This is a genomic window from Burkholderia sp. BCC0044, assembly GCF_902832955.1.
In the GTDB taxonomy this organism is placed as follows: domain Bacteria; phylum Pseudomonadota; class Gammaproteobacteria; order Burkholderiales; family Burkholderiaceae; genus Burkholderia.
Genome location: NZ_CADFDO010000004.1, coordinates 496170 through 553280 on the forward strand (window position 1 = coordinate 496170; position 57111 = coordinate 553280).

A 57111-nucleotide genomic window follows, 5' to 3' on the forward strand; every position below is an offset into this window, starting at 1 on the left:
AACCCGAGAGGGCCAGGCCGCCCGACGCAAGCGCGGCGCCGGTGCTCAGCAAGAACTTTCGTCTTTGCATCATGGGTTCAGAACGGCTTGGTCGGCAGGTACTTGCCGTCGAGCGTGATGACGGCGCGCTCGCCGCCTTCCGGGTCCGGCACCTTCTGGATATCGAGTTTGAAATTGATCGCACTGATGATGCCGTCGCCGAATTTCTCGTGAACCAGCGCCTTCAACGTCGTGCCGTACACCTGCACCATTTCGTAGAAGCGGTAGATCGTGGGATCGGTCGGCACGCCGCCCGGAATGCTGCCCCGCACGGGAATGGTTTGCAGCAGGCGCACGGCGTCGGCGTCGAGCCCGAGGCGTTCGGCGACCAGCTTCGCCGCGTTCTCCGGCAGCGCATGCTGACCGAGCAGCGCGGCTGTCGTGTACGCGATGCTCAAGCCCGTGCCTTCGTTGATGGCTTCGAACGTGAGGTTCTTGCGCACCTTCGCGTCGATGATCGTTTCCGTCAATGCTTCGCGTGCGTTCGGTGTGACTTGCGATTGGGTCATGATGTTGCTCCTTGAGTAAATCGACGTAGTGAGATCGGCAGTCGGGGTGACGAGCCGGGAATCAGAGCGCAGCCACGCACTCGGCGGGTGTCGCGGTGACATCGGGATGCGCGGCGAGCGGCACGAACCGGCGAGTCGCGGCATCGAGCGCGTCGATCGAGCCGGATTCGATGTCGTAGACCCAACCGTGCAGATTGAGGTGGCCTTGCGCGAGTCCCAGTGCAACGGAGGGATGGGTCTTCAGGTTGTCGAGCTGCGCGATGACGTTCTCGCGCACCATCGAGTCGACGCGCTCGCGCTCGCTCGCATGGTTACGCGCCTCGTTGACGAGCTTCGCCGAGTCGGCGTAGCGCAGCCAGTTAGCGACGGCGGGCAGATGGTCGAGGCACTTGCACGTCGCGACGGCCGTCATCGCGCCGCAGTCCGAGTGGCCGCAAATCACCACATCCGTCACGCCGAGCGCGGCCACGGCATATTCGACGGTAGCCGACACGCCGCCCGGCTCGGGGCCGAACGAAGGCACGATGTTGCCGGCATTGCGGATCACGAACAGATCGCCCGGTTCGCGCTGCGTGACCAGTTCGGGAACCATGCGGCTATCGGAACAGGAAATGAACAGGGTGCGCGGCGTCTGGCTGGTGGCCAGCTTGCGGAACAACTCCCTGCGCGCGGGCATGACGTCCCGTTGAAACTTCAGAAAACCGTCGATGATCTCTTGCATGGTCAGCTCCATTCGGTCTGGCGTTCGTTGCCGCGTCGGTCAGTGCGATGCGTTGAATGGAGAATGGACCTGTTCCGTCATAGTGTCCAAGACGGGTTTATGATTCTCGCCATAGGCAATACCAATTGTTATCGGCGGCGAGGAGGGAGCTGAGCGGCTGGACCGTTCGGGGCGGAACGTGCAATTCACGGATGCCGGCGCGGCGTGGATGCGCGATGCGAAGCGCGCGCTACAGGATCCGGATGCCGGCGTGCCGGCGATATGCCGGTGTCGCGTTCGAGCCCGTCCACACCGCGGAAATCGAAAGCGAACCGTCGTTTCGCGAGACGCCGAGCCTTTTCGTCGGCGGCGACCAGGCGCGCGCGACATGCCGCAGGCGGCTGTCTGCGCAGGACTGCGAAAACGGTGACAAATTTAATTTGATCTGCGCCGGGCGGGTCGTTTTGCACCGCACCGCGCATACCACGATCCGATCGCGTGCCAGATCTCGGCGGCCGATTCGCAGTAGGTGAACAGTTCGAGGTCGCGGCGGTCGATCATCCCTTCGTCCGCGAGAAACGCCAGATCGACGGCGCGCCGCCAGTACGCTTCGCCGACCAGGACAACCGGCAGCGGCGCGATCTTGCGCGTCTGCAGCAGCGTCAGGACCTCGAACAGCTCGTCGAACGTGCCGTATCCGCCGGGGAAAAACACGGCTGCCTTGGCGCGCTCGAGCAGGTGAAGCTTGCGAATCGCGAAGTAGTGGAACCGGAAGCACAGATCCGGCGTGATGTACGGATTCGGCGCCTGTTCGCGCGGCAGCTCGATATTGAAGCCGATGCTCGGCGCGCCGCGCTCGTAGGCGCCGCGATTGGCGGCCTCCATGATGCCGGGGCCGCCGCCCGTGACGATCGCGAGGCGCGTCGTACGCGTGCGCCGGTCGGCATGGCCGACGATACGGCCGAATTCGCGTGCGACGCGGTAGTACGCGCTGTGCTCGACGAGACGGCGGGCGACCGCGACGGCACGACGCCGGCCCGGGTCACGCGGGCGCAGTGCGAGCAGGCGATTCGCTTCGTCGAGCCGTGCGTTCGCGGCGGCGGGCGCGACGATGCGCGTGCTGCCGTAGATCACGACGGCATGGCCGATGCGCTCATGTTGCAGACGCGCCTCGGCTTTCCAGTAGTCGAGTTGCAGCCGGATACCGCGCATGGTCGCGCGTTGCAGCAACGTCGTGTCCGCGTCGCCGGGCGTGCAGTTCGGATCGCCGGCGAGATGTCGCCTTCGACGAGACGGCCGCCGGATGTCGTCGAGGCCGGCGATCGCCTCGGGCCGGGCGCGTACCCGCTTGCCGTGCGCGCCGCCGCGCGCAATGCCGGCAGGAACGCGTTTGATTATCGTGGACATGAGCGGGAAGGCAGTGGCCCGGTCACTGACTCAACACCCATTGGACGAGCTGATGCGCGTCGTCGGCGGACAGCGGCCCGCCGCGATCGACGGCGGACGGCATCGGCGTGTCGCCCCAATGCGTGGGGCCGCCGACGCGCAACTTGCGCTCCAGTTCGGCGGCCGCGTGCGGATCGCCGCGGTAGCGCGCGGCGATGTCGTGGAACGACGGCCCGAGGAACGTCATGTCGGGCGTGTGGCAGAACATGCAGTGCTGCGCGTTGACGAGTTCGGTCGGCTCGGGCACGGTCGTTTGCGCGACCGCCGTGCCGGCCATGGCAGCGATCAGAAAGAATGCGGAGCAGCGCGTGATGTTCATGTTTTTTCCTCGTCCGGATCGGATGGCGCGCAGCGTGTCGGCGGTTGCGCTCAGGAGATCACTTCGCCGAGCGGGCGACGGGGCGAATGCGGCGTGTGCGGGCCGCGGCCAACCCGCAGCAGCAACTGCGGCTCGCCGCGAAGCCCGAGCATCCGGCCCAGGTCGGCACGCAGCGCGGCCGTCTCGATCGGCTGGTTCAGGTACGACGCCGTATAGCCCGCGCGCGCCGCGACGAGCAGGATCCGCTCCAGCGCCTGGCCCGCGGCCAGCCACGCTTCGCGATCGTCGCGCACGGTCGACAGGCACACGATCAAAGGCGACGCGCCGACGAGCTGGTGATGGAGCGCGGCCAGCCCGTTGCCGAGATCGAACGTCCGCACTGCCATCGTCACGACAGGCGCCGCGAAGTCCAGCAGCGTCGGCACGCCGGCCGCGAATGCCGGCATGCCGTCGACGCGCCGGCGCGGATCGATCCAGCTCGCCAGTTCGCGCCGGAAGCGCGGATCCGCGAACTGCTGCTGGTCGGCCTGCGCAACTAGTTCGGCGACCCGTGCGCGATGCGCGATCGAGTCGATGCACGCGACCTCGGCGCCTTCCGCGGCGCCGGCCGCGATCAGCTCGCGCTGAAGCTCGTCGGGCACCGCGGTCGAGTCGAACGGCGCGCGCGTCGTGACGCGCGCCTGGATCGCGTCGAACAACCCGCCGAGAGACGGATCGGAATAGCCGTCGTCGCAGACCCGGACCAGCGCGAGGAGATCGGGATCGACCTCGGACGGAAACGTGCTGATCGTGTGGGCGAGGCCGGCGTGATCGAGCGCGACGCGCAGATTGAGCAATGCCGCGCCGCAACTGATGATCAGTTCGCGGTCGAACGGATCGACCACGGGTAATGCGCGGACCCGGTCCGCACAGACGGCGATCGTGGCGCCGTTGACGATGAACCGCCACGGCTGGGAATTGTGACTGGACGGGGCCAGCATCGCGTACGCCAACAGCGACTTCAATTGATCGTCGACATGGGCGCTTGCGGCAAGCGGGGGAACGGATATCATTCGATCATCTCCTGGCACGCCGCGCGGGCGGCGTCATGCCACTTCATCGTGTCAGCAACCGTCCGGCGGCCGTTGACCCACGTCAAGCGCCCGTCACCGGGCCATGCACGCGCGGTGCGCCGGGATTAGTCTTGGACAGCGAAGCACGAAGACGATCGAGCGGGAGGCGAGCATGCTTGCGATGATGTTTGACGGCACGGCGCCGCATTTGCGCGAGGCGCGCGTGCCGGATCCGCTGCCGGCGCCGGGCCAGCTGTTGATCGACGTGCATGCATGCGGTGTCTGTCGAACCGATCTGCACGTCGTCGACGGCGAGCTCGCGCACCCGAAGCTGCCGCTGGTGCCGGGGCACGAAATCGTGGGAACGGTGCGCATGCTCGGCGAGGGCGTGACCGGTTTCTCAGTGGGCGACCGGATCGGTGTTCCGTGGCTCGGCTCGACCTGCGGGCATTGCGCGTATTGCGCATCCGGCCGCGAAAACCTGTGCGACAGCCCCGGATTTACCGGCTATACGATCGACGGCGGCTATGCCGAGCGCGCGGTCGCCGACCATCGGTATTGCGTGCACCTGCCGCAGCGCTATTCCGATCTGGAAGCTGCGCCGCTGCTATGCGCGGGCCTGATCGGCTATCGGACCTTGCGGATGGCGGGCGATGCGCGTCGCATCGGCATCTACGGCTTCGGCGCGGCCGCTCATCTCGTCGCGCAGGTCGCGCGTTTCGAGGGACGGAAGGTGTTCGCGCTGACGAAGCCCGGCGATACCGCGGCACAGCAGCTCGCGCTGTCGCTCGGCGCGGCGTGGGCCGGCGGCAGCGACGAGACACCGCCTGAAACGCTCGACGCCGCGCTCATTTTTGCGCCGGCGGGCGCGCTGGTGCCGGCCGCGCTGCGCGCCGTCGGCAAAGGCGGGATCGTCGTATGCGGCGGCATTCACATGAGCGATATCCCGAGCTTTCCGTATGCATGGCTGTGGGGCGAGCGCCGGATCGCGTCGGTCGCCAACCTGACGCGCGCGGATGCGGCCGAATTCATGCGGATCGCCGCCGCGACGCCGCTGCGCGTCGCAGCCGTGCGCTACGCGCTGACCGATGCGAATCGCGCACTGGACGATCTGCGCAGCGGGCGCGTGTCCGGCGCCGCCGTGCTCGGCATGCGCGACTGATCCCGCCCGGTATCCGCGCGATCCGCTCAGATGCGCGCGAGGCCTTCCGAATCCACGATGCGGATCTGCTTGCCTTGCGCGGCGACGAGCCCGTTGCGCTGGAACTTCGACAGCATGCGGCTGACCGTTTCGAGCTTCATCCCGAGATATTCGCCGATCTCGTCGCGCGTCATCCGCAGCACGAATTCGGCGGCCGAGTAACCGCGCGCCTTGAAGCGGGTGGAAAGATTCAGCAGGAAGGCGGCCACGCGCTGCTCGGCGGTCATCGTGCCGAGCAGCACCATCTGCGCGGATTCGCGGACGATTTCGCCGCTCATCATCTGATAGACGTGATGCTGCATCGGCCGCACGTCGCGACACATCTGCTCGAGCTGGCCGAACGGGATGATGCAGACCGTGCTGTCCTCGAGCGCGATCGCATCGCCGTTGTGCCGCCCGGTGTGCACGCCGTCGAGCCCGAGCGATTCGCCGACGATCTGGAAGCCGGTGATCTGCTCGTTGCCGTCGCGATGCATCATCACGGTCTTGAACGACCCGGTTCTGACCGCGTAGATGCTGTGGAACGTGTCGTCCGCGCGAAACAGCGTTTCACCGCGTTTGACGTGGCGCGTCGTGCAGATCATCGCGTCGACCCGGGCGAACTCGTCGGGCGTCATTTCCCGCGGCATGCAAACGGTGCGCAGCGTGCAGGACGAGCAGCGGGACGACGTGCGCTTCGGCTGGTCTGCCCGCGCGGCGGGATGCAGCGGAATGAACGGGTGCAACGGCACCGTCGTCGGGATTTCGGCATGGCTCTGCATGATCTGCTCCGGTTGGGGCGGCAGCGGGTCGCATCGTCGCGGTTGCGCTGGCGTCGTACAGGCGGACAGGGAGGTCACCGCCTGGTTGGTCGAATCGGCGTCGCACCGGATCGGCGGGACGACGATGCCGTCGCGACGGGACGGCAAGGCCGGGCAGCTCCGGGAGGCACGCCGGTGTGTTGTTCTTGACCGGAGTATGGACAGCCGGACGCTTGATTGAAATCAGCGGAAATTGAAGATGCGGTAGGTGATAGGGAAGGTTTGTAGGACGATGCCTACAAGGGGGCGGCGGGTTGTCGCGGTCAGAGTTCGTCCGGGTCGTCGAACAGCTTGTGGCGCATCGCATAGCGCACCAGTGCCGTGTCGTTCGGCATCTGCATTTTCTCGAGGATCCGCGTCTTGTACGTGCTGACCGTCTTGACGCTGACGCAGAGCGCCTGCGCGATTTCCGAAATCGACTCGCCGGTGGTGACGCGCCGGAACACGTCGAATTCTCGGTCGGACAGGCGCTGGTGCGGCAGGAGATCGGTCGGTTCGTTCAGGCTCTGCGCGAATTGCTCGGCCATGGTCAGGCTCACGTAGACGCCGCCGGCCGCGATCTTGGTCAGCGCGGCGACCAGTTCGGCGCTGGCGCTTTCCTTGGTCATGTAGCCGGACGCGCCCGCGCGGAACGCGCGCACCGCGTACTGCTGTTCGGCATGCATCGTCAGCACGAGGATATGCAATGCCGGCTTCTCGTCCTTGATCTGCTTGATGAGTTCGACGCCGTTGCGGCCGGGCATCGACAGGTCGAGCACCAGCACGTTGGCGTCCGTGTCGCGCACGAGCGCGATCGTCGAAGCACTGTCCTGTGCTTCGCCAACGACTTCGAAACCGCTTGCGTTCTGCAGAATGTGCCGCAGGCCGTCCCGGACGAGTGCGTGGTCGTCGGCGATGAGTACCCTGATCATGACAGTACATCTCCTTGCTGGATGGCGTGAAGCGGCAATGCCACGGTGATCGCGAATCCCGCTCCCGGCCGGTTGTCGATCGTCACCGTCCCGTCGAGCATGTGCGCACGCTCGCGAATCCCGATCAGGCCGAACGACGGGCGATCGCGCACATCGCGGTCGTTCCCGGGCGCGCCGTGACCGTTGTCGGCAATGCGCAGCATGCAGTAGCCGTCTTCCACTTTCAACGTGAGCGTCACGTTCGTCGCGTCGGCGTGCCGCGCGACGTTGGTCAGCGCCTCCTGCACGATGCGGAACAGCGTGGTCGCGCCGGTGTTGGTGAACGCGGTATCGACCGGGGCGATGTCGCGGTTGACCGTGATGCTGTAGCGGTGCGTGAAATCGTTGACCAGCCATTCGATCGCCGGGACGAGGCCCAGGTCGTCGAGCATCACGGGGCGCAAATCCGCCGCGATGCGCCGAACCGACGCCACGGTCGAATCGATCAGGCGATGCATGCCGCTCAATTGCTCGCGCACGCCGATGTTGGGAGCGACAACGCCCGCGAGCGACAGTTCGACGGCGGACAGATCCATCTTGAGTGCGGTCAGTTGCTGGCCGAGATCGTCGTGCAGCTCGCGGGCGATACGCGTTTTCTCTTCCTCCCGCACGTTCTGCAGATTCGCGGATAGCTCGCGCAATTCCTCTCGTGATTGCTTGACGGCGTTTTCCGCTCGCACCCGCTCGGTGACGTCGCGCAGCATGACCGTGTACAGCTTGCCGGTGCCGTCGCGAATCTGCGAGATCGACGCCTCGATCGGGAATTCCGTGCCGTCGCCGCGCAGGCCGAACAGCACGCGTTGCCGCCCCATCTGCCGTTCCGACACGCCGGTCACGCCGAATTGCTCGACGTGCCGCGCATGCGCGGCACGGAAGCGCTCGGGGATGAAGCGGGCGAGCGGCGCACCGATCGCGTCCATCGCCGAGACGCCGAACACGCGTTCGGCGGCCGGATTGAAGATCACGATCGTCTGGTTTTCGTCGACGGTAATGATGGCCTCCATCGATGACCGGATGATGGCCATCATCCGGACCTCGGTGAGCCGGGTGTCGCCCGGATGTACACCGGCGAGCGAGCCCATCGCGGCGACTCGCCGCACGAGCGCGGCCAGTGTCAGAGACAGCGCGATGCCGGCCAGCAGCACGGCCATCGCGGCGCCGGACATCGCGGCGCGCGGTGCGCTGTAGTGCAGCGTAAGCGGCGTGCCGCCGAACGTCAGCGTATCGGTGTGCTCGAACGTATCGCGCACTTCGACGCCGTCGCCGTCGCCGCCGCCACCAAAGCCACCGGAATACACGGGGGCCGCCGGATCGTCGGCGACGATTTCCGTGTGCAGCCGATCGAGCACGGACGAATCGACGAGTCGCTCGGAATTCAGCGACGCATAAACGTACCCGGTCGCGCTCGCGTGCCGGGGACCGAGCGACGCTCCCTTTTCAGCCTTTGCATAAATCGGCAAGTACAGCGTCAGTTCCGTACGGGCGATCGTCGCACCGGTGCCGTCCTGGATCGCGTTCGCGGCCAGCGCGGCCTTGCCGGTTTCCGCTGCGCGTTGCAGTGCCTGCCGGGTCGACTGATCGTCGATGGCGGCGCTCGGGTCGATTCTTCCGATACTTCGCACGGGCGTCTGCAAGCCTTCCAGATCGAGACCGGCGAGGTAGTCCCGCCACGCTGGCCCGGATTGCGGCGCGGCCAGTGTTGCCGCGAAGCCACGCGCGCCGCGCAAGAGGGCAGCGGCGCCAAGGAGGCTGCGCCGCAGGTCCGCGGTCGCGCGCGTCGCGGTTTGCTCGAACCGGGCCTGGGCGGCTTGCCGGGCCTCGTTCTGCAGTGCACGGGACGCCGCAACCGTAGCAGTCAGACCGAGCGCGAGTGTCAGCAGCGCGGCCGCCATGGCTGCATGGCGGGCGGGCCGAATCCGTTGGGGGGACGGGCCGGCCTTGAAGGAGGGCGCATTCACTGTCATTGCCGTTCATCCTGACGGATTTCGCCGGCGGCTGGCGGGCGGCGGGCCGGACGCGAGGCAAGAAGAGCGGGGCGGGCCGGAACTGTGATGTCGCCCGAAATTGTGCGCGTTTTATCGGCGCTCGCCAATCGGGACCGATGCGTACGGGCGCCGCCGCGCCTGCTTGACCCGTATCAACCGACAGGCGCTCGTCCGGCCCACACTGGCTGGACGAACCAACCGAATTCGAACGGAGGGATGCGCCATGTACCACCGGATCTTCGCGGCAATCGACGACAGCCGCAGTGCGCGGCTCGCCCTCGATGAGGCGATTTCGCTCGCCCGCGAATCGGGCGGCCTGGTCATCGCCATGTGCGTGGTGTCGCAGGCGCGTCGGCTGACTGACGTCGATCGCGGCGATATCGATTCGCGCGGTCCGGCCGGGCTGGACGCGGACCGGGCCGCGATTGCGGTCGCGGACGCGGAAACCGCGTTCCAGCTGTCCGGCGTGCGCGGCATCGCGCAGACGATCGACGCGCGCGGAATGGACGTGTGGGACGTGCTGGCGCGTGCCGCCGCCGGATGCCGTGCGGACCTGATCGTGATGGGCACGCACGGCGGTCGCGGCGTGCGGTGCTCGGCAGCGTCGCCGAGTCGCTGGTGCGCATCGCGGACCGGCCGGTGCTGGTGGTGCGGGAGGGGGCAGGCGCGAGCGCCGGCGTGTTGTGACCGTCCGACACGAGCGGGACAGCCGCAAGCGGCTGCCCCGTTTTCGTTCGCTCAGTGGGACAGCAGCACCGGCACCGTCATCGTCTCGAGGATCGTGCGCGTCGCACCGCCCAGCACGCGCTCATGGGCGCGGGTATGGCTGTACAGGCCCATGACGAGCAGGTCCGCGTGCAGATCGGTCACCCGGTTCAGCAGCGTGCCGCCCACGCCGACCGACCGCTCGCGCGGCGTCGTCGAGAACGACGCGCGAACGCCGTGCCGTTCGAGATACGCGGCGACGTCGACGCCGGCCGGCGTCTGGTCCGGATCGGGTTGGCCGCGGACGACCGTCTCGACGTTGACGAAGCGTGCGCGGGCGAGCAGCGGCAGCGCGTCGGCCATCGCGCGCGCGGCCTCGCGCCCGCCGTCCCAGCCGATCAGCACGTTCTCGCCGAACGTGCGCACGTCGCCCGCATACGGCACGACGATCGCCGGACGGCCGCTGCCGATCACGACGTCCTCGACGAAATGGCGCGCGACGTAGGTCATGCGATCGTCGGGATCCTCCTGGCCGAGCACCAGCAGATCGGCGTGACGTGCATGCAGGATCGCCGCATCGGTCGCATTGCCGGCCGGCGCCTGCCATTCGACGCTGCGCCCGGCGCGTTCGGCGGCCGTCAGGAATCGTTCTTCCGCCTCCTTGCGCCGCTGGTCGCACAGGCGCTCGTAGACGGCCAGCTTCAGCGGTTCGTCGGGCCGACGCAACGGTTCGAAGAGGTCCTGGCAAACCAGGTAGAGGCCGATCAAATGCGCGTTCCAGCGTCCCGCGAGCTGGAGCGCGAGGTCGACTCGCGTCGCACAGCGTTCGCTGTCGTCGAGATGGACGAGCAGGGTCTTGTAGCTCATGACGGCACCTTTTCGGTGGAAGCGGCAGCGACTTCGGCCGACGCCTTCGTTTCGCAGCTCGCCGGAATCATCAGGACCGGGCAACCGGCCTGGCGCAGCACGCGTTCGGCCACGCTGCCGAGGAACATGCGCCGAAAGCCGCGCCGGCCATGCGTGCCCATCACGATCAGATCGGCGTCGATCTCGCCCGCGAGACCGACGATCCGGTGCGGGATGTCTTCGCCTGCCGGCGCGACGTTGGAAATCTGCGGCGTGCCGGCCACGTTGCGCGCCTTCATGCGTCGCGCGGCGTCCTCGGTCACGCGCAATCCTTCTTCACGAAATGAATCGACCAGGATCGACGGATCGTATCCATACATGTCGTAGGCCGGCACCAGGAAATCGACGACGTAGACGGGTGTCAGCCGCGCGCCCGTTTGCGCCGCGAGATCCAGCGCGGCGTCGAGTGCACGGGACGACGTGTCGCTGCCGTCGAGTGCGACCAGAATGTTCGAGTACATGGCATGTCCCTTGAACGGTTGTGGATGAAACCATCATCGGCGCGTGCACGCCGATGGCGCTGATCTGGATCAAGCGTCCCGGTTGCCGCGCAGCACGCCCGCCGGGGGGCGCGCCGCGATCCACGCTTCGTTGGCGGGCTCGACGACCACCGTGACCGCGCTCGACGCGGACGACACGACGTTCGGCCGGGCGGCTCAGTGCGACATCAGCACCGGCAGCGTCATCGACGCGAGCACCGTGCGCGTGGCGCCGCCCATCAGCAGCTCGCGCCAGCGCGGATGGCCGTACGCGCCCATGACGAGCAGGTCGGAACCCGTTTCATATGCGCGCGACAGGAGCGTGTCGCCGACGGACGAGCCGGCGCCATCGATGTCGAGCACGTTCACGTCGTGCGCATGGCGCGCCAGCATCAGCGCGGCATCGGCGGCCGGAATCCGCGTGGCCGCGGCCTCCGAATTGCCGTTGACCACGGCGACGACCGTCGTGCGCTTCGCGTGTTCGAGAAAGGGCAGCGCGTCGTGCGCGGCGCGGGCCGCTTCGCGGCTGCTGTCCCATGCGACGAAAACCCGTTCGCCGATCGACGCGAATTCTCCTGTGTACGGCCAGAACAGCACCGGGCGGCCGGCCGACAACACGAGGTTCTCCGGAAACTGGTCGTCGATGTAGGTCTCGGGATCGTTCGGGTCGCTCTGGCCTGCGATCACCAGGTCGGCGAGACGGGCGGCCCGCGGGACGGCCACGTTCGCGCGCTCGTCCGCGCGAATCCAGGTTGCCGGCACTTTGGCGCGCGCCGTCTCCGCATGGAACAGACGCTCCAGCGCGGCGAGCCGCTCGTCGCGCTGTTCGCGGTGCGCGCGGAAATAGTCGGCGGAGCCGGCCATCACGTAGAACGAATGCGGCTCGGGCGTGTAGACCGCGAACAGCCCGGTGAGATGCGCACCGAAGCGCCGGGCGAGACGCAATGCGAACTCGAGGCGCGAATGCGCGCGGGCGCTGGTATCGAGGTGCACGACCATGCTTTTGTAGCTCATCGGAATCGCTCCATCGACGGGTGATCCGCCAGTGCAATCCAGTCTACGAAGCAGGGTTTCCACGCGCTTGACTCAGATCAACGGCAGCCGCGCGCCACGGTCGCATAGTGAAGTGGACGGCAACTCATTGATCGACAGCGATGAAAGCACTCGTCTACCACGGGCCGGGGCGCAAGGCGCTCGAGGAACGGCCCAAACCGGAACTGCAGTCGCCCACCGATGCGATCGTCCGCGTGACGCGCACGACGATCTGCGGCACCGATCTGCATATTCTCAAAGGCGACGTACCGACCTGCGAACCCGGCCGTATTCTCGGCCACGAGGGCGTCGGCATCGTCGAGCAGGTCGGCGCCGCGGTCGATTCGCTGAAGCCGGGCGATCACGTGCTCATATCGTGCATCTCGTCGTGCGGCCGCTGCGAATACTGCCGCCGCGGACTCTATTCGCATTGCACGACCGGCGGCTGGATTCTCGGCCATCGTATCGACGGCACGCAGGCCGAGTACGTGCGTATCCCGCATGCGGCGACCAGCCTGTACCGGATTCCGGCCGGCGCCGACGAGGACGCGCTCGTGATGCTGTCCGATATCCTGCCGACCGGGTTCGAATGCGGGGTGTTGAACGGCAAGGTGCAGCCGGGGTGCTCGGTCGCGATCGTCGGCGCCGGTCCGATCGGGCTGGCCGCGTTGCTGACCGCGCAGTTCTACTCGCCCGCGCGGGTCATCATGATCGACCCGGACAGCAACCGGCTCGAGATCGCGCGTCACTTCGGCGCGACCGATTGCCTCGATGGCCGTGCCGGCGATCCGGTCGCGGAAGTGATGAAGCTGACCGACGGCATCGGGGTCGATTGCGCGATCGAGGCGGTCGGCATTCCGGCGACGTTCGAGATGTGCACGGCGCTCGTGGCGCCGGGCGGTGTCGTCGCGAACGTCGGTGTGCATGGCGTGAAGGCCGACCTTCACCTCGAGAAGCTGTGGGATCGCAACATCTCGATCACCACGCGGCTCGTCGACACGGTCAGCACGCCGATGCTGCTGAAGACCGTGCGCGCCGGGCGTCTCGATCCGACGCGCCTGATCACGCACCGGTTTTCGCTCGACGATGTCGAGCGTGCGTACGACACGTTCGGCCGGGCCGCCCAAACCCATGCGCTGAAGGTCATCATCGAAGTCGGTTGATCGTCGGCAGGCGAATGACGGGAAACCGGGTGCGCGGCCTCCCGTCGCACGTGTTCAGCATGCCGGGCGGCATGACCGCCGATCAGGACGACAGCGCGGCGGGTTCCTGCGTGCTGCCGGCTTCGATTTCGTCCAGATCGACGCATTGCGCGTAAGTCGGCACCTCGCACGGCCAATGCAGCCGCTCCGAAATGCGCCGACGCATCGCATCCGCGGCAGCGGGTTCGCCATGCGTGACGAACGTTCGCACGGGCGCACACGGCATCGTGCCGAGCCACTTCAGCACTTCCTCGTAGTCGGCATGGGCGGAGAGCGTCGTGATCGACTCGACCTGCGCGCGCACGCGGACGTATTCGCCGTGAATCTTCAGCGTCGGCTCGTGCGCGGCCAGCGCCGCCCCGCGCGTACCGACGGCCTGGTAGCCGACCAGCGCGATCGTGTTGCGCGCATCCGGCGCATAGCGGGCCAGGTGATGCAGCACGCGGCCGCCCGTGGCCATGCCGCTGCCGGCGATGACGACCATCGGGCCATGGTGTTCGGCAATCGCCTTCGACTGATCGACCGTCCGGATCATCGTCGCCGCGTGGCCGAGGGCGTTGGCTTCGGACACGGTCAGCCGGTGTTCGAGGATGTGGTGGCGATAGATTTCGGTCACGTCGGTCGCCATCGGGCTGTCGAGGAACACGGGGACGCGCGCCATGCGGCCGGACGCCTTCAGCCGCGCGATGTAGTGCAGGATCTCCTGCGCGCGGCCGACGGTGAAACACGGCATCACGACGACCCCGCCGCGCGCGAAGGTCGTGTCGAACAGCGTGGCGAGCTCGTTCTCGGGATCCGATTCCGGATGCAGCCGGTCGCCGTACGTCGACTCGACGACCACGAAATCCGCATGCGCGGGCGGCCGCGGCGGCTGCATGATCGGGTCGTGATAGCGGCCGAGGTCGCCCGAGAACGCGAGCACCTTGTGATCCCAGTGCATCACCACGCTCGCCGCGCCGAGGATGTGCCCGGCCGGCAGCAGGCGGAACGCGAGGCCGTCGCCGAGCGCGGTGCATTCGTCGAAGGCGACGGGCGTCAGCAGGCGCAGCGCCCGCTGCGCATCGTCGAGCGTATAAAGCGGCTGCGCCGGATGATGCTTCGAGTAACCGTGCCGGTTCGCGAAGTCGGCTTCTTCCTCCTGCAGCCGCGCGCTGTCGCGCAGCATGATGTCGCAGAGTTCGGCCGTGGCCGCCGTGCAGTACACCGGCCCGCGATAGCCTTCGCGCACCAGCACCGGCAGGTAGCCGGTATGGTCGATATGCGCATGCGTGAGCACGACCGCGTCGAGCATGTCGGGCGCGAGCGGCAATGGGCTCCAGTTGCGCAAGCGCAGGTTTTTCGTGCCCTGGAACAGGCCGCAATCGACCAGCACGCGCCGGCCGCCGTGCTCGGCCAGATACTTCGAGCCGGTCACGGTTTCGGTCGCACCGAGAAAAGTCAGTTTCATCGCTCGTCTCACTGGAAGTCGAGGGGTTCAGTGCGTCGATTACATCGCGAACCGGCGCGCGGCGATTGACGGAAATCAGGGATTCCCGCATCGAACATGATGTCGAATGCGGCGCGTCCGGCTGTTTCGCTATCGCTCGCTCGGCGCGGGATCGAACTGCGCGACGAACGCGACGGCGCCCGACACCAGCGTGACGATCGCGTACGGCAGCACGTGCGCGTCGACCAGCATCGCATGCACGACGCCCAGTAGCGACGCCAGCGCGATGAATACGCTCAGCGTCGCGAGAGCGATGCGGTACTGCTTTCTGTTCATGACGTTCGCGGCGTCTTTCGCCATGATCGAGTCGCGCTCCGACGGCCCATTGATCTGCATCAACGGACGAATCGGCCGGCTACGCACCGGGCCGCCGTTGCCGCAAGCCGGCGGTTGCTTGATCCTCGTCAAGCCGCCGGTGCCGCCATGCGCGATGCTGAATCGGGTACGGCACACGTCCGGTCGCACGCCTCGCGATCGGCACGCGCCGGCACGGGAGACCGACATGAAGTCCGATGCAGCACTCAAGCAGGATGTCGAGCAGGCGCTGTTCTGGAATCCGGCGATCGATTCGCGCCGGATCGACGTCGACGTACGCGACCGGATCGTGACGCTGCGCGGCACGGTCGACAGCTGGGCGCAGAAGCTCGAAGCCCAGAAAACCGCGCTGCATGTCGCGGATGCGCGCGCGCTGGTGCTCGAACTGAACGTCGAGCCGCCGGAGAATGCGTGCGCCGACCACGAACTGGCGATCGCCATCACGTTCGCGCTCGGCTGGCAGGAGGCATTGCGCGATCACCCGATTCGCGTCGAAGTCGATCACGGCTGCGTGACGCTCGACGGCGAGGTCGATCATGCGTTCCAGAGCCGTGCAGCGGAAAAGATGGTGAGCCGGATGAAAGGCGTCGTCGGCGTCGCGAACCGCATTCGCGTGCGGGCCGACCCTACGGTGCCCGACGTCGGCACGCGGATTGCCGAAGCGCTGGCCCGTCGCGCGCAGCGCGAATCCGCCGGGATCGCGATCGACGCGGACGACGGCATCGTCACGCTGACGGGCACGGTCGCGTCGCTGGCGGAAAGACGTGCCGCGTGCGGCGCGGCGGCGTCGGTCAGGGGCGTGCGCGAGGTCGTCGACCGGCTGATCGTTGCATGAGCGTCGCGTGAGCGTCGCGCCCGTACCGCCGATCACCACGGAGAAGCAGCCATGAATCGTTCGCATTCCGGCCCCGGCCGCAATTATCTGCGCCGCGACAAGCGCATGCAGCCGCATACGAAAGACAGTTACCGCGATCCGAAGCGGCCGTCGGGCGACCGGATCTGCGAAGGATGCGGCGCCGTCTGCGACGCCGGCCGCTGGACCTGGTACGCGACGCCGCTCGATCGGCGCCAGCTCGAATGCCCGGCCTGCAAGCGCATGCGCGAAAACGCGCCGGCGGGCGAACTGGTGCTGCGCGGCGAATACGTGCGCCGGCATCGCTCGGCAATCCTCGAACTGCTCGAGCGGCAAGCCGATCTGGAGATGAGCGAGCACGCGCTCGAACGCATCATGGAGATCGAGCAAACCGGCGACGCGCTCGTGATTCGAACCACCGGCGTGCACGTGGTGAGGCGCATGGGAGGCGCATGGGCGAGGCGCTGCTGCATGCGCATCACGGCGCGCTGGCATTCAACTATCGCGACAGCGAGGACATGCTGCGCGCGAACTGGACCCGTGACGCGGCCTGAGCGGTCGCGGGTCCGGCGCACAGTCGCGACGTCATGAAGAAAACATTCGACTACTCCGGGTTGCTGATCCCGATCGCGTTCGCGGTCCTGGTCGCCTATCAATTGCTGTCGGCCCAGCCGGCGACGACATCGATTTCGTACAGCGATTTTCATCGGCTGGTCGACGCGCGGCTCGTCGACGAGCTCGACATCGGTCAGTCGTCGATCTCGGGTTCGCTGCGCATGCCGGCAGCCGGCACGATGCTGCCGGCTTCCGACGCGGTCGCCGTCAAGAAGGCAGGACCGCCGTGGCGCTTCACGACGAACCGCGTCGGCGACGATCATCTGGTCGCCGCGCTGACGACCGCCGGCATCCGCTATCGCGGGGTGCCGGATTCGGGCTGGCTCGCGATGCTCGCGACGTGGCTGCTGCCGATGATCGTCCTCGTGCTGGCCTGGAACTTCATGATGCGGCGGCCGGGCGGGATGAGGGACCTGAGCGGCATGGGCAAGAGCCAGGCGCGCGTGTATGTGCAGCAGGAAACCGGCATCACGTTCGACGACATCGCGGGGATCGACGAGGCGAAGGCCGAGTTGCAGCAGATCGTCGCGTTCCTGCGCAGCCCCGAACGTTATCAGCGGCTCGGCGGCAAGATCCCGAAGGGCGTGCTGATCGTCGGTGCGCCGGGCACCGGCAAGACGCTGCTGGCACGGGCCGTCGCCGGCGAGGCAGGCGTGCCGTTCTTCACGATCAGCGGCTCCGCATTCGTCGAGATGTTCGTGGGCGTGGGGGCGGCCCGCGTGCGCGACCTGTTCGAGCAGGCGCAGCAGAAGGCGCCGTGCATCGTGTTCATCGACGAGCTCGATGCGCTCGGCAAGGCGCGCGGCGTCGGGCTGATGTCCGGCAACGACGAGCGCGAACAGACGCTCAATCAGTTGCTCGTCGAGATGGACGGCTTCCAGGCGAATTCGGGCGTCATCATCATGGCCGCGACCAATCGGCCGGAGATCCTGGATCCCGCGCTGCTGCGCCCCGGACGATTCGACCGGCACATCGCGATCGACCGGCCGGACCTGGTCGGACGCCAGCAGATCCTGGCCGTCCACACGAAGCGCGTGAAGCTTGCGCCGGAAGTCGACCTCGCGGAACTGGCGCAACGCACGCCGGGCTTCGTCGGCGCCGATCTCGCGAACGTCGTGAACGAAGCCGCGCTGCATGCGGCCGAACTCGGCAAGCCGGCGATCGCGATGGCCGATTTCGACGAGGCGATCGATCGCGCAATGACGGGCATGGAGCGCAAGAGCCGCGTGATGAACGAGCAGGAAAAACGGACCATCGCTTACCACGAAGCGGGCCATGCGCTCGTCGCGCAGAGCCGTACGCACTGCGATCCGGTGAAGAAGGTGTCGATCATCCCGCGTGGAATCGCGGCGCTCGGCTATACGCAGCAGGTGCCGACCGAGGATCGCTACGTGCTGCGCAGGAGCGAACTGCTCGACCGGCTCGACGTATTGCTCGGCGGGCGGGTGGCCGAGGAAATCGCGTTCGGCGACGTATCGACCGGCGCGCAGAACGATCTCGAGCGCGCGACCGCGCTCGCGCGGCACATGGTCATGCAGTACGGGATGAGCGACCGGCTCGGGCTGATGACGCTCGACGATGCGGTCCCGCAGGGCGGCGTGCCGGCCGTGTGGACACCAGGCGACGGCCATTGCAGCGAGCATACCGCGCAACTGATCGACGAAGAGGTGCGCGCGCTGCTCGAGGATGCGCACGCGCGGGTCACGGCGACGCTCGGCGAGCACCACGATGCGCTGGAACGGATCGCGCGCAGCTTGCTGCTACACGAATCGATCGATCACGACAGGCTGACGGCGCTCATCGCGCGGCCTGACGACACCGACGACGCGCGCCGGCCCACGCAGGCCGACACGGAAACGACCACGGACGCCGCCGCCTGAACGAACGAGCGCCGGGTCGCGCCGCGCGTCGGCCGCTGACCTGCGTGCGTCGTTCAACAGCCGATGCAGACCGGGCGCTCGCGCCGCGCCTGCGTCGCATCGGCGGTCACGACCGACGCGAGCCGTGGATCGGGCCGGAACACCGTGATTCCCTTGAGCCCGCCACGCCATGCCTGGAAGAACAGTGCGTCGACGTCCGCGAGCGAACACTGCGCCGGCAGCGTCACAGTCTTCGAGATGCCGGCGTCGACGCACGGCTGCAGCGCCGCGAGCATCGCGACGTGATCGGCCGGCGCGATATCCGCCGCCGTGACGAAATATTCCGGCAGCCTGACGCTGTCGCCATGCAGGTCGCGAAAGAGCCGATAAGCGTGATTCTCGACACGAAACGGCCGCACCCGTCCGTCCGCGGTGCGCACCAGGCGACGCTGCGTCCAGCCGAGCGCTGGCTCGATCCCGTTCGAACAGTTGTCGCAGAACGCGAGACTCACGCTGCCGGCCGGCGCGAACGACAGCAGATGGCTGTTGCGCAGCCCGTGCCGCGCGATCGCGTGGTGCACCTTCAGCGGCAGCAGCGTGCGGTGCGCGGGGCCGGTCAGATAGGCGGCGGGATCGTACGCGGGAAACACGCCGCGCTCGGCGGCAAGCGCGGCAGAGGCGGCGAACGCATGCTCGCGCATCGTCAGCACGATCCCGCGTGCGAACGCGCGCGCTTGCGCGCTGTCGTAGCGCAACTGCAGCATCGTCAGCGCGTCGCCCAGGCCCGTCACGCCGACCCCGATGCGGCGCGTGCGCCGCGCTTCGTGCTCGTGCGCGGCGAGCGGCCACGCGGTCAGGTCGAGCACGTCGTCGAGCATGCGCACCTGGATGCGCACCGCGTCGGCGAGCCCCGGGAAATCGAAGCGCGCCTTGCCGTCGACGCCGAACGGGTAATGGACGAACCGCGACAGGTCGATCGGCCCGAGCACGCAGCTGCCGTACGGCGGCAGCGGCTGCTCGCCGCACGGGTTCGTCGCGTCGATCCGCTCGTGTTCGCGCAGCGGATTCGCGTCGCGGATCGTGTCGAGGAACAGCAGCCCCGGCTCGGCGCTGTCGCGTGCCGCGCCGACGATTTCGTGCCAGAGCGTACGCGCCGGAATCGTCGCATACAGGTACTGGCCGTCCGGCCGTCGGATCGGGGCGCCGGCCCCGGAACGGGGCCGCGCGTGATGGACGAGCGCCCAGGGCAGGTCCTGCCGGACCGCCTCCATGAACGCATCGGTGACGCCGACCGACAGGTTGAACGTCGGCCAGCGCGATCGCCCGCGCTTGGCTGCGACGAAGGCCGCGAGATCCGGATGATCGCAGCGCAACACGCCCATTTGCGCACCCCGGCGCGGGCCGGTGAACGGCAGCGCCCGGCACATCGCGTCGAAGCGGTCGATCGCGATGCATGCGCCTCGTTCGGACGACACGCGCCGTTCGTACGCGCCGGCAGGCGGCACCGGCGAGAAGTCGTAGCCGATTCCGCCGCCCATCAATAGCGTGCGCCATGCGTCACTGAGCGCACGAGCAAGCGCTGCGTCGACGGCCGGCCACCGCGCGCCCGGCGGAATCTCGAGCGGATGGACGAAGCAGTTGACCATCGTCCCGCCGGTATCCGCGCCGGCGTTCGCGAGGATGCGGCCCGCGCCGAGCGCGCCGCGCTGCAGGTTCCGGAAGAACGCACGCTCCGCCTGCGCGCGGAGATCGGCCGGCTCGGCGAGCGACAGTGCATGCGCGACGCGATGGAACAGGGCCTCGCGAGCGGTTTCGCCGGGACGCGCATAGCGTTCGGTGAACACGGTGGTGCAAAGCGGCTGCTCGTCCATGGCGGGGCTCGGCAACGAGGAATGACTCACTGTAGGAGTTCGCCCGGACGCGTCGTTGATCGAGCGCAAGCGGGCGCCTTCGCGGCGTGGCTTGACCGCGGTCAACGTGATGGCCGGCAGCGAACGTAATGTGGAGCCACGACCGGCACGCACCGGTTGCCCGGCATCGCCGCGCCGGCGTCCGCCGTGCAAGCCGGCGGGCGTCCCAGCCATCGACCGAGAGCCATCCACCATGACCGATATCGTGACCGTCACATTGAATCCCGCCGTCGATGTTGCTACGTCGGTCGAGCACATCGTCGCTACGCACAAGCTGCGTTGCGCGCGGCCGCGGCGCGACCCCGGCGGTGGCGGCATCAACGTCGCCCGGACCGTTCACCGGCTCGGCGGCGATTGCGTCGCGCTGTATCTGGCCGGCGGGCCGACCGGCGACGTCCTGACGCGGCTGCTCGAAGCCGAGCGTCTGCCGGGCGAGCGCATCCGGATCGCCGGCGAGACCCGCGAGAATGTGTGCGTGACCGAGACCGCGACCGGGCGCGAATACCGCTTCCTGATGCCGGGGCCGCTGGTCACGGAGGCGGAGTGGCGCGCGTGCGCGGCGCGCATCGATGCGATGCAACCGGCGCCGCGCTATCTCGTGTTGAGCGGCAGCCTGCCGCCCGGCGCGCCCGACGATCTCTACGCGACGTTGGCGCGCGCGGCGAAGGCAAGGGGCAGCCGCGTGGTTGTGGACGCTGCGGGCCGGGCGCTGCAGGCGGCCCTCGACGGCGGTGTCCATCTCGTCAAGCCCAGTATTGGCGAACTGAGCGCGCTGGCCGGCGAGCCGCTCGACGACACGTCGGCATGCCGGAAGGCGAGCGAACTCGTGGCGCGCGGCCAGGCGGACATCGTCGCGCTGACGCTCGGCGCGCGCGGCGCATGGGTCGTCACGCGCGATCGCACGCTGCGCCTGCCCGGCAGGCCCGCAGCGGTATGCAGCACGGTCGGCGCGGGCGACAGTTTCGTCGGCGGCATGGTGTGGGCGCTGGCGCGCGGCGTGCCGTTCGACGATGCGTGCCGCTACGCGCTGGCGGCATCGGCGGCGTCGGTCGAACGTCCCGGGACGGCGCTGTGCACGCGCAACGACGTCGAGCGGATTCACGCCGAACTGGTTGCGCAGGCAAGCTGACGGGCGGGCGCCCCGACGCGGACACAATCTCGCCGGTGCGCGATCAGATCGTTGATCTGGCTCAGCGGCATGCGCGGCGCGATCGCAAAAAATGGGGCACTCATTCCGCGCCGTGCGGAGGATGACCGCGCCGGAACGTCAAGCGGCGCTCGTTGAGCAGCGCGCGCCAATCGAGCTTCATCAACGCGAACACGACGCCGAGCAACACCAGTTGCGTCACGACGAAGTAGCCGCCGAGATAACTGCCTTCAAATCCGGACTCCACGTCCAGCCGGGTCGACGCGAAGCGGCCCAGGTGCGCCCAGATCGCATAGGTCGTCGCGCGGCCGACGAAGAACGCCGCGGCGATGATCTTGAGCGGCAATCCGGAAAGGCCGTATGCGATGAACAGATAGTTCGACGGAAGCGGGCTCAGTGCATAGAAGAAGAACGCACCGGCGGTGAGCGTCCGGTGCTTGCGCAGCCAGTGCGTGGCGACGTCGACGTTCTCGCGGTCCGCGTCCCGCATCCAGCGGGACCGCATGAGCGACCTGGCGAAGGTCGCCAGGATGACGCGTCCGATGGTCGCCGCGCCGGCCGCCACGACGGCAAAGACCAGCGGATTGCCGTCGGGCAGGTTGAACCCGACCCACGACATCGCCATCCACGTGGGCGGGGCGAACGCCGGCATGAGATTCAGCAGAAGAATCAGCAGAAACAGTACGGCCAGCGTCAGCACGATATCGATCCCAGGCGCTCCGGTGTCACGCTTCGATTGTGTTGACGAAACGCGCCGGCCGCTTGACTCACGTCAAGCAACGCGCCGTGCCGGCCGTTCGCGTGACGCGCTTCGCCGTGACGCAGGTCAACGGTCGAACCGCGGCGTTTCCTAGACTGATGCCACGCCGTCCGCAACCGGCCGTCCGCAACCGGCCGTCCGCGATCGCAATCGGAACCGGCCGTCCGCGATCGCAACCGCAACCGGATGCGTCGAACCCGCCGTGCACGGCAATCGGAAAAATGGTCATGTCGCGAATTCCCTGGTCGATCGATCTCGCGTTGCTGGTTCTGGCGGCCGTTACGCTCGCGGCAGGGGGCATGTGCGTGGCGTTCGGCCTGCCTTCGCTCGCGCGGGTCATATGGCTGCTGGGTACGGTGCCGGTCTTGCTCGCGTTGACAGTCTCCCTTGCAAGGGCCGTGATGAAACGGCAGGCCGGTATCGACGTGCTCGCATGGCTCGCAATCGGCCTGGCCATCGCGCTCGACGAGACGCTGACGGCCGCGGTCATCGCGTTGATGCTCGCAAGCGGCAGGACGCTGGAGCGGTATGCGCAAGATCGGGCGCAACGCGAGATGACCGCGCTGCTCGATCGTGCCCCCCGGCAGGCGACCCGCTTCGAGCACGGCGAATGGCGTGCCGTCGCGCCGGAAACCATCATTCCGGGTGACAGGCTGCTCGTGCGTAGCGGCGAATGCGTACCGGTCGACGGCACGTTGACCGGCGACGCGGAGCTCGACGAGTCGATGCTGACCGGCGAGTCGTCCACCCAGCGGCGACGTGCCGGGGAAAACGCCTGCAGCGGCGAGGTCAACGCAGGCGCGCCATTCGAAATGGTCGCCCGCGCCACGGCGGGCGACAGCACGTTTGCAGGCATCGTCCGCATGGTCGAGCGCGCTCAGCACGAGCGCGGTCCGTCGGTGCGTCTCGCGGATCGTTACGCCGCCTTCTTCGTGCTCGCCTCGCTGCTCGTCGCCGGCATCGCGTGGCTGCTCACCGGCGACGTCGCGCGCGCGCTCGCCGTGCTCGTCGTCGCCACGCCTTGTCCGTTGATCCTCGCGGTGCCGGTCGCCATCGTGTCGGGCCTGTCGCGTTGTTCGAAGCGCGGCATCCTCGTCAAGGGCGGGGGCGCGCTCGAACGTCTCGCGCAAGCGACGATCCTGTTCTTCGACAAGACCGGCACGCTGACGGGCGGGCGCGCACGCATCGTGGCGATCGAATGCAGCGCCGGCATCGGAGCGGACGACGTGCTGCATGTCGCGGCATCGTTGGCCCAGGCGTCGGGCCACGTCATTTCCGAGGCGCTGACGGTCGCGGCGCGAGAACGCCGAATCGACCTGTCGCCGCCGTCGTTCGTCGTCGAAACGGCCGGCGAGGGCGTGAGCGGCCGGGTCGACGATCGGACCGTCACGATCGGTCAGTTCGGGTATGTCCGCGCCGGCTCGGCGGAGGCCCCGTGGAGCGAAGCATTCCTGAAGCGGGTCGGCAACGAGGGCGGGGCTGCCGTGTTCGTCGGCGTCGATGGCGTCATGGTCGGCGCGATCCAGATGGCCGACCAGGTTCGGCTGGAAACGCCGCGGGCGTTGCGGCTGCTCAAACGCGAGGGCGTCGAGCGCCTCGTCATGCTGACCGGCGACCGGCGCGACATTGCCCGCGCCGTCGGCGAACTGATCGGCGTCACCGACGTGCGCGCCGAACAGACGCCGGCGGACAAGCTTGCCGCGATCCAGGCCGCACGCAAGGACGGCGTGACGATCATGGTCGGCGACGGCGTGAACGACGCACCGGCGCTGGCGGCGGCCGACGTCGGCATCGCGATGGGCGCGCGGGGCGCGGCCGCATCGTCGGAAGCCGCCGACGTGGTGTTGCTGGTGGATCGGCTGGATCGACTCGTGGATGCGATGCGCATCGCCCGTCGATCGCGCCGGATCGCGCTCGAGAGCGTGGTGATCGGCATGTCGTTGTCGATCGTCGCGATGGCGATCGCGGCGGCGGGATTCCTGCCGCCGATTGCCGGTGCGGTGATTCAGGAAGTCGTCGACGTCGTCGTGATCGTCAATGCGCTGCGCGTGTTGCTCGTGCGTCTGCGGCCGCCGGAAACCCGGCTGGCCGATGTCGACGTCGAGCAACTCAAGCGCGAGCACGCGGCATTGTCGCCGTTGCTGGACCGGATCAGGGCGCTCGCGGGCCGCTTGCCGCACCTATCCGGAGCCGCCATCGCCAGCGAGCTGGCCGACGTCGTCGACGCGCTGGATCAACGGCTGCTGCCGCACGAGCGCGCCGACGACCGGGAGGTCTACGCGCGTCTCGCGCCGTTGCTCGGCGGCGAGGATCCGCTCGCGGCGATGAGCGGCGCACACCGGGAGATCTTCACGCTGGTCCGGTCGCTCAGGCAGATGGTCGCGGACCTGCCGCGCGACGGGGCGGACGCGATGCAGGTTCAGGCGATACAACGCGTGCTCTACGGGCTGGAGGCGATCGTACGCCTGCATTGCGCGCAGGAGGAGGAACTGTTCCACGCCGTCGGCGCGGATGCGTGACGCGGCGTCGAAACGCGTCGCGCACGCTCCGCGACGACAACCCGATCACGTGACGACGGTCGATGCCGGCGTCGCCCACCCGCACTATGCGTGAACCCCCACCCGATACCGCGTGGTCTGCCGATACACGTCGCCCGGACGAACGATCACGTCGTCGCGCAGGCCGTCCATGTTGACCTGATCCGGAAAACCGCCCGCCTCGACGCACAGCGCCGCGTGTTGCACGCAGCGCGTGCCGCCGCTCACGCGCAGGCCGTCGAGATAGTTGCCCGTATAGAGCTGCAGCCCGCGCTGATCGGTCGACACGATCAGCTCGCGGCCGCTTTCCGGATCGTAGATCCGTGCGACGGGCCGGACCTCGCGCGCGCCGTTGCCGACGATGTAGCAGTGATCGAAGCCGCGCGCTCGCGCCAGTTGCGCATGCGGCCAGGCGAGGCGCGCGCCGAGCGGTGCGCTGTGCCGGAAATCGAACGCCGTGCCCGTCACGTCGGCCGTGCCGGTCGGGATCAGCGCGTCGTCCACTTCGAGGAACGCGTCGGCGTCGATGTGCAGCAGATGGCCGCGCACGTCGCTGCCCGCGCGCCCGTTCAGGTTGAAGTAGCTGTGATTCGTCAGGTTCAGCGGCGTCGGCGCATCGGTCCAACCCGAATAGTCGATCGTCAGCGTGCCGTCGTCGTCGAGCGTGTAGCGCACCTGCACGCTCACGTTGCCGGGGAATCCCGCGTCGCCTTCCGGCGAATCGAGCCGCAGCGTCAGCCCGCCGCTATCGTCGACCACGTCCCAGCGCGCGCGATGAAAACCGTTCGCGCCGCCGTGCAGCAGGTTGCCGTTCTCGTTGCGGTCGAGCGGGTAGTCGACGCCGTCGAGCGTGAAGCGCGCGCCGGCGATCCGGTTCGCCCAGCGGCCGACCGTCGCGCCGAGATAGGCGCCGGATTCGAGGTACTCGGCCGGCGTGTCGTGCGCGAGCACGATATCGGCGAAGCGCCCCGTGCGATCGGGCGCGAGCCACGACACGACGGTCGCGCCGAGGTCGCTGACGACGACGCGCATTCCGTGCGCATTGCGCAGCGTATAGCGCCGCACGGGCTCGCCGTCGGGCAGTGTGCCCCACGGCTCGGCCAGCACGCGTGTCACGCCGGGTGTCAGAGGTGAGGAATCGGTATCGATGTGCATGAATGGATGTCGAATGGGCGGCGAACGTCAGTGCGTGGCGGCCGCGCGGTCCTGATATTCGCGCGGCGTGCAGCCGAGTTCGCGCCGGAATACTGCATACATGTATTGCAGCGACGTGAACCCGCAACGAATCGCGACTTCCGCGCTCGACGCTTGCCGGCCGGCGAGCAACGCCTGCGCGGCTTCGAGTTTGTGACGCAGGATCTCCTGGTGCACGGTGCGCTGCAGTTCGCGCCGGAAGTGCTCCTCGAGCAGCGAGCGCGACACGCCGACATAGTCGGCGACCTGTTCGGTCTTGATGCCCTGGCACGCGTACTGGCGGATGAAATGCCGCGCACGCATCACGTGCGGGCTCGCGAGCGGCTGGTGGCGCGTCGATTCGAGCACGTTGATGCCGACCGGCGGCACGAGAATGCGCTGCCCGGGAAAGCGCGCGCCGCGCAGCATCCGGTGCAGCAGGTGCGCGGCGGTGCGGCCCATTTCCTCGGTGCCCTGGATCACCGACGACAACGGAATGCGCGTCAGCGTACGCGTGAGCGGATCGTTGTCGATCCCGATGATCGCGACCTGTTCCGGCACCGCGATGCCGGCGATCAGGCACGCCTGCAGCAGATGCCGCGCACGCGCATCGGTCACCGCGATCACGCCGACCGGCTTCGGCAGCGCATGCAGCCAGTCGATCAGTTGCTCGATCGCATGATTCCACCCCGACGCGCTCGTCGACAGCCCGCGGTAGATCGGCGCGTCGAGGCCGTCCGCGCGCGCGAGCCGGTCGAACGCCAGCTCGCGCTGCTGCGCCCAGCGGTTCTCCTGCGCGACCGGCAGGCTGTACATCGCGAAATGCGCGAGCCCCGCACCGATCAGGTGCGTATAGGCGAGCGACACGAGCTTCGGGTTGTCCGTCGCAATATATGGGACATCGTCCGGGTACTGCGCCGGATCTTCATATGACGATCCAATCGCGACGATCGGCAGCGGCGAGCCGGCGAGCGCGTCGGCGACGGCCGGGTCGTCGAAGTCCGCGATGATGCCGTCGCCGTCGAAACGCTCGATCCCGGTGAGCCGGCAGCGGAAGTCGTCTTCGAGGAACAGGTCCCACACGACGCGCGTCGTGTGCAGGTACTGGCCGATGCCGCTAATGATCTCGCGGTCGTAGACCTTGTTCGCGTTGAACAGCAGCGCGATGCGGTGCGGTGTCTGGGCGGAAGGGGCGCGTGTCATCTCGGTGTCGGGGGGCGCGCGTTGCGGGCGCGGTGCCATTGTCTCCGGGGCGCGCTCGCGGAGGCGGCGCGTGGTGTCTGGTGTACGGCGATTGTAGGACGGAATGCGCACCGCACGTAGCGACTGGCAAGAAACATCAAGCGCGCTGCGCAATTTCGCAATTGCCGGCCGGTAGGCGCGCGGGCACGATCCAGTCAACCGAATTCGGCCGCGTGCGTCGCCGCGACGCGCGTTGCGCTGCAACAAGAACCTGCACGGAGACGCCATGTCGTATTTCGAACACATTCCCGCGATTCGCTACGAAGGCCCGCAGTCGGACAACCCGCTTGCGTATCACCATTACGACCCCGAGAAGCGCGTGCTCGGCAAGACGCTCGCCGAGCATCTGCGGATCGCAGTCTGCTATTGGCACACGTTCGTATGGCCGGGCAACGACATCTTCGGGCAAGCCGCATTCGAGCGGCCGTGGCACCAGCCGGGCGACGCGCTCGAACGCGCGCGGATGAAGGCCGATGCCGCATTCGAATTCTTCACGAAGCTCGGCACGCCGTTCTATACGTTCCATGACACCGACGTCGCGCCGGAAGGCGACAGCCTGCGCGAATACGCGGCCAATTTCGCGCGGATGGTCGACTATCTCGGCGAGCGCCAGCAGGCGAGCGGCGTGCGGCTCCTGTGGGGCACCGCGAACCTGTTCTCGCACCCGCGCTTCGCGGCCGGCGCCGCGACGAACCCGAACCCCGACGTGTTCGCGTGGGCCGCGACCCAGGTGTGCCATGCGCTCGACGCGACGCACCGGCTCGGCGGCGAGAACTACGTGCTGTGGGGCGGACGCGAAGGTTACGAGACGCTGCTCAATACCGACCTGAAGCGCGAGCGCGACCAGTTCGCCCGCTTCCTGTCGATGGTGGTCGAGCACAAGCACCGGATCGGCTTCAAGGGTGCGCTGCTGATCGAGCCGAAGCCGCAGGAGCCGACCAAGCATCAGTACGACTACGACGTCGCGACCGTGCACGGCTTTCTCGTGCAGTACGGGCTGCAGGACGAGATTCGCGTGAACATCGAGGCGAATCACGCGACGCTCGCCGGCCATTCGTTCCATCACGAGATCGCGAACGCGTTCGCGCTCGGCGTGTTCGGCAGCGTCGACGCGAACCGCGGCGATCCGCAGAACGGCTGGGACACCGACCAGTTCCCGAACAGCGTCGAGGAGTTGACGCTCGCGTTCTACGAGATCCTGCGCCACGGCGGCTTCACGACCGGCGGGATGAACTTCGACGCGAAGGTGCGCCGCCAGAGCATCGATCCGGAAGACCTGTTCTACGGTCACGTCGGCGCGATCGACGTGCTCGCGCTCGCGCTCGAACGCGCGGCGGTGCTGGTCGAGAACGACCGGCTCGACGCACTGCGCCGCCAGCGCTACGCGCAGTGGGACGACGCATTCGGCCGCAAGATCCTGTCGGGCGGCTATACGCTGGAGTCGCTGGCGGCCGACGCGCTCGCGCGCGGCGTGGACCCGCGGCACGCGAGCGGTGCGCAGGAGCGGCTGGAGAACATCGTGAACCAGGCGATCTACGGGCTGCGCTGACGCCATGTACATCGGACTCGATCTCGGCACGTCCGGCGTGAAGGCGGTGCTGCTCGACCGCGACGGCGCGGTGCGCGCGAGCGCGAGCCGCCCGCTCGCGGTGAACCGGCCGCAGCCGCGCTGGTCCGAGCAGGCGCCGCGCGACTGGTGGGAAGCCGCCTGCGGCGCGCTCGCCGCGCTGGTGGCGGATGCGCGCTCGGCCGGCATCGACCCGCGCGACATCGACGCACTCGGGCTGACCGGGCAGATGCACGGTGCGACGCTGCTCGATGCGCATGGCGACGTGCTGCGCCCCGCGATCCTGTGGAACGACGGTCGCGCGGACGCCGAATGCGCGGAACTCGAACGGCTTGCGCCGTCGCTGCGCACGGTGGCCGGCAACGTCGCGATGCCGGGTTTCACCGCGCCGAAGCTGCTGTGGGTGCGTCGTCACGAACCCGACGTGTTCGCGCGCATCGCCTATGTCCTGCTGCCGAAGGATTATCTGCGCTACCGGCTGACCGGTGCGTTCGCGACCGATCCGTCGGATGCGGCCGGCACGCTGTGGCTCGACGTCGCGAAGCGCGACTACGACGACACGCTGCTCGCCGCGTGCGGGCTGTCGCGCACGCAGATGCCGGCCGTGTTCGAGGGCAACCGCATCACCGGCACGCTGCTGCCGGCCGTCGCACGGGCGCTCGGCCTGCGCGAGATCCCGGTAGTGGCCGGCGGCGGCGACAACGCGGCCGGCGCGGTCGGCGTCGGGATCGTGCGGCCCGGCGACGCGCTGCTGTCGCTCGGCACGTCGGGCGTGTATTTCGCGGTGTCGGACGGCTTCCGCGCGAATCCCGAATCGGCGGTGCACAGCTTCTGTCATGCGCTGCCGGATACGTGGCACCTGATGTCCGTGATGCTGAACGCGGCCGGCTGCATCGACTTCACCGCGCAACTGGCCGGCTACGACGGCGTCGCGGCGCTGCTCGACGATGCCGAGACGCACGCACGCGCGAGCCGCCCGTGGTTCCTGCCGTACCTGAGCGGCGAGCGTACGCCGCACAACGACGTGAACGCGAAGGGCGTGTTCTACGGGCTCACGCCCGACACGCAGCGCGCCGATCTCGCGAACGCGACGCTCGAAGGCGTCGGCTTCGCGCTGCTCGACGGCATCGATGCGCTGCATGCGGCCGGGCTCGCCCCCGACAGCATCACGGTGATCGGCGGCGGCTCTCGCAGCGCGTACTGGACGCAGATGCTCGCCGACCTGAGCGGCCGTGCGCTGACGCTGCGCGCGGGCGGCGAAGTGGGGCCGGCGCTCGGCGCCGCGCGCCTCGCGCATCTCGCGCTCGAACCGGATGCGCGGCTCGGCGACGTGTGCCCGCAGCCGCCCGTCGTCGCGGTGCGCGAGCCCGATCCCGAGCGCCACGCGTGGTATCGCGACGTGCGGCGGCCGACGTTTCGCGCGCTGTACCGTGCGCTCGAACCGGTGTTCGCGACCGGCGCCTGACGCACGTCGCAGTGACTCGATGCGGGCGGTGCAATCCGGCGGCCGCCCGCGGTTCGTGAGGTGGTTCCATAACAAGGAGTGGAGACATGAAATCCGTGACGCGTCGTACCGTATTGAGTTCGCTTGCCGGCGCCGCCGCGCTGGCGATCCTCGCACTGGGCTCGCCGCTCGCCCATGCGAGCAAGGATAAGCCCGAGATCGGCTTCTGTATCGACGACCTGCGCGTCGAGCGCTGGTCGCGCGATCGCGACTATTTCGTTGCGGCCGCAACGAAGCTCGGCGCGAAGGTGTCGGTGCAGTCGGCCGATGCGAGCGAGGCGCGGCAGATTTCGCAGATCGAGAACCTGATCTCGCGCGGCGTCGACGTGATCGTGATCGTGCCGTTCAACTCGAAGACGCTCGGCAACGTCGTCGCCGAAGCGCGCAAGGCCGGCATCAAGGTCGTGTCGTACGATCGCCTGATTCTCGACGCGGACGTCGACGCATACATCTCGTTCGACAACGAGAAGGTCGGCGAGCTGCAGGCGCAGGGCGTGTTCGACGCGAAGCCGAAGGGCAACTACTTCCTGCTGGGCGGCGCGCCGACCGACAACAACGCGAAGATGCTGCGCGAAGGCCAACTGAAGGTGCTCAAGCCCGCGATCGACCGCGGCGACATCAAGGTCGTCGGCCAGCAGTGGGTGCCCGAATGGAGCGCGTCGACCGCGCTGCGGATCGTCGAGGACGCGCTGACCGCGAACAACAACAAGATCGACGCGATCGTCGCGTCGAACGACGGCACGGCCGGCGGCGCGATCCAGGCGCTCGCCGCGCAGCATCTGGCCGGCAAGGTGCCGGTGTCCGGGCAGGACGCGGATCTCGCGGCGGTCAAGCGCGTGATCGCCGGCACGCAGACGATGACCGTCTACAAGCCGCTGAAGCTGATCGCGAGCGAAGCCGCGACGCTCGCGGTCGATCTCGCGAAGGGCACGAAGCCCGCGTTCAACGCGCAATACGACAACGGCAAGAAGAAGGTCGACACGGTGCTGCTGCAGCCGACGCTGCTGACCAAGCGCAACGTCGACGTCGTCGTGAAGGACGGCTTCTATACCCAGGCGCAGCTGGCGAGCCAGTAACGGCGCGACGGACGCGACGCGCGGCCGCCGCGACGGCGGCCGCGCTTACTGCGAGGCAATGAACGCATGACGGAACCCTTGCTGACGATGCGCGGCATCGTCAAGGCATTCGATGGTGTAAAAGCGCTCGACGGCATCGACCTCACCGTGCGGCCCGGCGAATGCGTCGGGCTGTGCGGCGAGAACGGCGCGGGCAAGTCGACGCTGATGAAGGTGCTGTCGGGCGTGTACCCGCACGGCACGTGGGACGGCGAAATCCGCTGGGAAGGTGCGCCGCTCGTCGCATCGGGCGTGCGCGACACCGAGCGCGCGGGCATCGCGATCATCCATCAGGAGCTGATGCTCGTGCCCGAACTGTCGGTGGCCGAGAACATCTTCCTCGGCAACGAGATCACGCTGCCGGGCGGGCGCATGCACTTCGCGGCGATGGTCCAGCGCGCGGAGGAACTGCTGAACGAACTGCGGATCGACACGATCAACGTCGCGCAGCCGGTGATGAACTACGGCGGCGGCCACCAGCAGTTGATCGAGATCGCGAAGGCGCTGAACAAGCGCGCGAAGCTGCTGATCCTCGACGAACCGTCGTCGTCGCTGAGCGCGTCGGAAACCCGGATACTGCTCGACATCGTGCGCGACCTGAAGCGGCGCGGCGTCGCGTGCGTGTACATCTCGCACAAGCTCGACGAGGTGGCGGCCGTGTGCGACACGGTCACCGTGATCCGCGACGGCCGCCATGTCGCGACCGAGCCGATGGCCGCGCTGACCACCGACCGGATCATCGCGATGATGGTCGGCCGCGAGATCCGCGACCTGTATCCGCGCGAGCCGCACGAGATCGGCGACGTCGTGCTCGACGTGCGCCACGTGACGTGCCGCGACGTGACGAACGCGCGCCGCAAGCGCGTCGACGACGTGTCGTTCAGCGTGCGGCGCGGCGAGATCGTCGGCGTCGCCGGGCTCGTCGGCGCGGGGCGCACCGAGTTGATGCAGGCGATCTTCGGCGCGTATCCGGGCGCGTACACCGCGACCGTGACGATGAACGGCCGGCCGCTGTCGATCCGCGCGCCGGCCGACGCGATCCGCGCCGGCATCGCGATGGTGCCGGAGGACCGCAAGCGCCACGGCATCGTTCCGCAGCTCGGCGTCGGCCACAACATCACGCTCGCGGTGCTGCGGCGCTTCGCGGCGCGCGGGCGGATCGACGCGGCCGCCGAGCTCGACGCGATCCGCACCGAGATGCAGCGGCTGTCGGTGCGCGCAGCCCACCCGTTCCTGTCGATCGCGAGCCTGTCGGGCGGCAATCAGCAGAAGGCGGTGCTCGCGAAGATGTTGCTGACCGAGCCGCAGGTGCTGATCCTCGACGAACCGACGCGCGGCGTCGACGTCGGCGCGAAGGCCGAGATCTACCGGCTGATCTTCGCGTTGGCCAAGCGCGGCGTCGCACTGATCGTCGTGTCGTCGGAACTGCCGGAGGTGCTTGGCCTCGCCGATCGCGTGCTGGTGATCGGCGAAGGCGAGTTGCGCGGCGATTTCGTCAACCAGGACCTCACGCAGGAACAGATTCTCGGCGCCGCGCTGAAGCCCGCGCGGCTGCCCGCCGAACCCACCGCAGCGAGTGCCACATGAATTCCGAACTTTCTTCCTCGACCCCGGCGGCGCCGGATGCAGACGCGCGTCGTCCCGACGGCCGCACGCCGCGGCTGGCGCTGCGCCACGTCTTCACGCGCTACAAGGTGCTCGCGCTGCTGTTCGCGGTCGTCGCGATCTGGGCGTTCTTCTCGGTGCTGACGGACGGCGCGTTCGTCACGCCGCGCAACGTATCGAACCTGCTGCGGCAGATGTCGATCACCGGCATGCTCGCGTGCGGGATGGTGTTCGTCATCATCGCGGGCGAGATCGACCTGTCGGTCGGCTCGCTGCTCGGGCTGCTCGGCGGCGTCGCCGCGATCCTCGACGTCAACCGCCACTGGCCGGTCGCGGCGACGGTCCCGGCCGTGCTCGCGCTCGGCGTGCTGATCGGGCTCTTCAACGGCTGGTGGTCGACCTATCGGCGCGTGCCGTCGTTCATCGTCGGGCTCGGCGGGATGCTCGCGTTTCGCGGCATCCTGCTCGGCGTGACGGGCGGCTCGACGATCGCGCCCGTGTCGGACGGCTTCGTGTTCATCGGGCAGGGCTATCTGCCGCGGCTGGCCGGCGACGGCCTCGCGGTGCTGCTGTTCGTGGTCGCGACGCTGCTGGTGGTGCGGCAGCGCGGCACGCGGCGGCGCTACCGGCTCGCGGTCGCGCCGCTGTGGCAGGACGTCGCGAAGATCGTCGGCGCGGGCGCGGTGCTGTTCGCGTTCGTCGCGACGCTCGACCGTTACGGCGGCATTCCGGTGCCCGTGCTGCTGCTGCTCGTGTTGCTCGGCGTGTTCTCGTGGATCGCGACGCAGACGGTGTTCGGCCGGCGCATCTATGCGGTGGGGTCGAACCTGGAAGCGACGCGGCTGTCGGGCGTCGACACCGATCGCGTGAAGCTCGTGATCTTCGCGCTGATGGGCGCGATGTGCGCGTTCGCCGGCCTCGTCAACACGGCGCGGCTCGCGGCCGGGTCGCCGTCCGCCGGCTCGATGGGCGAGCTCGATGCGATCGCCGCGTGCTTCATCGGCGGCACGTCGATGCGCGGCGGGTCGGGCACGGTCTACGGCGCGCTGATCGGTGCGCTCGTGATGGCGAGCCTCGACAACGGGATGTCGATGCTGGACGTCGACGCGTACTGGCAGATGATCGTCAAGGGCGCGGTGCTGGTGCTGGCGGTGTGGATCGACGTGGTGTCGCGGTCGAACCGGCGCTGACGTGCGGGTCGGTCGCGAGTCGACAAAGAGGAAGACCATGGAACGAAACACGATGCGCGTGCCGGATGTTGCCGTGCTGGCCGCCGGGCCGTTCGCGATGCCGGATGCCGGTTCCGTGCTGGGCCTGGATGACCCGCGCGACCGGCAGGTGATCGCGGATGCACTGCGCGCGCTGCTGCGCGAGCGTTCCGAAGCGCTCGCGTTCGCGATGCGCATGGCCGACCAGTGCGGCCGGCCCCGGCCCGAAGCGGCCGATTTCGCGCTGACCGACATCATTCGGCTGGCGCGCATCGTCGAGCGAGTCGAGCGGGATGGCGCGGCGCAGCGCGCGGCCGTACCCGCGGGGGCGCGCTGACAGGCGAGGCGGCCGATCTGCCTTCGACGGCCTCGTGAGCGATTTCCACGAGTACCAGGGTGCGCTGACGGCGGCGGAAGTTGCCGCGCTTGCTCGGTAGGTGCGCCGTACACCGTAATTGGCCGAAACGCCCGACGCCGGAATTCCGGCGTCGGGCGTTTTTGCTTCGTGGGAGTGTGCGCGTCAGCGTGTCGCCGAACCCAAGGGTTAACCCATATTCGACATTATTTCTGGCGTCGTATAGTGCAGCCATAGATACAAATATCCACTATTACTAATGCCTTTCAATCGAGATCGAACGCAACTCCACGAGCCTGCCACACGCATCCGGCGTGCGAGTACTTCGTGGCGATGCCGACGTTTCGCGAAACAGGTCGTTGCATGAACATGGACACACGTACGCCGCCGCTGCATCCGCAATTTCCCGCCACGGCCGAGGAAGAGGCCTACGCACACGTGCTCTACCGTATCCGGATGGGCACGTACAAGGCCGGCGATCGCCTGATTCCCGAGGACATCGCAGCCGAGATCAATACGAGCCGCATGCCGGTGCGGGAGGCGTTCCGTCGGCTCGCCAGCGAAGGGCTGGTCGCGATCCGTCCGAATCGCGGCGCGATCGTGCGGGGGCTCGACGTCGACGAGATGGAGGTGGTGTTCGGCATGCGCGGCGTGCTCGAAGGGCTTGCGGCGCGCATGGCGCTGCCGAACATCACGCCGCAGCACGTCGACGAATTGACGCGCCTGATCGACGCGATGGAGCGCGCGGAAGCCGACGGCCAGCAATGGGTGACCGCGCATCGCAGCTTTCACGAATATCTGTGCCGGCTGTGCGGGCGCCAGCGCCTGATTACGCAGATTGCCGGGCTGCATACGGTGGTGGAGCCGCACATGCGCCTGTGGCTCGAACGGGCGTACAAGCCGAAGACGTCGCGCGACGACCACATGGGGCTGATCGACGCGATCCGGGGCGGCGATCCGGCCGCGCTCGAGGCCGCGGTGCGCGAGCACATCGAAGCGACCGTACCGGCCGTGCGCGACTGGATGACGGGCGGCCACTGACGGAAACAGGACGAGGCGGTGGTCGACGTCTCGTTCGTATCTGTAAGGTATCCGAACAAATCATCGGATCAAGACATGCAACACGATCACGCAGTCATTTCCAACGAAACACGTCACGGAGTATCGAAATGAAACGACCCATGATGAGATTCCTGCTGCTGTTCGCCGTCCTGCTGGTGGCCGCGCAGGCCCACGCGAAAGAGTGGAAGGACATCCGGATCGGCTACGAAGGCGCGTACCCGCCGTTTTCGTCGATGCAGCCGGACGGCACGCCGGTGGGCTTCGACATCGACGTCATCCATGCGCTGTGCGCGCAGATGCACGCGAACTGCACGCTGGTGCAGATCGGCTGGGACGGCCTGCTTCCCGCGCTGATGGCCGACAAGGTCGACGCGATCGTCGCGTCGGTCGCGATCACCGCCGAGCGCAAGCAGAAGGTCGCGTTCACCGACAAGTACTACAACACGCCGCGCCGGCTGGTCGTCGCGAAAAACAGCCCGATCAAGGATGCGACGCCGGCGGAACTGAAGGGCAAGCGCGTCGGCGTTCAGCGCGGCACGCTGGCCGACAAGTACGCGAGCGCGTACTGGGTGCAGAACGGCGTGCAGCTGGTGCGCTACCCGACCCAGGACGAGGTCTATCTCGATCTGCGCTCGGGCCGCATCGATGCCGCGTTGCAGGACGCGACCGCCGCGTATTCGGCGTTCCTGACGAAGCCGGAAGGCGCGAACTTCAAGTTCGTCGGCACGCCGATCGTCGGTACGACGCCCGAGCAGAAGACGCTCTTGGGCGAGGGGTACGGCATTCCGGTGCGCAAGACCGACGACGATCTCCGGCAGCAACTGAACCAGGCGATCACGGCCATTCGCGCCAACGGCGTGTATCAGTCCATCGAGAAGAAGTACTTCGATTTCGACATCTACTGATCGTTTGTCGATCGGTGCCGCGCCGGCGCGCAGGGATGCGCTGGCGCCGCCGGCACGAACCCCGACAGCGCAGGAAAGGAGCGTCATGTCCGCATTACAGCAATACCTGCCGGCCCTGTTGCGCGGCGCCCAGGTGACGATCGTGCTCGCCGTGCTGTCCGTCGCGCTCGCCGTGTGCATCGGCATGGCGGGCGCGATGGCCAAGCTGTCGGGTTCGCGCGTGCTGGTGTCCGTCGTCACCGCGTATACCACGCTGATTCGCGGCGTGCCGGAGTTCGTGATGATGCTGCTGGTGTTCTATGGCGGCCAGATTCTGCTGAACGCGCTGGCGGCCGCGTTCGGCCTGCATGCGCTCGACGTCGACGCGTTCGCCACCGCGGTGCTGACGATCGGTTTCATATTCGGTGCGTACTACACGGAGACGTTCCGTGGCGCGATTCTCGGCGTGCCGCGCGGCCAGATGGAGGCGGCGCGCGCATACGGATTCTCGGGCTGGCTTGCATTTCGCCGCATCCTGTTTCCGCAAATGGCGCGGCTCGCGTTGCCCGCCGCCGTGAACAACTGGCTGGTGCTGCTCAAGACCACGGCGATCGCGTCGCTGATCGGCCTGCACGACGTGATGTTCATCTCCGACCAGGCCGGCCGCACGACCCAGGCGCCGATGACGTTCTATCTCGCCGCCTGCGCGGTGTATCTGCTGGTGACGTCGGGATCGACCGCGTGCCTGGCGCGTGCCCGCGTGCGGCTGAACCGCGGCATGCGCGAAGGGAGGCTGCACGGATGAGCCATGAACAATGGGTCTCGCTCGTCGGCGCGTACGCCGGCGGGCTGTGGGTGACGGTGCAGTTGACCGTGGGATCGCTGGCCCTCGGGTTGGCGCTCGCGATTCCGCTGGCGGTGTTGCGCGTGTCGCCGAACCGCTTCGTGCACGGGCCGGTGGCGGTCTACACGTGGTTCATGCGCGGTACGCCGTTGCTCGCGCAACTGATGATCGTGTATTACGGCTTCGGCCAGTTCCAGTGGGTCCAGGACGCGTGGCAGCGCGGCAATCCGCTGTTGTTGGTGCTGCGCGATCCGTTCGGCTGCGCGATGATCGCGTTGACGGCGAACACCTGTGCGTACACCGTCGAAATCCTGGCCGGCGCGATCCGCGCCACCGCATACGGCGAAATCGAAGCGGCGCAGGCGTACGGGATGTCCCGTGCTACCGCGTGGCGTCGCATCCTGTTGCCGTCGGCGCTGCGCCGGTTCCTGCCCGCGTACAGCAACGAAATCATCCTGATGCTGCACGGCACGTCGCTCGTCAGCGCGATCACGCTGATCGACCTGACGGGCGCCGCGCGCGATTTCTACGCGAACTACTACGCGCCGTTCGAGGCGTTCATCTCCGTCGGCACCGTCTATTTCGCGTTGACCGGGCTCGTCGCGTTGCTGATCCGGGCAACCGAGCGGCGCTTTCTCGTCCACCTGCGGCCGCTGCCGCTTTCCACGCTTGCCCGATCCCGGAGTCACGCCGCATGAATGCACTGTCCGTCGACAATCTCCACAAGCGCTACGGCGACAACGAGGTGCTGAAAGGCGTGTCGCTGGTAGCCAAGCCGGGCGACGTGATCAGCGTGATCGGTTCGTCGGGATCGGGCAAGAGCACGCTGCTTCGATGCATCAATTTTCTGGAATCGCCTTCGTCGGGCCGCGTGTCGCTCGGCGGCGGTGAGGTGAGGACGTCGGTCGACCGCAACGGCCGGATCAGGATTTCGGATCCCGTCCAGTTGCGCCGGATGCGCACGCGGCTCGCGATGGTGTTCCAGCATTTCAATCTGTGGGCGCACATGACGGTGCTGCAGAACGTCGTCGAGGCGCCGCTGCACGTGCTGAAGCTCGGCCGCGCGGAAGCCCGCGAGCGGGCAGCGCGCTATCTCGAGCAGGTGGGCATGACGCGCTTCGCCGATGCGTATCCGGCGCACCTGTCCGGCGGCCAGCAGCAGCGCGTCGCGATCGCCCGTGCGCTCGCGATGGAGCCCGACGCGCTGTTGTTCGACGAGCCGACGTCGGCGCTCGATCCGGAGCGGGTCGGCGACGTGCTCAAGGTGATGCGCGATCTCGCGCACGAAGGCCGCACGATGATCGTCGTCACGCACGAGATGGGCTTCGCGCGCGAGGTGTCGAACCATGTGATGTTTCTGCATCAAGGCGTGGTGGAGGAGGAAGGCCACCCGCGCGACATATTGAAGACGCCGAAAAGCGGACGGTTGCAGAAGTTCCTGTCCGGCGGGCTCAAATAGCGGAAGCTGGCGGCCTGTTCGGGCCGGTGCCGCACACGCAAGATGCGACCATGGAAGAGACGAAACCAGGAAGGTACCCATGCATACTCTGAAGCAGAACGACATCGATCACGTCCTTCATCCGTATACGAACCTGAGCCGCCATCGCGATGTCGGGCCGATGGTGATCGAGCGCGGCGAGGGCGTCTACGTGTACGACACCGAAGGCAACCGCTACATCGAGGCGCTGAGCGGCCTGTTCTGCGCGTCGCTGGGGTTCAGCGAATCGCGGCTGGCCGACGCGGCGGACCGGCAGATGCGCAAGCTGCCGTTTTATCACGCGTTCGGTCATAAGTCGTCCGAACCGTCGATCCTGCTGGCCGAGAAGCTGATCGCGATGGCGCCCGTGCCGATGTCGAAGGTGTTCTTCGCGAACTCGGGTTCCGAAGCCAACGACACCGCGGTGAAGCTGATCTGGTATTACAACAACGCGCTCGGGCGGCCGCTGAAGAAGAAGATCATCGCACGCACGCGGGCGTACCACGGCGTGACGATCGCGTCCGCGAGCCTGACCGGCCTGCCGAACAACCATCGCGACTTCGATCTGCCGATCGACCGCATCCTGCATACGGACTGCCCGCACTACTATCGCCATGCGCTACCCGGCGAAACGGAGGAGCAGTTCGCGACCCGCTGCGCCGAGTCGCTCGAGCAACTGATCCTTCGCGAAGGGCCCGACACGATTGCCGCGTTCTTTGCCGAGCCGATCATGGCGTCGGGCGGCGTGATCGTGCCGCCGGCCACCTATATGGAAAAGATCCAGCGCGTGCTGAAGCGGTACGACATCCTGCTCGTGGCCGACGAAGTCATCTGCGGATTCGGTCGCACCGGCAACATGTTCGGCTCGGAAACCTTCGGCATGCAGCCCGACATGATCGTCGTCGCCAAGCAGTTGTCGGCCGGCTACCTGCCGATCTCGGCGCTGATGGTCAACGATGCGATCTATCGCGCGCTCGTGGCCGAAAGCGAGAAGATCGGCACCTTCGGCCACGGCTTCACGTACAGCGGCCATCCGGTTTGCGCGGCCGTCGCGCTCGAGACGCTGCGCATCTACGACGAAGACGGCGTGCTCGACCACGTGCGCAGCGTGATCCCGCACTTCCAGCAGCGCGTGGCCGATCTCGCCGCGCATCCGCTCGTGGGCGAGGCGCGCGGGGCCGGCCTGCTCGCGGCCGTCGAACTGGTCGCCGACAAGGCGACGAAAACGCCGTTCCCGCCGTCCGAAGGCGTGGCCGCCCATGCCGGCGAGCGGGCGCTGACGTACGGCGTGATCACGCGCGCGCTGGGCGATGCGTTCAATTTCTGCCCGCCGTTGATCATCACGCACGACGAAATCGACCAGTTGTTCGATGCGTCGAAACGGGCGCTCGACGACACGCTCGCGTGGCGCCGGTCGCTGGCCGCCCGCTGAATCGGGAGAACACCATGAGGAATTTCGAACAACCGGGCCGCTCGCTCGTGATGTCGACCGAAGCGATGGCCGCGACGTCGCATCCCGCGTCGACGCTGGCCGCCGTCCGGATCCTGGAAGCGGGCGGCAACGCGATGGACGCCGCGATTGCCGCGTGCGCGGTGCAATGCGTCGTCGAGCCCGGCTCGACCGGCATCGGCGGCGATTGCTTCGCGCTCTATTCGCGCGGCGGCGGCGACGACATCGTCGGCTTCAACGGCTCGGGCTGGGCGCCGGCTGCCGCGAGCGTCGAGCGGCTGCGCGCGCTCGGCGTCACGTCGATCGAGCGCCACTCGCCGCACGCGGTGACGGTGCCCGGCGCGGTCGATGCGTGGGCGACGCTCGCGCGCGATCACGGCTCGCTGCCGCTCGCCGCGCTGCTCGATCCGGCGATCCGGCTCGCGCGCGACGGCTATGCGGTCGCGCCGCGTGCGGCGGCGGACTGGGCGCATCAGGCGCAGTTGCTGTCGCTGGACGCCACGAGCCGCGAACAGATGCTGGTGGCCGGCCGTGCACCGCGCGCGGGCACTGTGCATCGGCAGCCGCTGCTCGCGCACACCCTCGAGAGGATCGCGCAAGCGGGCCCGCGCGTGTTCTACGAAGGCGTGGTCGCGGAGGACATCGTCGCGCGCCTGCGCGGCATGGGCGGCCTGCACACGATGGACGACTTCGCGGCGTTCCATGGCGAATACGTGACGCCGATCACCGCACGGTTTCGCGGCTACGACGTGCACGAGTGCCCGCCGAACGGGCAGGGCGTCATCGCGCTGCTGATGCTGAAGCTGCTCGAAGGCTTCGACGCGAACGACGATCCGCTCGGCGCAGAACGCCTGCACCGCGAGATCGACGCCGCGCGCGTCGCGTATGCGCTTCGCGACGTGCTGCTGGCGGACCCGCGCCTTCGGCCGCTGGACGTCGAGACGCTGTTGTCGGATGCGTCCGTCGAATCGCTGCGTTCGCGCATCGCGGCGCTGCACGCGATCGGCGCGCCGGTCGCGTCACCAGTGGAGCACAAGGACACGGTCTACATCTGCGTGGTCGACAAGGATCGCAACTGCGCGAGCTTCATCAACTCGCTGTTTCACCCGTTCGGCAGCGGGATCATGTCCGCGCAAACGGGCGTGATGCTGCACAACCGCGGCCAGAGCTTCACGCTCGAAGCCGGCCACCCGAATGCGATCGCGCCGCGCGCGAGGCCGATGCACACGATCATTCCGGGCATGGTGACCCGCGACGGCAAGGTGCAGATCACGTTCGGCGTGATGGGCGGTCACTATCAGGCGATGGGGCATGCGCACTTCCTGTCGAAGGTGCTCGACTACGACCTGGACCTGCAAACGGCGATCGACCTGCCGCGCATCTTTCCGCGGCCGGGCACCGATCAGGTCGAGGTCGAATGCACGATGCCCGCGGCGGTGCGCGAGGCGCTCACGCGACGCGGCTTCAATCTCGTGGCGCCGAACTGGGCGATCGGCGGCGCGCAGGCGATCCGGATCGACTGGGAGGCCGGCACGCTGATCGGCGCGTCCGACCATCGCAAGGACGGCTGCGCGCTGGGCATCTGACACGGGCACGCACGTTATCGCAGCCGGAACAAGGGGTGGCGCATCATGCAGAAGCAGTCAGTCGTGCGCGGAGACGGCGCGATCCGCCGCGAATCGCCATACGGTTCGTCGAAGGAGAACACCTATGCGGGCGTGGTGTCGTTCATGCGGCGCCTGTATACGAAGGAGCTGGCCGGCGTCGATCTCGCGGTGACCGGCGTGCCGCTCGATATCGCGACGACCAACCGCCCGGGCGCGCGGCTCGGCCCGCGTGCGATCCGCGCGGCGAGCAGCCAGCTCGGCGTGCTGCTGCCGTATCCGTGGGGGATCAGCCCGTTCGACGACTATGCGGTGATCGACTACGGCGACTGCTGGCTCGACGTGCACAATCCGTCGACCGTCAAGGAGACGATCGTCGCGCATGCGCGTACGATCCTCGATGCCGGTGCAAGGATGCTGACGCTCGGCGGCGATCACTACATCAGCTACCCGCTGCTCGTCGCGCATGCGGAGAAGTACGGCAGGCCGCTGTCGCTGATCCATTTCGACGCGCACTGCGATACCTGGCCCGACGATCAGCCGGACAGCCTCAATCACGGGTCGATGTTCTACAAGGCGATCAACGACGGGCTGATCGATCCCGCCCACTCGGTGCAGGTCGGCATCCGGACGTGGAACGACGATTTCATGGGCGTGCCGATCCTCGATGCGGCGTGGGTGCATGAGCACGGCGTGAACGCGACCGTTGCACGCATCGTCGAGATCGTCGGCGCGCGGCCGACTTATTTCACCTTCGACGTCGACGGGCTCGATCCGGCGTTCGCGCCGGGCACCGGCACGCCCGTGCCGGGCGGCCTGTCGAGCGCGCAGGCGCTGTCGATCATCCGCGGGCTCACGTCGGTCGACCTGGTCGGCGCGGACGTGGTCGAGGTCGCGCCCGCCTACGATCATGCGGACATTACCGCGCTTGTCGCCGCGCACGTGGCAAGCGAGCTGATCTGCCTGTTCAGGCACCGCGCTCGCGCGGCGCGGTAAGCAGGTAGGTAGGGAATCGGAACGCAGCATCCGTATCGTCCCAATAAATTCGTTATCCGAATCGAATGGCGATGGATGACGGAAACATATCAATCGGATCAACCACGCAACGACAGGAGAGCACGGCAATGAAATGGATCGCATCGACCACCCTCGCATGCGCGGCCGGCATGTGCGGCAATGCATTCGCGCAAAGCTCGGTCACGCTTTACGGCGTCATCGACGAATCGATTCAGTACACGCACAACACCGGCGGCGCCAGCAACCAGGTCAAGCTGCAGTCGGGGCAGATGTCCGTCAGCCAGTGGGGGCTGAAAGGCACCGAGGATCTCGGCGGCGGCTTGAGCGCGCTGTTCAACCTGCAGAACGGCTTCAACGTGAACAGCGGCAAGATGAGCGGCGGCCTGCTGTTCGGACGCAAGGCGTTCGTCGGGCTGGCGGGCGGATTCGGCACGGTGACGGCCGGCCGTCAGCAGGATACGTTGCAGGATCTGGTGCTGCCGGTGCAGGGCAACAATTTCCTTGAGTACTTCACGGCGCCCGGCGACGTCGACAATGCCGACGGCTCGGTCCGCAACAGCAATGCGGTCAAATGGGTGAGCCCGTCGTGGGGCGGCCTGCAGGTGGCCGCGATGTACGGGTTCGGCGGCGTGGCCGGCTCGGTCGGCTCGGGGCAGGCGTACAACGCGGCGATGTCGTACACGGCCGGGCGGTTGACCGTCGCGGCCGGCTATGCGCATCTGGACAACGGTAACGCGGTGCTGTCGACGCGCGGCGCAAGCAGCGCCGATACGATTTTCCTGTCGCCGGTCAATAGCGCCTACGCGACGGCGAGTGCGGTGAATATCGCGCGCGCCGGCGTGAGCTACGTGCTCGGCGCATTCACGGTGGGCGGCCATTACAGCTATGCCGAGTACCTGCGCGACGGCAATTCGACGTTCGGAGCGACCGAGCGCTACAACAACGGCTCGGTGTTCGTCGCGTGGCAGGCTTCGCCCGCGCTGCTGTTCGAGACGGGTTACAACTACCTGAAATCGCACGGCGATTCGTCGGCCACGTACCAGCAGGTCACGCTCGCGGCCGACTACGCGCTCAGCAAGCGCACCGATCTCTACGCGACGATGAGCTACGGGCACGCGTCGGGCAGCAACGGCGCGGGCCCGGCACAGGCGGTGATTGCGGATGCGTATGTCGATGGCGGCAAGGCGACCCAGGAGCTTGCGATCGTCGGGATTCGCCACCGCTTCTGATCGAATGCGCCGCGCATCATGGCAGCGGCGCGCGCCGTTGCCGTTCCGATCCGGCAGGCTGCCCCGTGCGATGTATGGCGGTCACGACCGCTTCGCATGACATGCAATACGCTATTCTGTCGTCCTCGACCGTCAGCCCGATCCGATGAAGCGTCCGTCGTTCTCCACCCAACTCGTCATGCTCTGGGCACTCGTCGCGGCGCTGTGCGCGACGCTGGTCGCGGTCGTCTGGGTCACGGCGAGTTCCGCCGAGAGTCAGCAGGTGGCCAGCGCGAAGGCCGCCGGCGCGTCGGCATGCGAAGCGGTCGCGTCGCGTTACAGCGCGTCTTCCGCGTCGGCGGGCGCCGGGCCCGCCCCGGATCTGATGCACGCGATCCTCGACATCGTGCTCTCCCGTGCGCCGGACATGGAGGGCGGGTTCTGGATGCCCGGCGCCGCCCCCGCGGCGAGCGGCTTTCTCGCGTATTCGTTTCCCACTTATCAGGGCAGCGGCGTCAAACACGACGTTCCGGAAGCGGAAACGCCGCTGATCCTCCGCACGCTGCGCGCCGCGGCCGCGACGCATGCCGCGACGACGAACGTCGTCGAAGGCGCACAGGATGCGGTGATCGCGGTGGCCTGTCCGGTACGCGGCGGATCGGGGCTGTACGTGTGGATGCTCACCCGTGCGCGCCCGCCGCTGGGCCGGCACGGGGAATTGCTGGCCACGGGCCTCGCGGCCGTGCTCGCGGTGATTCTGGCGATCGCGGCGGCGCTGGCCGTCGCGCTGCGCCGATGGAAGCGCAATCTCGCGCGGATCGAGAGCGGGCTGGGGCCCGACGGTCGCGAGCATCACCTGCCGTACGTCGGCGAACCCGATCTCGACCGCGTCATCGATGCGTTCAACGAGCGGGCGCGCCGCGCCGACCGGCTGCAACAGCAGGCCGACGAACTCCGTACGCGGCTCGCGCAGGCCGAACGCTTCGGCATGCTCGGCAAACTGGCCGCGCAGGTCGCGCACGAGATTCGCAATCCGATGGGCGCGATGCGGCTGAAGGCGGAGAACGCGCTGGCCGGCGATGGCCGGCGGCAGCAGGACGCGCTGCGCGTGATCCTCGCGCAGATCGAGCGCATCGATGCGCAATTGTCGAGCCTGCTCGCGCTGACGCAGCCGGTGCGCCCGCATGCGACACGGGTCGACGTCGACGCGTGGCTCGCGCAGGTCGTCGACGCGCACCGCGAGCTGGCGCAGCGGCAAGCGATCGACCTGACGTTGTCGCTCGCGGGGCAGGGCGAACGGCTCGCGTGGCCGTCGGATCGCCCCGCTTTCGATCCCGACCAGATGCGGCGGGCGCTCGACAATCTGCTGCTCAACGCGCTGCACCACGCGGGCGACGGCGGCGCGGTCACGCTCGCCGCCGAGCGGCGCGCGTTCGCCGGGCGCGACTGGCTGTGCATCACCGTGTCGGACAGCGGCCCCGGTGTGCCGGCCGCGCAGCGCGAGCGGATCTTCGAGCCGTTCGTGACGGGCCGCGCGGACGGAACGGGTCTTGGCCTCGCCGTCGTCCGCGAAGTGGCGGCGGCGCACGGCGGGCACGCGCGCCTCGACGAGGGCGCCGCATTCGTGATTGAAATTCCATGGCAAACATCCTCATAGTCGACGACGACGCGGCCTTTCGCGACGGCCTCGCCGAAACGCTGGCCGATCTCGGTCATCGTGCCGTCGAGGCCGCATCCGGACGCGTCGCGCTCAGCGCGCTGCGCGACGGCGGCGGCATCGAATGCGTCTTTCTGGATTTCCGCCTGCCGGATCTGGACGGGCTGGCCGTGCTGGCGCAACTGCGCGACGATCCCGCGCTGGCCGCGATTCCGGTCGTCATGCTGACGGCCCATGCGACCAGCGACAACACGATCGAAGCGATGCGGCTCGGCGCATTCGATCACCTGACGAAGCCGATCGGGCGTCGCGACATCGCGCAACTGCTCGAACGCATCGTGTCGGCGAATCAGCCGCCCGCGCCCGCGCCGTCCGACAGCGGTTTCGCGGGCGAACCTTCAGCGGACCGGCCGCAACTGCTCGGCGTAAGCGCCGCGATGCGCGACGTGCAAAAGCAGATTGGCCGCGCCGCGATGAGCGACGCGACCGTGCTCCTGACCGGCGAGACGGGCACGGGCAAGGAGGTCGCGGCCCGCGTGCTGCATGCCGCATCGGCCCGGCATGCGGGGCCGTTCGTCGCCGTCAACTGCGCGGCCATCCCGGCCGATCTGCTCGAAAGCGAGTTGTTCGGGCATCGTCGCGGCGCGTTCACCGGGGCGCATGCCGATCGCGCGGGGCGCCTCGTCGAAGCCGACGGCGGGACGCTCTTTCTCGACGAGATCGGCGACATGCCCGCCGCGATGCAGGCGAAGCTGCTGCGCGCGTTGCAGGAGCGCCAGGTGATGCCGCTCGGCGCGGATCGCGCCACGGCAATCGACATTCGCGTCGTGGCCGCGACGCATCGCGACCTCGCCGCGGCCGTCGCGAACGGCACGTTCCGCGAAGATCTCTTCTATCGGTTGAACGTCATTCCGCTGCACCTGCCGCCGCTCGCGGAGCGCGTGGCCGACATCCTGCCGCTGGCCGCGCATTTCCTGCACAGCGCGGCAGGCATGCGCGCGCTGCATCTGACGAACGACGCGCAGCGCGCGCTGCTCGATCACCGCTGGCCGGGCAACGTGCGCGAACTGCGCAACGTGATGGAGCGGGCGGCCGCGCTCGCCCCCGGGCCGGCCGTCAGCGCGGCCGATCTCGGCCTGGCCACCGTGCCGGCGCGCGAGTCGGGCGACGATGCGGTGCCGGCGCACCTGCTCGACATGCCGTTGCCCGATGCGCTGGCGACGGTCGAGCGTGCGGCGATCCTGCGCGCGCTCGAGCGCGCGAACGGCAATCGCGCGGAAGCCGCGAGGCAACTCGGGATCGGCCGCCAGTCGCTCTATGCGCGCATGGCGAATCTCGGGATCGAGCGCGACGAATAGGGCCAGCGGCAGCCCGTTATCGGTGTGAGCGGGCCGCTGGCCGCGTTGTTTCGACTGTCGGGAATACCGACATCCGGTGAATCGACGTGTCGGGAAATCCGACACGTTTGGCGCGCGTCGTCGTTCGTCGCACGGCCACGCGGGGCGTCGCGGGTTGGCACGGGTATTGCGGATATCGATGCATCGCAACCCGTCGCCGGAGCCCGTCATGAAGTCGTACCTGCCTGTCGTCCGATCGCGGCCGCGGTGCCGCGCCGCCGTTCACTGGTCGTATCGCGCGCTCTGCGCCGCCGCACTCGTTGCCGTCGCAACGGTCGGCGCGGCGCAGGTGCCGCCGGCGCCGCGCTCGGAAGACCCGGCCGGCGCCATGCCGCCGCCGCCTGCTCCTCCTCGGCCTCGCGCGCTTGTGCCTGCCGGGCCCGGAAACGACACCGTGTCGGATGCGCTGATTTCCGGCACGCTGTCGCGCCTGACGATCAATCCGGAAGGCACCGTCGACGGCTTCGTGCTGACCGACGGCACGCTCGTCCGCCTGCCGCCGCATCTCGGTTCGCAACTGACGGCGCTCGTGAAAACGGGCGACCGCGTGACGGTAGCCGGCGAACGACGCGTCGACGATGAAATCCGTGCCCGCGTGGTCCGCGACGACGGCACCGGCGCGTCGCTGTCCGATCAGCCGCCCGCGCCCGTCGCGCCCGTGCCGCCCATGCTGCGCGGGGTCAACCTCGCGCGCCTCAGCGTGTCCGGCGTCGTGCGCCGCGTGACGCGCGCGCCGCGCGGCGAACCGGACGGCGTGATGCTCGACAGCGGTGCGATCGTCAAGCTGACCGTTCCGGCCGCCCAGCAATTCGGCGCGCTGCTCGCGCCCGGCGAGCGCGTGGCCGCGGTCGGCTACGGCACGCGCAACGCATACGGCGAAGCGCTGCAGGCGACGGCGTTCGGCGCGCCGGGCCATGTCGTGAATCTCTATGACGATGTCGCGCGCTGATCGCGCGACGCTGTTCCCCCCATCCATCGAAAGGAGTCCTGCCATGCATTGGATCGATCCCGCCTGCCTGCCCGAAACGCGCGGCCGCGTCACGCAATTCCTGCTCAATCCGCACGGAGAAGTCGACGGCCTGATCCTGAACGGCGACCTGCAGGTGCACGTGCCGCCGCATCTGGGCCGCGAACTGGCGCGCCGCGTCGCGGTCGGCGACCGCATCCGCGTGCGCGGCGTCAAGCCGCGTCGCGCGGCGATGATCGCGGCCGTGCAACTGAGCGGGCGCGACGGCGTCGACATCGTCGACGACGGGCCCGCGCACGCCGCGCCGCCGAAGCCGACGCACGCCGCTCGAAAACCGATGGAACTGAGCGGCGAAGTCGCGTTTGGGCTGCACGGCCCGAAAGGCGAGTTGAACGGCGCGTTGCTGACGAGCGGCGTCGCGTTGCGGGTGCCGCCGCATGCGGCGGAAGCGCTGCACGATTATCTGCGTCCCGGTGTCCATGTGCAGGCGTGGGGGCACGGCGTCGTCACGCCGCACGGCACCACACTCGACGTGAGCGAGATCGCCGAGCTCGTCGATATGGATGCCGAATGATCGTGCGACGGTGAGACGACCATGAGACCGGCACGTGCGCTCGAAGCGCTCAACTTCTTCCTGGCCGACGTGCAGGCCGGCATCGGCCCGTTCATCGGCGTCATCCTGCTGTCGCGCGGCTGGGGCGCCGATGCGATCGGCTCGGTCATGACGCTGGCCGGGCTCGCCGCGATGGCCGCGACGCCGCTGGCCGGCGCGCTCGTCGATGCGGTGCGCGCGAAGCGGGCGTTGATCGCCGTGGCGACCGCGGTGACGGCGCTTGCGTCGCTGGCGATGATGTTCGTCCACAGCTATCCGGCGGTGGCGGCGTCGCAGGTGCTGGCGGCGGTCAGCGGCGCGGTGCTCGCGCCGGCCGCCGCGGGCGTGACGCTGGGCATCGTGCGCCGGCAGGGTTTCGACCGGCAGTTCGGGCGCAACCAGATGGCGAACCATGCCGGCAACGTCGCCGGTGCGGCGCTCGCCGGGTGGCTAGGCTGGCATGTCGGGTTCGACGCGGTGTTCGCGCTCGTCGGCGCGTTTACGGTCCTCGCCATCGTGAGCACGCTGGCGATTCCCGGGCATGCGATCGATCATGCGTCCGCACGTGGCCTCGATCCTGCCGGTGCCGCACCGGGAACGGATGCTGCGCATCCGCACCCGCATCCGCATGCGTCAAACGCGGCGTCGACGTCGCGCGTCGGCGGCCTGCGCACGCTCGCCGAAAACCGGCCGCTGGTTCTCCTTGGCGCGTCGCTCGCGCTGTTTCATCTCGGCAACGCCGCGATGCTGCCGCTCTACGGGATGGGCGTCGTCGTCACGCATCGCAGCAACCCGAGCGCGTTCACCGCACAGACCATCGTCATCGCGCAGTTCGTGATGATCGCGGCGGCGTGGCTCGCGCCCCGGCTGATTCGCTCGCACGGTTACTGGCGCGTGCTGCTGTTCTCGTACCTCGTGCTGCCGGTGCGCGGGCTGGTCGCCGCGGCATGGATGAGCGAAGCGGGCGTGTGGCCGGTGCAGGTGCTCGACGGCATCGGCGCCGGCCTGCAAAGCGTGGTCGTGCCCGCGCTCGTGGTTCGCCTGCTGCATGGCTCCGGCCGCGTGAATGCCGGGCAGGGCGCCGTCGCGACCGCGCAGGGTATCGGCGCGGCGCTCAGTCCCGTGCTGGGCGGCGTGCTCGCGCAGCACTTCGGTTATCCGGCCGCGTTCGTCGTACTGGGCGCCGTGTCGACGGGCTCGCTCGCGCTGTGGCTCGGTCACGCGCGCTCGCTGAGCAGCGTGTGCGGCAAGCCCGCCGATCTATCGGCGACGTCGTCTTGAAAGCGATGTCGATTCCCATGCCTCCATCGACTTGCCCATGAATCCTGTCTCGCTTGCCTGGCTGATTTCCGCGCTCGCCACCGCGGGCGTCATCACGCGCCCGTTCGGCTGGCCCGAGGCCATCTGGGCCGTGAGCGGCGCGCTGCTGCTGGTCGTGTTGAACCTGTTGCCCGTCGCGCAGGCGCTGGACGCCGTCGCGAAAGGGGGCGACGTCTACCTGTTTCTGACGGGCATGATGCTGCTGTCCGAGGCGGCCCGTCGCGAGGGGTTGTTCGACTGGGTCGCGACGCACGTCGTCAATCTCGCGCAGGGCTCGCCGCGGCGGTTGTTCGCGCTGATCTACGCGGTCGGCGTCGTCACCACGGTGTTCCTGTCGAACGATGCGACCGCCGTCGTGCTGACGCCCGCGGTCCTTGCCGCGGCGCGCCGCGCGAAGGCCGATCCGATGCCGCTGCTGTACAGCTGCGCGCTCGTTGCCAATGCCGCGAGTTTCGTGCTGCCGATTTCGAATCCGGCGAACCTGGTGCTGTACGGTGCGCACATGCCGGCGCTCGGCGTCTGGCTCGCGCACTTCGCGGCGCCGTCCGTCGCGTCGATCGTCTGCACGTTCGTGATGCTGCGGATCGTGCAGCGACGTGCGCTTGCCGGCCGTTGCGAGTCGGGGCTGCCAGTGCAGCCGCTGACGAGCGGCGGACGTATCGCGCTCGCGGGCATCGCGGCAACGGCCGTTGCGCTGATGGCGGTGTCGGTGTTCGATCGGCCGCTCGGGTTGCCGACCGCGCTGGCGGGTGTCGTCACGGTCGCGTGCGTGGTGATGCGGGATCGCGCGGCATGCGTGCCGATCGTTCGCGCGATTTCATGGAGCGTGTTGCCGCTCGTCGCGGGCTTGTTCGTCGTCGTCGAGACGCTCGACCGGACCGGCGCGGTGCGCGTACTGGCGGGGCTGCTGCACATGCTGATGCAAAGCGGCGAGCACGTCGCCGCGGCCGTGGCCGGCGTCGCGGTCGCGCTGGTGTCGAACGGGGTCAACAACCTGCCCGCCGGGCTGATCGCGAGCTCGACGATCCATGCCGCGCACAGCCCGCAAACGGTGGTCGACGCGATTCTGATCGGCGTCGATCTCGGCCCGAACCTGTCGGTTACCGGTTCGCTCGCGACGATTCTGTGGCTGGCGGCGATCCGGCGTGAAGGGCTGCAGATCGGGTTCCGCGCATTTCTCGCGGTCGGCGCGTGCGTGATGCCGCCGGCGCTACTGCTCGCGCTCGGCGCGCGGTTCGTGGCCGGCGGCTGACGGGTGATGGCCGTCAGCCGCCCCGGCCCGGCTAGAACGAGTAGGCGAGCGACGCGAACAGGCTGCGCGGCGCGCCCGGCGTGACCCACAGGCTGTTGTACGAGCTGACGTAGGTGGTGCGATTGAACAGGTTGTTCAGCACGACCGACGCACGCAGGTGCTTGTTGACCTGAACGTAGCCGTTGAGCTGCACGGTCGCGTAGGCCGGCAGCTCGAAGCCGTCCTGCGTGTTGGCCGTGTTGCCCGCGCGGCGGCCGACATAGATCACGCCCGCACCGGCGCCGGCCTTGTCCGCGAACGGCAGGGTCGTCTCGTACATCAGCAGCGCGCTGCCGCTCAGACGCGGTACGTCGACGAGGCGCGAACCGGGCGCCAGCACGGTATCGCGCGTGACCTCGGCGTTGACGTACGCGAAGTTGGCGACGCCGCGCAGCCCATGACCGAGGTCGCCGCTCCATTCGAATTCGACGCCGCGGCTGCGCACTTCGCCGGCCGCGCGCGAGAAGCCGGCGTTCGCCGGATCGGCGGTCAGCACGTTGCGCTTGGTGACGTAGAACGCGGAGACGGTCGTGAGCCAGCGCGCGCCGGCCCATTTCGCGCCGGCTTCGTAGCCGTGGCCCTTTTCGGGATCGAACGCGTTGCCGCCGACGTCGGCGCCGTTGTTCGGCCGGAACGAATACGCGGTGTTCGCATAGAACGACCACGCGGGGCTCATCTCATACACGACGCCGATGCGGGGGCTCACCGCGGTCTGCAACTGGCTCGTCGTCACGCCCTTCAGGCGGTTGTCGATCGACTGGTGGAAGCGATCCCAGCGCAGCCCGGCCAGGATCTTCCAGTGCGGCCCGAACGCGAGCGTGTCCTGCGCGTAGACGCCTTGTCCGTCATCGCGTTCGAGCAGGTTCGTCGCGGTGCGCGGCGTGGCCGCGGGCTGGCCGTAGACCGGATCGAAGATGTCGATCGCATACGGCGCCGCCGCGCTCGGCGTGGAGCGCGTGACGAACTGGTCGTAGTTGAAGCGGTACGCATCGACGCCCATCACGAGCGTATGGCCGATGCCGCCCGTGCGGAACGAGCCGGTGGTTTCGACGCGGCCTTGCAGGTCGTTCGAGTGAAACGCGACTTGCCGGTAGCGGCGCCACAGCGTGCGGCCGTCCGGCTGCAACGCGAATGCCTCGGACGAGCGCCCCGATAGGTCGGTGTTGCGTTGCGCGACGCCGGCGTTGATCGACCAGCTTGAATCGATGCGATGTTCGAGCGTGAACTGGTGGCCCGTGTTGCGCACGTCGTAGTCGCCGTCACGCGGCTCGCCGAGAAAGCGCGACGCCGGGATCACGCCGAGCTGCCCGTTGACCGCCAGCACGCCGCGATCGAGCGGCGCGCGCTGACGCGCGCTCTCGAATTCGTAGTGGAGCGTCGTGTCCGCGCCGATGTCCCAGGTAAATGACGGCGAGAACAGGTAGCGTTTGCTCGACACCGTATCGCGGAAGCTGCCGTTGTTCTCGTTCATCGCGACGAAGCGGTACGCGAGCGATTTCGTGATGGGGCCGGTCGAATCGAGGGTCTGGCGCAGCGCGCCGTAGCTGCCGGCCGACACGCCGATGGTGTTCGCGCGTGCGAACTGCGGCTGCTTCGTCGTATAGCTGATGATCCCGCCCGGATCGCCGCGGCCGTACAGCGCGGACGCCGGCCCCTTGAGCACTTCCATACGCTCGAGGTTGACGGTGTCGCGCGGCACGCTCATCCCGCGATTCCACGAGAAGCCGTTGACCAGGTAGTCGGTGCCGGACGTGTTGCCGTCGCCGGCGAAGCCGCGCACCGCGTAGTTGTCCCACAGGCCGCCGAAGTTGTTCTGGCGCGAGACGCCCGCGACCCAGTCGTAAAGATCGTCGCCGCGCGTGGCGGCCACGGTCTGGATCAGCTTCGTATCGACGCTGCTGACCGCGAACGGAATCTCCATCACGTCCGCCTCGCTGCGCGTCGCGCTCGTCGATTCGCGCGTGCGAAACGGCGCCGTCGCGCGTTGCGCGGAGACCTCGATGGTGGGCAACGACGTTTCCTGTGCGTCGGCGGCGCCCATGCCGGTCGTGCCGACGACGATGGCCATCGGTGCGGCCGCCCAGTTCCTCCTGCTCATACCTCTCCTTTTCGTGTCGTTCGCGTTCGGGCACGGCGGGCGGCCTCGCGCCGACATCTGTGTTCCAAACAGTACATTTGCGCGGCAATTTAATGCAAATGAGAGGCATTTGCAATCGTAATTTCGGGATGAGGGAATGCGCACGACCACGGACGGCGCGGCGGCAGTCGTGGAGCGTGCGGAAACGCGATTTTCAGGGCGTCGGAGGGGGAATCAGTGGTGTGGGGCGCGCGACGACGAACGTGCCGGCGCCGGCCCGCGCTCAATCCGGATCGGCTTTCAGCCCGCCCTCGATCCACCGCGCTTCGGACGCGCGAAGGTGCGCACGAATGGCCGTCTGGGCCGCGATCGGATCGCCGGCCTGCAACGCAAGGAGCACGTCCTCATGCTCGCGCACCGCGGCGGTCCAGGTCTGCGGATTCTCCGCATGGCCGCGCATCGCGGCCGCGATCGGGTCGTGGCGGCTGTCGAACAGCTCGCCGACGAAGCGCGTGAGCACCGAATTGCCGGCGGCTTCCGCGATCAGCATGTGGAACTGCCGGTCGGCTTCGACCGGCGATTTGCCGGCCTCCGCGAGCCGCTTCATGCGCTGCACCGTGCGGCGCAAGCGCTCGAGCATCGCGGCCGTCATCCGCGCGGCGGCCAGCGCGGCGACGCTGCCTTCGACGGCCGCGCGGGCCTGCATCAATTCCGACGGACTGTCGCCGAGCGTGGCCATCGGGCCGACGGCGTCGGCCGCCGTGTCGCGCACATAGACGCCGGAGCCCATCCGGATCTCGATCTGGCCGCCGATTTCCAGCGCGATCAATGCCTCGCGAAGCGACGGGCGCGATACGCCGAGCGTCAGCGCCAGCTCGCGCTCCGGCGGCAGCCGCTCGCCGATCGCGAATTCGCCCTGACGAATCAACGCGACGATCTGGGCCGCGACCGATTGGTAAAGCCGCTTGGGTTCTGTCGATTTCATCCGATGGAGTGGGATCAGTGCGCTTTCGGCGCAGCGCGTGTCGCGGAGTCTATCACGTCTGCCGCATCGCCCCTTGTGGCGGCGAGTTCGTCCGGATGTCCGGGTTTTTACTATTGGTAAGATCAGATTGGGATAGTTAAATTGGCTTGACCAAAATTGGTTTGATTGCTGTAATTCATCCAAATTGGACTGACCACATGGTGCCGAGGTCGATCCACCCCAAGGAGACGCAATGGCAATGCCTCGCAATCTGCCCGGTCAGGCCGCGCACGACGAACCGGACCGGGAGATCCTGCGCCTGGACGGAATTCGCAAGCGCTTCCCGGGCGTCCTCGCGCTCGACGGGATTCGCCTCGACCTGCGCCACGGCGAGGTGCATGCGGTGTGCGGCGAAAACGGCGCGGGCAAATCGACGCTGATGAAGATCATCAGCGGCCAGTACCTGCCCGACGACGGCGTCGTTCACTATCGCGGCGCGCCGGTGCAGTTTCGTTCGGCATCCGAAGCGCAGGCGGCCGGCATCTCGATCATTCACCAGGAACTCAATCTCGTCCCGCACCTGAGCGTGGCGGAGAACCTGTTCCTCGCGCGCGAGCCGCGGCGCGGGCCGTTCGTCGATACCAAACGCATGAACGCGGAGGCGGCGCGCTGCATCGCGCGCATCGGCCTGAACGTCGCGCCGACCACGAAGGTCGGCGTGCTGTCCATCGCGCAGCAGCAGATGGTCGAGATCGCGAAGGCGCTGTCGCACGATGCGCGCGTGCTGATCATGGACGAGCCCACGTCGTCGCTGACTGAAGCGGAGACGGTGCAACTCTTTCGGATCATCGAGGAACTGCGCGCCGACGGCGTGGCGATCCTGTATATCTCGCACCGGCTCGACGAAATGGCGCAGATCGTCGATCGCGTGACGGTGCTGCGCGACGGGCGCCACATTTCGACGGACGATTTCGCCGACGTGAGCATCGACGACATCGTCGCGCGCATGGTCGGACGCACGCTCGACGACGCCTATCCGTCGCGGCAATCGGTGCCGACCGACGACGTGCTGCTCGACGTGCGGGACCTGCGCCGCGACGGCGTGTTCGGGCCGGTGTCGTTCGCGCTGCGCCGCGGCGAGATCCTCGGCTTCGCGGGATTGATGGGCGCCGGGCGCACCGAGATCGCCCGCGCGATCTTCGGCGCGGATCGCGTCGACGGCGGCACGATCGCGCTGCATGGCCGGCCCGTGACGATCCGCTCGCCGCGCGAGGCGATCCGGCACGGCATCGCGTATCTGTCGGAGGACCGCAAGAAGGAGGGGCTCGCGCTGCCGATGCCCGTCGCGGCGAATCTCACGCTCGCGAACGTGCGCGGCATTACATCACGCTTCGGATTCCTGCGCTTCGACGACGAACTCGACGTGGCGCGCCGCTACGTGCAGGACCTCGCGATTCGCACGCCGTCCGTGCACCAGCGCGTGCGCAACCTGTCCGGCGGCAACCAGCAGAAGGTCGTCATCGGCAAATGGCTGTACCGCGGCTCGAAGATCCTGTTCTTCGACGAGCCGACGCGCGGCATCGACGTCGGCGCGAAATTCGCGATCTACGGGCTGATGGACCGGCTCGCCGCCGACGGCGTCGGCGTGGTGCTGATCAGCTCGGAACTGCCCGAACTGCTGGGCATGACCGACCGGATCGCCGTTTTTCACGAAGGTCGATTGACCGCGTTTCTCGACACCCAACACACCAGTCAGGAGGAGATCATGCACTACGCGTCGGGGCGTTCCCATGCTTGAAATGACATCCGATCGAAGCCAGGCCGACGAACGGGCGGCGCGACAGCGGCGGCGCGACCTGATCCAGAAGTTCGCGGCGCTGGGCAGTCTCGTCGTGCTCGTGTTCGCGTTCTCGATATCGAGCGCGGCGTTCTTCTCGGTCGACAACCTGATGACCGTCGGCCTGCAGGTCACCTCCATCGCCTATCTGGGCGTGGCCGCCACCTGCGTGATCATCACGGGCGGCATCGACCTGTCGGTCGGCTCGGTGCTCGCGCTGGCCGGCGTGTGCGCGGCGCTGCTGGTCAAGGCCGGCGTGCCGGTGCCCGCGGCGATGGCGGCCGGCATCCTGGTCGGCGCGCTGTGCGGGCTCGTCAACGGCATCTGCGTGACGCAGATGGGCCTGCCGCCGTTCATCGCGACGCTCGGCATGATGCTCGTCGCGCGCGGCATCGCACTGCAGATCACCGGCGCGCGGCCGGTATCGGATCTCGGCGACGCGTTCGGCGCGCTCGGCAACGGCGCGCTGCTTCGGATCTCGCGGATCGGCGCGGACGGGTTCCCCGACACGACCTTTCCCGGCATTCCGTATCCGGTCGTGATCATGGTCGTGCTGTTCGTCGTGGTGTCCGTGCTGCTGTCGAGAACGTCGCTCGGCCGTCATATCTACGCGGTCGGGTCGAACGCGGAAGCCGCGCGGCTGTCGGGCGTGAACGTGCAGGGCGTGAAGCTGTTCACCTACGTGCTGTCCGGCGCGCTCGCGGGCGTGACCGGCTGCGTGCTGATGTCGCGGCTCGTCACCGGGCAGCCGAACGAAGGCGTGATGTACGAGCTCGACGCGATCGCCAGTTCGGTCATCGGCGGCACGTCGCTGATGGGCGGCGTCGGCACGATTTCCGGCACGGCGATCGGCGCGTTCGTGATCGGCGTGCTGCGCAACGGCCTGA

General features: G+C 68.1%; 48 protein-coding genes and 3 pseudogenes (1 of these 51 cut by a window edge). 32 read left to right on the forward strand and 19 right to left on the reverse strand.

Features of this window, described 5'->3' with window-relative positions; translation table 11 throughout:
- Positions 1-77: 77 nt before the first annotated feature.
- Together cynS and HWX14_RS24935 are read right to left on the reverse strand one after the other, a co-directional pair.
- A complete protein-coding gene (cynS, locus tag HWX14_RS24930; protein WP_175885022.1) occupies positions 78-548 on the reverse strand; it encodes a cyanase in 471 nt (156 codons plus the stop codon).
- Between the two features lie 61 nt (positions 549-609).
- Positions 610-1269 (reverse strand): carbonic anhydrase, encoded by a 660-nt coding sequence (locus HWX14_RS24935; RefSeq protein WP_175885023.1) that lies wholly within the window; start codon positions 1267-1269, stop codon positions 610-612.
- A gap of 151 nt (positions 1270-1420) precedes the next feature.
- On the opposite strand from HWX14_RS24935, the pseudogene HWX14_RS36610 reads away from it, so the two are divergent.
- Positions 1421-1664 (forward strand): annotated as a pseudogene (locus HWX14_RS36610) (transcriptional regulator CynR); the annotation flags it as partial.
- A gap of 19 nt (positions 1665-1683) precedes the next feature.
- On the opposite strand, the gene HWX14_RS24940 reads toward HWX14_RS36610, so the two are convergent.
- From HWX14_RS24940 to HWX14_RS24950, 3 genes are read right to left on the reverse strand one after another with little or no spacing between them, the layout of a single operon-like run.
- Entirely contained in the window at positions 1684-2655 is a 972-nt protein-coding gene (locus HWX14_RS24940; RefSeq protein WP_175885024.1) for an LOG family protein, read from the reverse strand.
- Between the two features lie 22 nt (positions 2656-2677).
- Positions 2678-3013 carry a c-type cytochrome gene (locus HWX14_RS24945; protein WP_175885025.1) on the reverse strand — a complete coding sequence of 112 codons (336 nt, stop codon included), beginning with the start codon at positions 3011-3013 and terminating at the stop codon, positions 2678-2680.
- Positions 3014-3063: 50 nt separating this feature from the next.
- Positions 3064-4065, reverse strand: coding sequence for a nitroreductase family protein (locus HWX14_RS24950; protein WP_175885026.1), 1002 nt, complete (start codon positions 4063-4065; stop codon positions 3064-3066).
- Between the two features lie 172 nt (positions 4066-4237).
- On the opposite strand from HWX14_RS24950, the gene HWX14_RS24955 reads away from it, so the two are divergent.
- Entirely contained in the window at positions 4238-5227 is a 990-nt protein-coding gene (locus HWX14_RS24955) for a zinc-dependent alcohol dehydrogenase family protein (RefSeq protein ID WP_175885027.1), read from the forward strand.
- 26 nt (positions 5228-5253) lie between these two features.
- Here the strand turns inward: HWX14_RS24955 and HWX14_RS24960 are convergent, their stop codons facing one another.
- The 3 genes from HWX14_RS24960 to HWX14_RS24970 form a co-directional block, all read right to left on the reverse strand.
- Positions 5254-6027, reverse strand: a complete 774-nt coding sequence (locus tag HWX14_RS24960) for a helix-turn-helix domain-containing protein (protein WP_175885028.1) — start codon at positions 6025-6027, stop codon at positions 5254-5256.
- Positions 6028-6329: 302 nt separating this feature from the next.
- Positions 6330-6977 (reverse strand): response regulator transcription factor, encoded by a 648-nt coding sequence (locus HWX14_RS24965; RefSeq protein WP_175885029.1) that lies wholly within the window; start codon positions 6975-6977, stop codon positions 6330-6332.
- Positions 6974-8980 carry a PAS domain S-box protein gene (locus HWX14_RS24970; RefSeq protein WP_175885030.1) on the reverse strand — a complete coding sequence of 669 codons (2007 nt, stop codon included), beginning with the start codon at positions 8978-8980 and terminating at the stop codon, positions 6974-6976. The genes HWX14_RS24965 and HWX14_RS24970 overlap by 4 nt, the downstream gene beginning before the upstream one ends.
- 244 nt (positions 8981-9224) lie before the next feature.
- On the opposite strand from HWX14_RS24970, the pseudogene HWX14_RS24975 reads away from it, so the two are divergent.
- A pseudogene (locus HWX14_RS24975) lies at positions 9225-9688 on the forward strand (universal stress protein).
- A gap of 51 nt (positions 9689-9739) precedes the next feature.
- Here the strand turns inward: HWX14_RS24975 and HWX14_RS24980 are convergent.
- From HWX14_RS24980 to HWX14_RS24990, 3 genes are all read right to left on the reverse strand, one after another.
- Entirely contained in the window at positions 9740-10573 is an 834-nt protein-coding gene (locus tag HWX14_RS24980; RefSeq protein WP_175885031.1) for a universal stress protein, read from the reverse strand.
- Positions 10570-11073 (reverse strand): universal stress protein, encoded by a 504-nt coding sequence (locus HWX14_RS24985; RefSeq protein ID WP_175885032.1) that lies wholly within the window; start codon positions 11071-11073, stop codon positions 10570-10572. The genes HWX14_RS24980 and HWX14_RS24985 overlap by 4 nt, the downstream gene beginning before the upstream one ends.
- Positions 11074-11268: 195 nt before the next feature.
- On the reverse strand, positions 11269-12105 hold the full coding sequence (locus HWX14_RS24990; protein ID WP_175885033.1) for a universal stress protein: 837 nt from the start codon (positions 12103-12105) through the stop codon (positions 11269-11271).
- Between the two features lie 140 nt (positions 12106-12245).
- Here HWX14_RS24990 and HWX14_RS24995 point away from each other — a divergent pair, with 140 nt between their 5' ends.
- Positions 12246-13286 carry a zinc-dependent alcohol dehydrogenase family protein gene (locus HWX14_RS24995; protein WP_175885034.1) on the forward strand — a complete coding sequence of 347 codons (1041 nt, stop codon included), beginning with the start codon at positions 12246-12248 and terminating at the stop codon, positions 13284-13286.
- A gap of 82 nt (positions 13287-13368) precedes the next feature.
- Here the strand turns inward: HWX14_RS24995 and HWX14_RS25000 are convergent, their stop codons facing one another.
- Positions 13369-14772: an MBL fold metallo-hydrolase gene (locus HWX14_RS25000; RefSeq protein WP_175885035.1), complete on the reverse strand. Its 1404-nt coding sequence runs from the start codon at positions 14770-14772 to the stop codon at positions 13369-13371.
- 129 nt (positions 14773-14901) lie between these two features.
- Positions 14902-15087, reverse strand: coding sequence for a DUF2964 family protein (locus HWX14_RS25005; protein ID WP_175885036.1), 186 nt, complete (start codon positions 15085-15087; stop codon positions 14902-14904).
- A gap of 226 nt (positions 15088-15313) precedes the next feature.
- Between HWX14_RS25005 and HWX14_RS25010 the strand changes: the two genes are divergently transcribed.
- From HWX14_RS25010 to ftsH, 3 genes and pseudogenes are all read left to right on the forward strand, one after another.
- Positions 15314-15961 carry a BON domain-containing protein gene (locus HWX14_RS25010; protein WP_175885037.1) on the forward strand — a complete coding sequence of 216 codons (648 nt, stop codon included), beginning with the start codon at positions 15314-15316 and terminating at the stop codon, positions 15959-15961.
- A 51-nt stretch (positions 15962-16012) separates the two neighbouring features.
- Positions 16013-16533 (forward strand): annotated as a pseudogene (locus tag HWX14_RS25015) (BCAM0308 family protein).
- 33 nt (positions 16534-16566) lie between these two features.
- Entirely contained in the window at positions 16567-18474 is a 1908-nt protein-coding gene (gene ftsH / locus HWX14_RS25020) for an ATP-dependent zinc metalloprotease FtsH (protein WP_175885038.1), read from the forward strand.
- A 53-nt stretch (positions 18475-18527) separates the two neighbouring features.
- Here ftsH and HWX14_RS25025 read toward each other — a convergent pair whose 3' ends face one another.
- Positions 18528-20324 (reverse strand): adenosylcobalamin-dependent ribonucleoside-diphosphate reductase, encoded by a 1797-nt coding sequence (locus tag HWX14_RS25025; protein ID WP_175885039.1) that lies wholly within the window; start codon positions 20322-20324, stop codon positions 18528-18530.
- A 232-nt stretch (positions 20325-20556) separates the two neighbouring features.
- Between HWX14_RS25025 and HWX14_RS25030 the strand changes: the two genes are divergently transcribed.
- A complete protein-coding gene (locus HWX14_RS25030) occupies positions 20557-21492 on the forward strand; it encodes a 1-phosphofructokinase family hexose kinase (protein WP_175885566.1) in 936 nt (311 codons plus the stop codon).
- A 100-nt stretch (positions 21493-21592) separates the two neighbouring features.
- Here HWX14_RS25030 and HWX14_RS25035 read toward each other — a convergent pair whose 3' ends face one another.
- Positions 21593-22210, reverse strand: a complete 618-nt coding sequence (locus tag HWX14_RS25035) for a VTT domain-containing protein (RefSeq protein ID WP_175885040.1) — start codon at positions 22208-22210, stop codon at positions 21593-21595.
- 287 nt (positions 22211-22497) lie between these two features.
- Between HWX14_RS25035 and HWX14_RS25040 the strand changes: the two genes are divergently transcribed.
- Positions 22498-24789, forward strand: a complete 2292-nt coding sequence (locus tag HWX14_RS25040; RefSeq protein WP_175885041.1) for a heavy metal translocating P-type ATPase — start codon at positions 22498-22500, stop codon at positions 24787-24789.
- A gap of 84 nt (positions 24790-24873) precedes the next feature.
- Here the strand turns inward: HWX14_RS25040 and HWX14_RS25045 are convergent, their stop codons facing one another.
- Both HWX14_RS25045 and HWX14_RS25050 read right to left on the reverse strand, forming a co-directional pair.
- Positions 24874-25962 (reverse strand): aldose epimerase family protein, encoded by a 1089-nt coding sequence (locus tag HWX14_RS25045; protein WP_175885042.1) that lies wholly within the window; start codon positions 25960-25962, stop codon positions 24874-24876.
- A gap of 27 nt (positions 25963-25989) precedes the next feature.
- Complete coding sequence (locus tag HWX14_RS25050; protein ID WP_175885043.1) at positions 25990-27183, reverse strand: DNA-binding transcriptional regulator; 1194 nt, start codon at positions 27181-27183, stop codon at positions 25990-25992.
- 265 nt (positions 27184-27448) lie between these two features.
- On the opposite strand from HWX14_RS25050, the gene xylA reads away from it, so the two are divergent.
- From xylA to HWX14_RS25155, 21 genes are all read left to right on the forward strand, one after another.
- The gene (gene xylA, locus HWX14_RS25055) at positions 27449-28771 is read left to right on the forward strand and encodes a xylose isomerase (protein ID WP_175885044.1); all 1323 of its coding nucleotides are present in this window, start codon (positions 27449-27451) and stop codon (positions 28769-28771) included.
- 4 nt (positions 28772-28775) lie between these two features.
- Positions 28776-30254, forward strand: a complete 1479-nt coding sequence (gene xylB / locus HWX14_RS25060; protein ID WP_175885045.1) for a xylulokinase — start codon at positions 28776-28778, stop codon at positions 30252-30254.
- An 86-nt stretch (positions 30255-30340) separates the two neighbouring features.
- Entirely contained in the window at positions 30341-31369 is a 1029-nt protein-coding gene (xylF, locus tag HWX14_RS25065; protein ID WP_175885046.1) for a D-xylose ABC transporter substrate-binding protein, read from the forward strand.
- A gap of 66 nt (positions 31370-31435) precedes the next feature.
- Positions 31436-32995 carry a D-xylose ABC transporter ATP-binding protein gene (xylG, locus tag HWX14_RS25070; protein WP_175885047.1) on the forward strand — a complete coding sequence of 520 codons (1560 nt, stop codon included), beginning with the start codon at positions 31436-31438 and terminating at the stop codon, positions 32993-32995.
- Entirely contained in the window at positions 32992-34203 is a 1212-nt protein-coding gene (locus HWX14_RS25075) for a sugar ABC transporter permease (protein ID WP_175885048.1), read from the forward strand. The genes xylG and HWX14_RS25075 overlap by 4 nt, the downstream gene beginning before the upstream one ends.
- Positions 34204-34240: 37 nt before the next feature.
- Entirely contained in the window at positions 34241-34558 is a 318-nt protein-coding gene (locus HWX14_RS25080; RefSeq protein ID WP_175885567.1) for a hypothetical protein, read from the forward strand.
- A 381-nt stretch (positions 34559-34939) separates the two neighbouring features.
- Positions 34940-35617, forward strand: coding sequence for a GntR family transcriptional regulator (locus HWX14_RS25085; protein WP_175885049.1), 678 nt, complete (start codon positions 34940-34942; stop codon positions 35615-35617).
- Positions 35618-35745: 128 nt separating this feature from the next.
- The gene (locus HWX14_RS25090) at positions 35746-36543 is read left to right on the forward strand and encodes an ABC transporter substrate-binding protein (protein WP_175885050.1); all 798 of its coding nucleotides are present in this window, start codon (positions 35746-35748) and stop codon (positions 36541-36543) included.
- A gap of 85 nt (positions 36544-36628) precedes the next feature.
- Complete coding sequence (locus tag HWX14_RS25095; RefSeq protein WP_175885051.1) at positions 36629-37327, forward strand: ABC transporter permease subunit; 699 nt, start codon at positions 36629-36631, stop codon at positions 37325-37327.
- Complete coding sequence (locus HWX14_RS25100; protein ID WP_175885052.1) at positions 37324-38064, forward strand: ABC transporter permease; 741 nt, start codon at positions 37324-37326, stop codon at positions 38062-38064. Before HWX14_RS25095 ends, HWX14_RS25100 begins: the two co-directional genes overlap by 4 nt.
- Positions 38061-38825, forward strand: coding sequence for an ATP-binding cassette domain-containing protein (locus HWX14_RS25105; protein ID WP_175885053.1), 765 nt, complete (start codon positions 38061-38063; stop codon positions 38823-38825). The genes HWX14_RS25100 and HWX14_RS25105 overlap by 4 nt, the downstream gene beginning before the upstream one ends.
- Before the next feature lie 79 nt (positions 38826-38904).
- Positions 38905-40275, forward strand: a complete 1371-nt coding sequence (locus tag HWX14_RS25110) for an aspartate aminotransferase family protein (protein ID WP_175885054.1) — start codon at positions 38905-38907, stop codon at positions 40273-40275.
- A gap of 14 nt (positions 40276-40289) precedes the next feature.
- Positions 40290-41879, forward strand: a complete 1590-nt coding sequence (locus HWX14_RS25115) for a gamma-glutamyltransferase family protein (RefSeq protein WP_175885055.1) — start codon at positions 40290-40292, stop codon at positions 41877-41879.
- Between the two features lie 45 nt (positions 41880-41924).
- The gene (gene speB, locus HWX14_RS25120) at positions 41925-42893 is read left to right on the forward strand and encodes an agmatinase (protein ID WP_175885056.1); all 969 of its coding nucleotides are present in this window, start codon (positions 41925-41927) and stop codon (positions 42891-42893) included.
- Positions 42894-43021: 128 nt separating this feature from the next.
- Positions 43022-44143: a porin gene (locus HWX14_RS25125; protein WP_175885057.1), complete on the forward strand. Its 1122-nt coding sequence runs from the start codon at positions 43022-43024 to the stop codon at positions 44141-44143.
- A 145-nt stretch (positions 44144-44288) separates the two neighbouring features.
- Positions 44289-45779, forward strand: a complete 1491-nt coding sequence (locus tag HWX14_RS25130) for a HAMP domain-containing sensor histidine kinase (protein ID WP_175885058.1) — start codon at positions 44289-44291, stop codon at positions 45777-45779.
- Complete coding sequence (locus HWX14_RS25135) at positions 45761-47137, forward strand: sigma-54 dependent transcriptional regulator (protein WP_175885059.1); 1377 nt, start codon at positions 45761-45763, stop codon at positions 47135-47137. The genes HWX14_RS25130 and HWX14_RS25135 overlap by 19 nt, the downstream gene beginning before the upstream one ends.
- 433 nt (positions 47138-47570) lie before the next feature.
- The gene (locus HWX14_RS25140; RefSeq protein ID WP_244130328.1) at positions 47571-48125 is read left to right on the forward strand and encodes a hypothetical protein; all 555 of its coding nucleotides are present in this window, start codon (positions 47571-47573) and stop codon (positions 48123-48125) included.
- A gap of 43 nt (positions 48126-48168) precedes the next feature.
- Positions 48169-48717, forward strand: coding sequence for a hypothetical protein (locus HWX14_RS25145; RefSeq protein ID WP_175885061.1), 549 nt, complete (start codon positions 48169-48171; stop codon positions 48715-48717).
- 21 nt (positions 48718-48738) lie between these two features.
- On the forward strand, positions 48739-50016 hold the full coding sequence (locus tag HWX14_RS25150) for an MFS transporter (RefSeq protein WP_175885062.1): 1278 nt from the start codon (positions 48739-48741) through the stop codon (positions 50014-50016).
- Positions 50017-50053: 37 nt separating this feature from the next.
- A complete protein-coding gene (locus HWX14_RS25155; RefSeq protein ID WP_175885063.1) occupies positions 50054-51307 on the forward strand; it encodes an arsenic transporter in 1254 nt (417 codons plus the stop codon).
- Positions 51308-51338: 31 nt separating this feature from the next.
- Here the strand turns inward: HWX14_RS25155 and HWX14_RS25160 are convergent, their stop codons facing one another.
- The gene (locus HWX14_RS25160) at positions 51339-53444 is read right to left on the reverse strand and encodes a TonB-dependent receptor (RefSeq protein ID WP_175885064.1); all 2106 of its coding nucleotides are present in this window, start codon (positions 53442-53444) and stop codon (positions 51339-51341) included.
- 262 nt (positions 53445-53706) lie between these two features.
- Positions 53707-54408 (reverse strand): FadR/GntR family transcriptional regulator, encoded by a 702-nt coding sequence (locus tag HWX14_RS25165; protein ID WP_027792854.1) that lies wholly within the window; start codon positions 54406-54408, stop codon positions 53707-53709.
- 232 nt (positions 54409-54640) lie between these two features.
- Between HWX14_RS25165 and HWX14_RS25170 the strand changes: the two genes are divergently transcribed.
- Positions 54641-56185 (forward strand): sugar ABC transporter ATP-binding protein, encoded by a 1545-nt coding sequence (locus tag HWX14_RS25170; RefSeq protein ID WP_175885065.1) that lies wholly within the window; start codon positions 54641-54643, stop codon positions 56183-56185.
- On the forward strand, positions 56178-57111 hold the 5' portion of the coding sequence (locus HWX14_RS25175) for an ABC transporter permease (RefSeq protein ID WP_011549867.1). Its footprint extends 98 nt past the window's final position; 934 of the gene's 1032 nt are visible here — the first part of the coding sequence; it begins with the start codon at positions 56178-56180; its stop codon lies off the right edge, out of view. The genes HWX14_RS25170 and HWX14_RS25175 overlap by 8 nt, the downstream gene beginning before the upstream one ends.

What these genes read in the sequence shown, in the direction of transcription:
- cynS (WP_175885022.1), bottom strand. Translation starts at nt 548, where the DNA reads ATGACCCAATCGCAAGTCACACCGAACGCACGCGAAGCATTGACGGAA.
- HWX14_RS24935 (WP_175885023.1), bottom strand. Translation starts at nt 1,269, where the DNA reads ATGCAAGAGATCATCGACGGTTTTCTGAAGTTTCAACGGGACGTCATG.
- HWX14_RS24940 (WP_175885024.1), bottom strand. Translation starts at nt 2,655, where the DNA reads ATGTCCACGATAATCAAACGCGTTCCTGCCGGCATTGCGCGCGGCGGC.
- HWX14_RS24945 (WP_175885025.1), bottom strand. Translation starts at nt 3,013, where the DNA reads ATGAACATCACGCGCTGCTCCGCATTCTTTCTGATCGCTGCCATGGCC.
- HWX14_RS24950 (WP_175885026.1), bottom strand. Translation starts at nt 4,065, where the DNA reads ATGATATCCGTTCCCCCGCTTGCCGCAAGCGCCCATGTCGACGATCAA.
- HWX14_RS24955 (WP_175885027.1), top strand. Translation starts at nt 4,238, where the DNA reads ATGCTTGCGATGATGTTTGACGGCACGGCGCCGCATTTGCGCGAGGCG.
- HWX14_RS24960 (WP_175885028.1), bottom strand. Translation starts at nt 6,027, where the DNA reads ATGCAGAGCCATGCCGAAATCCCGACGACGGTGCCGTTGCACCCGTTC.
- HWX14_RS24965 (WP_175885029.1), bottom strand. Translation starts at nt 6,977, where the DNA reads ATGATCAGGGTACTCATCGCCGACGACCACGCACTCGTCCGGGACGGC.
- HWX14_RS24970 (WP_175885030.1), bottom strand. Translation starts at nt 8,980, where the DNA reads ATGACAGTGAATGCGCCCTCCTTCAAGGCCGGCCCGTCCCCCCAACGG.
- HWX14_RS24980 (WP_175885031.1), bottom strand. Translation starts at nt 10,573, where the DNA reads ATGAGCTACAAGACCCTGCTCGTCCATCTCGACGACAGCGAACGCTGT.
- HWX14_RS24985 (WP_175885032.1), bottom strand. Translation starts at nt 11,073, where the DNA reads ATGTACTCGAACATTCTGGTCGCACTCGACGGCAGCGACACGTCGTCC.
- HWX14_RS24990 (WP_175885033.1), bottom strand. Translation starts at nt 12,105, where the DNA reads ATGAGCTACAAAAGCATGGTCGTGCACCTCGATACCAGCGCCCGCGCG.
- HWX14_RS24995 (WP_175885034.1), top strand. Translation starts at nt 12,246, where the DNA reads ATGAAAGCACTCGTCTACCACGGGCCGGGGCGCAAGGCGCTCGAGGAA.
- HWX14_RS25000 (WP_175885035.1), bottom strand. Translation starts at nt 14,772, where the DNA reads ATGAAACTGACTTTTCTCGGTGCGACCGAAACCGTGACCGGCTCGAAG.
- HWX14_RS25005 (WP_175885036.1), bottom strand. Translation starts at nt 15,087, where the DNA reads ATGAACAGAAAGCAGTACCGCATCGCTCTCGCGACGCTGAGCGTATTC.
- HWX14_RS25010 (WP_175885037.1), top strand. Translation starts at nt 15,314, where the DNA reads ATGAAGTCCGATGCAGCACTCAAGCAGGATGTCGAGCAGGCGCTGTTC.
- ftsH (WP_175885038.1), top strand. Translation starts at nt 16,567, where the DNA reads ATGAAGAAAACATTCGACTACTCCGGGTTGCTGATCCCGATCGCGTTC.
- HWX14_RS25025 (WP_175885039.1), bottom strand. Translation starts at nt 20,324, where the DNA reads ATGGACGAGCAGCCGCTTTGCACCACCGTGTTCACCGAACGCTATGCG.
- HWX14_RS25030 (WP_175885566.1), top strand. Translation starts at nt 20,557, where the DNA reads ATGACCGATATCGTGACCGTCACATTGAATCCCGCCGTCGATGTTGCT.
- HWX14_RS25040 (WP_175885041.1), top strand. Translation starts at nt 22,498, where the DNA reads ATGTCGCGAATTCCCTGGTCGATCGATCTCGCGTTGCTGGTTCTGGCG.
- HWX14_RS25045 (WP_175885042.1), bottom strand. Translation starts at nt 25,962, where the DNA reads ATGCACATCGATACCGATTCCTCACCTCTGACACCCGGCGTGACACGC.
- HWX14_RS25050 (WP_175885043.1), bottom strand. Translation starts at nt 27,183, where the DNA reads ATGACACGCGCCCCTTCCGCCCAGACACCGCACCGCATCGCGCTGCTG.
- xylA (WP_175885044.1), top strand. Translation starts at nt 27,449, where the DNA reads ATGTCGTATTTCGAACACATTCCCGCGATTCGCTACGAAGGCCCGCAG.
- xylB (WP_175885045.1), top strand. Translation starts at nt 28,776, where the DNA reads ATGTACATCGGACTCGATCTCGGCACGTCCGGCGTGAAGGCGGTGCTG.
- xylF (WP_175885046.1), top strand. Translation starts at nt 30,341, where the DNA reads ATGAAATCCGTGACGCGTCGTACCGTATTGAGTTCGCTTGCCGGCGCC.
- xylG (WP_175885047.1), top strand. Translation starts at nt 31,436, where the DNA reads ATGACGGAACCCTTGCTGACGATGCGCGGCATCGTCAAGGCATTCGAT.
- HWX14_RS25075 (WP_175885048.1), top strand. Translation starts at nt 32,992, where the DNA reads ATGAATTCCGAACTTTCTTCCTCGACCCCGGCGGCGCCGGATGCAGAC.
- HWX14_RS25080 (WP_175885567.1), top strand. Translation starts at nt 34,241, where the DNA reads ATGGAACGAAACACGATGCGCGTGCCGGATGTTGCCGTGCTGGCCGCC.
- HWX14_RS25085 (WP_175885049.1), top strand. Translation starts at nt 34,940, where the DNA reads ATGAACATGGACACACGTACGCCGCCGCTGCATCCGCAATTTCCCGCC.
- HWX14_RS25090 (WP_175885050.1), top strand. Translation starts at nt 35,746, where the DNA reads ATGAAACGACCCATGATGAGATTCCTGCTGCTGTTCGCCGTCCTGCTG.
- HWX14_RS25095 (WP_175885051.1), top strand. Translation starts at nt 36,629, where the DNA reads ATGTCCGCATTACAGCAATACCTGCCGGCCCTGTTGCGCGGCGCCCAG.
- HWX14_RS25100 (WP_175885052.1), top strand. Translation starts at nt 37,324, where the DNA reads ATGAGCCATGAACAATGGGTCTCGCTCGTCGGCGCGTACGCCGGCGGG.
- HWX14_RS25105 (WP_175885053.1), top strand. Translation starts at nt 38,061, where the DNA reads ATGAATGCACTGTCCGTCGACAATCTCCACAAGCGCTACGGCGACAAC.
- HWX14_RS25110 (WP_175885054.1), top strand. Translation starts at nt 38,905, where the DNA reads ATGCATACTCTGAAGCAGAACGACATCGATCACGTCCTTCATCCGTAT.
- HWX14_RS25115 (WP_175885055.1), top strand. Translation starts at nt 40,290, where the DNA reads ATGAGGAATTTCGAACAACCGGGCCGCTCGCTCGTGATGTCGACCGAA.
- speB (WP_175885056.1), top strand. Translation starts at nt 41,925, where the DNA reads ATGCAGAAGCAGTCAGTCGTGCGCGGAGACGGCGCGATCCGCCGCGAA.
- HWX14_RS25125 (WP_175885057.1), top strand. Translation starts at nt 43,022, where the DNA reads ATGAAATGGATCGCATCGACCACCCTCGCATGCGCGGCCGGCATGTGC.
- HWX14_RS25130 (WP_175885058.1), top strand. Translation starts at nt 44,289, where the DNA reads ATGAAGCGTCCGTCGTTCTCCACCCAACTCGTCATGCTCTGGGCACTC.
- HWX14_RS25135 (WP_175885059.1), top strand. Translation starts at nt 45,761, where the DNA reads ATGGCAAACATCCTCATAGTCGACGACGACGCGGCCTTTCGCGACGGC.
- HWX14_RS25145 (WP_175885061.1), top strand. Translation starts at nt 48,169, where the DNA reads ATGCATTGGATCGATCCCGCCTGCCTGCCCGAAACGCGCGGCCGCGTC.
- HWX14_RS25150 (WP_175885062.1), top strand. Translation starts at nt 48,739, where the DNA reads ATGAGACCGGCACGTGCGCTCGAAGCGCTCAACTTCTTCCTGGCCGAC.
- HWX14_RS25155 (WP_175885063.1), top strand. Translation starts at nt 50,054, where the DNA reads ATGAATCCTGTCTCGCTTGCCTGGCTGATTTCCGCGCTCGCCACCGCG.
- HWX14_RS25160 (WP_175885064.1), bottom strand. Translation starts at nt 53,444, where the DNA reads ATGAGCAGGAGGAACTGGGCGGCCGCACCGATGGCCATCGTCGTCGGC.
- HWX14_RS25165 (WP_027792854.1), bottom strand. Translation starts at nt 54,408, where the DNA reads ATGAAATCGACAGAACCCAAGCGGCTTTACCAATCGGTCGCGGCCCAG.
- HWX14_RS25170 (WP_175885065.1), top strand. Translation starts at nt 54,641, where the DNA reads ATGGCAATGCCTCGCAATCTGCCCGGTCAGGCCGCGCACGACGAACCG.